This window comes from Pseudomonas sp. P7758, from assembly GCF_013386485.1.
Lineage (GTDB): Bacteria > Pseudomonadota > Gammaproteobacteria > Pseudomonadales > Pseudomonadaceae > Aquipseudomonas.
Map to the genome: position 1 here is coordinate 1 of NZ_JACARS010000125.1, position 56,637 is coordinate 56,637.

Annotated in this window: 55 protein-coding genes (1 of these 55 only partly in view); 23 read left to right on the forward strand and 32 right to left on the reverse strand. The window is 61.6% G+C overall.

The genetic code is table 11. The features are described 5' to 3' along the window. The 3 genes from HX873_RS24200 to HX873_RS24210 all read right to left on the reverse strand — a co-directional run. Window positions 1-343: HAD family hydrolase (locus tag HX873_RS24200; RefSeq protein ID WP_177123316.1), on the reverse strand; the 343-nt coding region annotated here is incomplete at its 3' end. Continuing rightward, window positions 340-1,209, reverse strand: coding sequence for an acyl-CoA thioesterase II (tesB, locus tag HX873_RS24205; RefSeq protein ID WP_010174840.1), 870 nt, complete (start codon window positions 1,207-1,209; stop codon window positions 340-342). The genes HX873_RS24200 and tesB, both read right to left, overlap by 4 nt. Window positions 1,210-1,250: 41 nt before the next feature. Then, window positions 1,251-1,820, reverse strand: a complete 570-nt coding sequence (locus tag HX873_RS24210) for a GNAT family N-acetyltransferase (protein WP_003215518.1) — start codon at window positions 1,818-1,820, stop codon at window positions 1,251-1,253. Between the two features lie 76 nt (window positions 1,821-1,896). Between HX873_RS24210 and HX873_RS24215 the strand changes: the two genes are divergently transcribed. Further along, window positions 1,897-2,817 carry a histone deacetylase gene (locus HX873_RS24215; protein ID WP_177123317.1) on the forward strand — a complete coding sequence of 307 codons (921 nt, stop codon included), beginning with the start codon at window positions 1,897-1,899 and terminating at the stop codon, window positions 2,815-2,817. A gap of 172 nt (window positions 2,818-2,989) precedes the next feature. Further along, window positions 2,990-4,231: a TIGR03862 family flavoprotein gene (locus HX873_RS24220; protein ID WP_177123318.1), complete on the forward strand. Its 1,242-nt coding sequence runs from the start codon at window positions 2,990-2,992 to the stop codon at window positions 4,229-4,231. A 43-nt stretch (window positions 4,232-4,274) separates the two neighbouring features. Here the strand turns inward: HX873_RS24220 and HX873_RS24225 are convergent, their stop codons facing one another. The 3 genes from HX873_RS24225 to yedA all read right to left on the reverse strand — a co-directional run bounded on the left by HX873_RS24225 (window position 4,275) and on the right by yedA (window position 7,280). Beyond that, window positions 4,275-4,802, reverse strand: coding sequence for a hypothetical protein (locus HX873_RS24225; RefSeq protein WP_256349656.1), 528 nt, complete (start codon window positions 4,800-4,802; stop codon window positions 4,275-4,277). 195 nt (window positions 4,803-4,997) lie between these two features. Then, window positions 4,998-6,335, reverse strand: a complete 1,338-nt coding sequence (locus HX873_RS24230) for a DEAD/DEAH box helicase (RefSeq protein ID WP_003215511.1) — start codon at window positions 6,333-6,335, stop codon at window positions 4,998-5,000. 48 nt (window positions 6,336-6,383) lie between these two features. Further along, the gene (yedA, locus tag HX873_RS24235; RefSeq protein WP_177123319.1) at window positions 6,384-7,280 is read right to left on the reverse strand and encodes a drug/metabolite exporter YedA; all 897 of its coding nucleotides are present in this window, start codon (window positions 7,278-7,280) and stop codon (window positions 6,384-6,386) included. Window positions 7,281-7,440: 160 nt separating this feature from the next. Between yedA and HX873_RS24240 the strand changes: the two genes are divergently transcribed. Further along, a complete protein-coding gene (locus tag HX873_RS24240; protein WP_003215506.1) occupies window positions 7,441-7,902 on the forward strand; it encodes an Lrp/AsnC family transcriptional regulator in 462 nt (153 codons plus the stop codon). A gap of 409 nt (window positions 7,903-8,311) precedes the next feature. Here HX873_RS24240 and HX873_RS24245 read toward each other — a convergent pair whose 3' ends face one another. The 3 genes from HX873_RS24245 to HX873_RS24255 all read right to left on the reverse strand — a co-directional run bounded on the left by HX873_RS24245 (window position 8,312) and on the right by HX873_RS24255 (window position 10,324). Then, on the reverse strand, window positions 8,312-8,923 hold the full coding sequence (locus HX873_RS24245) for a PolC-type DNA polymerase III (RefSeq protein ID WP_003215504.1): 612 nt from the start codon (window positions 8,921-8,923) through the stop codon (window positions 8,312-8,314). A gap of 24 nt (window positions 8,924-8,947) precedes the next feature. Further along, entirely contained in the window at window positions 8,948-9,424 is a 477-nt protein-coding gene (locus tag HX873_RS24250; protein ID WP_177123320.1) for an NYN domain-containing protein, read from the reverse strand. A 129-nt stretch (window positions 9,425-9,553) separates the two neighbouring features. Continuing rightward, entirely contained in the window at window positions 9,554-10,324 is a 771-nt protein-coding gene (locus HX873_RS24255; protein ID WP_008436594.1) for a DUF2076 domain-containing protein, read from the reverse strand. A 179-nt stretch (window positions 10,325-10,503) separates the two neighbouring features. Here HX873_RS24255 and HX873_RS24260 point away from each other — a divergent pair, with 179 nt between their 5' ends. Both HX873_RS24260 and HX873_RS24265 read left to right on the forward strand, forming a co-directional pair. After that, a complete protein-coding gene (locus tag HX873_RS24260; RefSeq protein ID WP_003215498.1) occupies window positions 10,504-11,163 on the forward strand; it encodes a YciC family protein in 660 nt (219 codons plus the stop codon). Between the two features lie 40 nt (window positions 11,164-11,203). Then, window positions 11,204-12,292 (forward strand): endonuclease/exonuclease/phosphatase family protein, encoded by a 1,089-nt coding sequence (locus HX873_RS24265; RefSeq protein ID WP_177123321.1) that lies wholly within the window; start codon window positions 11,204-11,206, stop codon window positions 12,290-12,292. A gap of 138 nt (window positions 12,293-12,430) precedes the next feature. Here HX873_RS24265 and hrpB read toward each other — a convergent pair whose 3' ends face one another. Then, on the reverse strand, window positions 12,431-14,938 hold the full coding sequence (gene hrpB, locus HX873_RS24270; protein WP_177123322.1) for an ATP-dependent helicase HrpB: 2,508 nt from the start codon (window positions 14,936-14,938) through the stop codon (window positions 12,431-12,433). Window positions 14,939-15,188: 250 nt separating this feature from the next. On the opposite strand from hrpB, the gene HX873_RS24275 reads away from it, so the two are divergent. After that, window positions 15,189-15,608, forward strand: a complete 420-nt coding sequence (locus HX873_RS24275; RefSeq protein WP_003215492.1) for a hypothetical protein — start codon at window positions 15,189-15,191, stop codon at window positions 15,606-15,608. Between the two features lie 15 nt (window positions 15,609-15,623). Continuing rightward, window positions 15,624-16,517, forward strand: coding sequence for a cation diffusion facilitator family transporter (locus tag HX873_RS24280; protein WP_003215490.1), 894 nt, complete (start codon window positions 15,624-15,626; stop codon window positions 16,515-16,517). Here the strand turns inward: HX873_RS24280 and HX873_RS24285 are convergent. Continuing rightward, window positions 16,514-17,641, reverse strand: a complete 1,128-nt coding sequence (locus tag HX873_RS24285) for a DUF6515 family protein (protein WP_177123323.1) — start codon at window positions 17,639-17,641, stop codon at window positions 16,514-16,516. The two genes, HX873_RS24280 and HX873_RS24285, sit on opposite strands and share 4 nt — an antisense overlap. 414 nt (window positions 17,642-18,055) lie before the next feature. On the opposite strand from HX873_RS24285, the gene HX873_RS24290 reads away from it, so the two are divergent. Continuing rightward, window positions 18,056-18,535, forward strand: coding sequence for an Lrp/AsnC family transcriptional regulator (locus tag HX873_RS24290; RefSeq protein ID WP_003194418.1), 480 nt, complete (start codon window positions 18,056-18,058; stop codon window positions 18,533-18,535). A 228-nt stretch (window positions 18,536-18,763) separates the two neighbouring features. Continuing rightward, window positions 18,764-18,973 carry a DUF2788 domain-containing protein gene (locus HX873_RS24295; RefSeq protein ID WP_026077819.1) on the forward strand — a complete coding sequence of 70 codons (210 nt, stop codon included), beginning with the start codon at window positions 18,764-18,766 and terminating at the stop codon, window positions 18,971-18,973. Here the strand turns inward: HX873_RS24295 and HX873_RS24300 are convergent. The 4 genes from HX873_RS24300 to HX873_RS24315 all read right to left on the reverse strand — a co-directional run bounded on the left by HX873_RS24300 (window position 18,968) and on the right by HX873_RS24315 (window position 25,474). Further along, window positions 18,968-19,609 (reverse strand): pseudouridine synthase, encoded by a 642-nt coding sequence (locus HX873_RS24300; protein WP_256349657.1) that lies wholly within the window; start codon window positions 19,607-19,609, stop codon window positions 18,968-18,970. The genes HX873_RS24295 and HX873_RS24300 overlap by 6 nt on opposite strands. 71 nt (window positions 19,610-19,680) lie before the next feature. Further along, a complete protein-coding gene (amn, locus tag HX873_RS24305) occupies window positions 19,681-21,180 on the reverse strand; it encodes an AMP nucleosidase (protein ID WP_177123324.1) in 1,500 nt (499 codons plus the stop codon). Between the two features lie 174 nt (window positions 21,181-21,354). Next, window positions 21,355-23,007 carry an acyl-CoA dehydrogenase family protein gene (locus HX873_RS24310; protein WP_087693593.1) on the reverse strand — a complete coding sequence of 551 codons (1,653 nt, stop codon included), beginning with the start codon at window positions 23,005-23,007 and terminating at the stop codon, window positions 21,355-21,357. Between the two features lie 88 nt (window positions 23,008-23,095). Next, window positions 23,096-25,474, reverse strand: coding sequence for a hybrid sensor histidine kinase/response regulator (locus tag HX873_RS24315; protein ID WP_177123325.1), 2,379 nt, complete (start codon window positions 25,472-25,474; stop codon window positions 23,096-23,098). 286 nt (window positions 25,475-25,760) lie between these two features. On the opposite strand from HX873_RS24315, the gene HX873_RS24320 reads away from it, so the two are divergent. The 4 genes from HX873_RS24320 to HX873_RS24335 all read left to right on the forward strand — a co-directional run bounded on the left by HX873_RS24320 (window position 25,761) and on the right by HX873_RS24335 (window position 29,293). Continuing rightward, entirely contained in the window at window positions 25,761-26,558 is a 798-nt protein-coding gene (locus tag HX873_RS24320; RefSeq protein ID WP_177123326.1) for a hydroxymethylpyrimidine/phosphomethylpyrimidine kinase, read from the forward strand. 18 nt (window positions 26,559-26,576) lie between these two features. Further along, window positions 26,577-27,200, forward strand: coding sequence for a thiamine phosphate synthase (thiE, locus tag HX873_RS24325; protein WP_177020941.1), 624 nt, complete (start codon window positions 26,577-26,579; stop codon window positions 27,198-27,200). Between the two features lie 17 nt (window positions 27,201-27,217). Next, window positions 27,218-28,501 carry a glutamate-1-semialdehyde 2,1-aminomutase gene (gene hemL, locus HX873_RS24330; protein WP_003215470.1) on the forward strand — a complete coding sequence of 428 codons (1,284 nt, stop codon included), beginning with the start codon at window positions 27,218-27,220 and terminating at the stop codon, window positions 28,499-28,501. A gap of 225 nt (window positions 28,502-28,726) precedes the next feature. Further along, window positions 28,727-29,293, forward strand: a complete 567-nt coding sequence (locus tag HX873_RS24335; protein WP_177123327.1) for a tetratricopeptide repeat protein — start codon at window positions 28,727-28,729, stop codon at window positions 29,291-29,293. On the opposite strand, the gene HX873_RS24340 is transcribed toward HX873_RS24335, so the two are convergent. The 6 genes from HX873_RS24340 to HX873_RS24365 form a co-directional block, all read right to left on the reverse strand. After that, a complete protein-coding gene (locus HX873_RS24340) occupies window positions 29,285-30,397 on the reverse strand; it encodes a succinylglutamate desuccinylase/aspartoacylase family protein (protein WP_177055640.1) in 1,113 nt (370 codons plus the stop codon). The genes HX873_RS24335 and HX873_RS24340 overlap by 9 nt on opposite strands. Before the next feature lie 9 nt (window positions 30,398-30,406). Beyond that, window positions 30,407-31,117, reverse strand: a complete 711-nt coding sequence (locus HX873_RS24345) for an ABC transporter permease (protein ID WP_177116498.1) — start codon at window positions 31,115-31,117, stop codon at window positions 30,407-30,409. Then, window positions 31,114-31,830, reverse strand: a complete 717-nt coding sequence (locus HX873_RS24350) for an ABC transporter permease (RefSeq protein WP_003215463.1) — start codon at window positions 31,828-31,830, stop codon at window positions 31,114-31,116. The genes HX873_RS24345 and HX873_RS24350 overlap by 4 nt, the downstream gene beginning before the upstream one ends. 31 nt (window positions 31,831-31,861) lie before the next feature. After that, window positions 31,862-32,620: a transporter substrate-binding domain-containing protein gene (locus tag HX873_RS24355; protein ID WP_177055636.1), complete on the reverse strand. Its 759-nt coding sequence runs from the start codon at window positions 32,618-32,620 to the stop codon at window positions 31,862-31,864. Window positions 32,621-32,658: 38 nt separating this feature from the next. Next, on the reverse strand, window positions 32,659-34,713 hold the full coding sequence (locus tag HX873_RS24360) for an FAD-dependent oxidoreductase (RefSeq protein ID WP_023659176.1): 2,055 nt from the start codon (window positions 34,711-34,713) through the stop codon (window positions 32,659-32,661). A 283-nt stretch (window positions 34,714-34,996) separates the two neighbouring features. Next, window positions 34,997-35,323, reverse strand: coding sequence for a DUF1820 family protein (locus tag HX873_RS24365; RefSeq protein WP_003215457.1), 327 nt, complete (start codon window positions 35,321-35,323; stop codon window positions 34,997-34,999). A 132-nt stretch (window positions 35,324-35,455) separates the two neighbouring features. On the opposite strand from HX873_RS24365, the gene miaB reads away from it, so the two are divergent. The 5 genes from miaB to lnt all read left to right on the forward strand — a co-directional run bounded on the left by miaB (window position 35,456) and on the right by lnt (window position 40,866). Further along, window positions 35,456-36,781 (forward strand): tRNA (N6-isopentenyl adenosine(37)-C2)-methylthiotransferase MiaB, encoded by a 1,326-nt coding sequence (miaB, locus tag HX873_RS24370; RefSeq protein ID WP_102369960.1) that lies wholly within the window; start codon window positions 35,456-35,458, stop codon window positions 36,779-36,781. A gap of 218 nt (window positions 36,782-36,999) precedes the next feature. Beyond that, window positions 37,000-38,001, forward strand: a complete 1,002-nt coding sequence (locus tag HX873_RS24375; protein ID WP_003215453.1) for a PhoH family protein — start codon at window positions 37,000-37,002, stop codon at window positions 37,999-38,001. Then, window positions 37,994-38,467, forward strand: a complete 474-nt coding sequence (gene ybeY, locus HX873_RS24380; protein WP_003215452.1) for an rRNA maturation RNase YbeY — start codon at window positions 37,994-37,996, stop codon at window positions 38,465-38,467. The genes HX873_RS24375 and ybeY overlap by 8 nt, the downstream gene beginning before the upstream one ends. 27 nt (window positions 38,468-38,494) lie before the next feature. Then, window positions 38,495-39,334, forward strand: coding sequence for an HlyC/CorC family transporter (locus tag HX873_RS24385; protein ID WP_003215451.1), 840 nt, complete (start codon window positions 38,495-38,497; stop codon window positions 39,332-39,334). A gap of 8 nt (window positions 39,335-39,342) precedes the next feature. Next, window positions 39,343-40,866: an apolipoprotein N-acyltransferase gene (lnt, locus tag HX873_RS24390; protein ID WP_003215450.1), complete on the forward strand. Its 1,524-nt coding sequence runs from the start codon at window positions 39,343-39,345 to the stop codon at window positions 40,864-40,866. A 123-nt stretch (window positions 40,867-40,989) separates the two neighbouring features. On the opposite strand, the gene HX873_RS24395 is transcribed toward lnt, so the two are convergent. Together HX873_RS24395 and HX873_RS24400 are read right to left on the reverse strand one after the other, a co-directional pair. Then, window positions 40,990-41,751, reverse strand: a complete 762-nt coding sequence (locus tag HX873_RS24395) for a YdcF family protein (RefSeq protein ID WP_008436576.1) — start codon at window positions 41,749-41,751, stop codon at window positions 40,990-40,992. Between the two features lie 103 nt (window positions 41,752-41,854). After that, window positions 41,855-42,172: a hypothetical protein gene (locus tag HX873_RS24400; protein ID WP_177123328.1), complete on the reverse strand. Its 318-nt coding sequence runs from the start codon at window positions 42,170-42,172 to the stop codon at window positions 41,855-41,857. A gap of 261 nt (window positions 42,173-42,433) precedes the next feature. On the opposite strand from HX873_RS24400, the gene leuS reads away from it, so the two are divergent. From leuS to HX873_RS24425, 5 genes are all read left to right on the forward strand, one after another. Continuing rightward, a complete protein-coding gene (leuS, locus tag HX873_RS24405) occupies window positions 42,434-45,040 on the forward strand; it encodes a leucine--tRNA ligase (protein WP_177123329.1) in 2,607 nt (868 codons plus the stop codon). Between the two features lie 90 nt (window positions 45,041-45,130). Then, window positions 45,131-45,736: an LPS assembly lipoprotein LptE gene (gene lptE, locus HX873_RS24410; RefSeq protein WP_008436571.1), complete on the forward strand. Its 606-nt coding sequence runs from the start codon at window positions 45,131-45,133 to the stop codon at window positions 45,734-45,736. Window positions 45,737-45,775: 39 nt separating this feature from the next. After that, window positions 45,776-46,813: a DNA polymerase III subunit delta gene (gene holA, locus HX873_RS24415; protein WP_177123330.1), complete on the forward strand. Its 1,038-nt coding sequence runs from the start codon at window positions 45,776-45,778 to the stop codon at window positions 46,811-46,813. Window positions 46,814-46,897: 84 nt separating this feature from the next. After that, entirely contained in the window at window positions 46,898-47,062 is a 165-nt protein-coding gene (gene arfA / locus HX873_RS24420) for an alternative ribosome rescue factor ArfA (protein ID WP_102369962.1), read from the forward strand. 61 nt (window positions 47,063-47,123) lie between these two features. Continuing rightward, window positions 47,124-48,449 (forward strand): lytic murein transglycosylase, encoded by a 1,326-nt coding sequence (locus HX873_RS24425; protein WP_003215443.1) that lies wholly within the window; start codon window positions 47,124-47,126, stop codon window positions 48,447-48,449. 133 nt (window positions 48,450-48,582) lie between these two features. Here the strand turns inward: HX873_RS24425 and HX873_RS24430 are convergent, their stop codons facing one another. From HX873_RS24430 to mrdA, 9 genes are all read right to left on the reverse strand, one after another. Then, window positions 48,583-49,518 carry an LD-carboxypeptidase gene (locus tag HX873_RS24430; protein WP_177123331.1) on the reverse strand — a complete coding sequence of 312 codons (936 nt, stop codon included), beginning with the start codon at window positions 49,516-49,518 and terminating at the stop codon, window positions 48,583-48,585. A gap of 233 nt (window positions 49,519-49,751) precedes the next feature. Further along, the gene (gene lipA / locus HX873_RS24435) at window positions 49,752-50,771 is read right to left on the reverse strand and encodes a lipoyl synthase (protein WP_003215441.1); all 1,020 of its coding nucleotides are present in this window, start codon (window positions 50,769-50,771) and stop codon (window positions 49,752-49,754) included. 2 nt (window positions 50,772-50,773) lie between these two features. Beyond that, window positions 50,774-51,421 carry a lipoyl(octanoyl) transferase LipB gene (lipB, locus tag HX873_RS24440; RefSeq protein ID WP_003215439.1) on the reverse strand — a complete coding sequence of 216 codons (648 nt, stop codon included), beginning with the start codon at window positions 51,419-51,421 and terminating at the stop codon, window positions 50,774-50,776. Next, window positions 51,421-51,696: a DUF493 domain-containing protein gene (locus tag HX873_RS24445; RefSeq protein ID WP_003215438.1), complete on the reverse strand. Its 276-nt coding sequence runs from the start codon at window positions 51,694-51,696 to the stop codon at window positions 51,421-51,423. Before HX873_RS24445 ends, lipB begins: the two co-directional genes overlap by 1 nt. An 84-nt stretch (window positions 51,697-51,780) precedes the next feature. Next, complete coding sequence (locus HX873_RS24450) at window positions 51,781-52,938, reverse strand: D-alanyl-D-alanine carboxypeptidase family protein (RefSeq protein ID WP_003215437.1); 1,158 nt, start codon at window positions 52,936-52,938, stop codon at window positions 51,781-51,783. A gap of 185 nt (window positions 52,939-53,123) precedes the next feature. After that, complete coding sequence (locus HX873_RS24455; protein WP_003215436.1) at window positions 53,124-54,122, reverse strand: septal ring lytic transglycosylase RlpA family protein; 999 nt, start codon at window positions 54,120-54,122, stop codon at window positions 53,124-53,126. Then, a complete protein-coding gene (gene mltB, locus HX873_RS24460; RefSeq protein ID WP_003215435.1) occupies window positions 54,122-55,135 on the reverse strand; it encodes a lytic murein transglycosylase B in 1,014 nt (337 codons plus the stop codon). Before mltB ends, HX873_RS24455 begins: the two co-directional genes overlap by 1 nt. A gap of 17 nt (window positions 55,136-55,152) precedes the next feature. Beyond that, on the reverse strand, window positions 55,153-56,256 hold the full coding sequence (gene rodA, locus HX873_RS24465) for a rod shape-determining protein RodA (protein ID WP_050442794.1): 1,104 nt from the start codon (window positions 56,254-56,256) through the stop codon (window positions 55,153-55,155). Window positions 56,257-56,287: 31 nt separating this feature from the next. After that, window positions 56,288-56,637: the 3' end of a penicillin-binding protein 2 gene (gene mrdA / locus HX873_RS24470; RefSeq protein WP_003215433.1), read on the reverse strand. It continues 1,549 nt past the right edge of the window; 350 of the gene's 1,899 nt are visible here — the last part of the coding sequence; its start codon lies beyond the right edge, outside the window; its stop codon occupies window positions 56,288-56,290.

Genomic DNA, 56,637 nt, shown 5'->3' on the forward strand with positions numbered 1-56,637 from the left:
CCGCAAAGCAGTCCGCGAGGCCGATCGCCTGCAATGTCACATGGGCCAGCTCCCGTGCATTGCGCGTCAGGATACCCAGGCGATAACCCCTCCCGGCCAATTCCCGCACCAACTCCACCGCCCCCTCCGCCGCCACCGAACCCAGCGCCAACTCACGCTCATGCGCAAGCAACCACGCATGCTTGGCCGCTGCTTCATCGGCGGGCAACGCCGCCAGGTGCGTAAGAATGTCGTCAGTCGCCGGAATATCCAGGGCCACGCGGATCGCCGCAAAATCATGCACGGCCACCGTCAGGGTGCCATCCATGTCGAACACCCAGTGCTTCACATCACTGAGGCTCATGCCCAGTCCTTGCGATGACGAATCAAGCCTTCCTGGGTGACCGATGCCACCAGTTGCCCGGCGCGGTTGTACACGCTGCCCCGGGAGAACCCACGGGAATTGCCGGCCCATGGGCTGTCCATGGCGTAGAGCAACCAGTCATCGGCACGCAGGTCGGCGTGGAACCACAGCGCGTGGTCGAGGCTGGCGACTTGCATGTCTTTCTGCCACACGGTCTTGCCGTGGGGCAGCAGCGAGGTGGTCAGCAGGCCGAAGTCCGAAGCGTAGGCCAGCAGGTATTTGTGCAGCGCCGGCGAGTCGGCCAGGGCGCCGTCCGCACGAAACCACACGTATTTGACCGGGTCGGACGGCTGCGGGTTGTACGGGTCTTTCTCGGTCACCGGCCTTACTTCGATCGGCTTGGGGCACAGCAGCTTTTCGCGCATGTGCTCGGGAATCAGATGCGCACGCTGCTGGGTCAGCTCCAGCTCCGACGGCAGGTTCTCCGGGCCGACCACCACGGGCATGGTGGTCTGGTGCTCGAAGCCTTCTTCGTCGTACTGGAACGAAGCGCTGCAGGTGAAGATCGGGTTGCCCTTCTGGATCGCCGTCACCCGGCGCGTGCTGAAACTGCCGCCATCGCGCACCCGGTCAACCGAATACACCACCGGCAACGCCGCATCGCCGGGGCGCAGGAAGTAACCGTGCAACGAATGCACATGCCGCGTCTCTTCAACGGTCTGGCTGGCCGCCGACAGCGACTGGCCGAGCACCTGGCCGCCGAACAGCTGGCGAAAGCCCAGGTCCTGGCTGCGGCCGCGAAAGAGGTTTTCCTCGATCGGTTCCAGGGTCAGCAGGTCCACCAGATCTTCCAACACTTGGCTCATAGAGCATCTCCTACAGCAATCTATTGGGCATTCCGGGCTGCTTATCCGTGCAGCGTGTCCAACCATTGGGCGCGGGTGATGCGATACAACACATGATGCCGCAAGGGGTCATCGGCTGCGACCTTGGGGTGTTCAAAATCTGCCAGGGGATCGTAATGCATACCGATGGCCTGCATGACTTTTTGTGATGGCAGATTGGCTTCAGTGGTAAACGAAACGATTTCGTCCAGCTTCAGCCGGTCGAAACCGCAGCGCAGGGCAGTCCAGGCGGCTTCGCTGGCGTAACCCAGGCCCCAGTGTTCCCTGGCCAGGCGCCAGCCGATCTCCACCGCCGGAGTGAACGGGGCCTCGAAGCTCACATTCAGCAAGCCGGTGAGGCCGATGAACTCGCCGCTGTCCTTGCGCTGCAAGGCCCACAGGCCAAAACCGTACTCGGCAAAATGGCCGCGAATACGCCCGATCAGCGCAGCACTTTCCAGGCGGCTCAAGGTGGCCGGGAAATACCGCATCACCTGCGGGTCGGCGCACATGCGCGCAAACTCCGGCAAGTCGGCATCGCTCCATTGGCGCAGCACCAGGCGTGCGCTTTCCAATTGCAGTATCGGCTCCATTGGTCCCCCTCCCTTGCCATGTGCGTGAGTGTAACGCGCTGTTAAGATCCGTCGCTGGTTCCCGTCAGAAATCGCCATGCCCTTGCCATTGATCTACCACGACGACTACAGCCCCGAGTTCCCGGCAGACCACCGCTTCCCCATGGATAAATTCCGCCTGCTGCGTGACCACCTGGTGGAGAGCGGCCTGACACGGGACAGCCAACTGCTGCGCCCGGAACTCTGCCCCGCCGAGATTCTGGCCCTGGCCCATGAACCTGGGTATATCGAACGCTACATGAGCGGCGAGTTGTCGCGCGAAGACCAACGGCGCCTTGGCCTGCCTTGGAGCGAAGCCCTGGCCCGGCGCACCGTGCGCGCGGTGGGCGGCTCGTTGCTGGCCGCCGAGCGGGCCCTGGAGCACGGCCTGGCCTGCCACCTGGCCGGCGGCACCCACCACGCCCACTACGATTACCCGGCGGGTTTCTGCATCTTCAATGACCTGGCCGTGATCAGCCATTACCTGCTGGCCAGCGGGCGGGTCAACCGGGTGCTGATCTTCGACTGCGATGTGCACCAGGGCGACGGCACCGCACGCATCCTCCACGACACCCCGGATGCAATCACCGTGTCCCTGCACTGCGAAAAGAACTTCCCCGCGCGCAAGGCGCAAAGCGACTGGGACATCCCGCTGCCCATGGGCATGGGCGACGCGGACTACCTCAAGGTGGTCGACGATGCCCTCAACTACCTGCTGCCGCTGTATCAGCCCGACCTGGTGCTGTATGACGCCGGCGTGGATGTGCACAAGGACGACGCCCTCGGCTACCTCAAGCTGACAGACCAAGGCGTCGCCGCCCGCGATGAAAGCGTGATGCGGCACTGCCTGGGCCGCGATATTCCGGTGGTCGGGGTGATCGGCGGCGGCTACAGCAAAGACCGCCCTGCCCTGGCCCGTCGCCACGGGATCCTGCACCACAGCGCGCAGCGCGTCTGGACGTCATCAGGCTGTCATTGAGTTATGCGCGTTACCCACAATCGCTGTGGAACTGCCTGTGGATAACCTGAGTGAAAGCCCCTGCAGGCCATAAGCCGCCTGGCCTGCAGAAGGCTGTATGTTTTTTGATCAGGCAGCATGAGCATCCTCGGGTAGAATGCTCGGCCTACTTTGCCGAACCGCAGTTATCCCCATGCCCCAGACTCAAACCGCATCTCACGTCATCATCATCGGCGGCGGCCCGGCCGGGCTGATGGCCGCCGAAGTGTTGAGCCAGGCCGGGATCCGGGTCGACCTGTACGACGGCATGCCCTCGGTAGGCCGCAAGTTCCTGCTGGCGGGCGTGGGCGGCATGAACATCACCCATTCCGAACCTTACCCGGCGTTTCTGGCGCGCTATGCCGAACGGGCGCCGTGCATGGCGCCGTTGCTGCGCCAGTTCGGTGCCGATGCGTTGTGCGAATGGATACACGGGCTGGGGATTGAAACCTTTATCGGCAGCTCCGGCCGGGTGTTTCCTACTGACATGAAAGCCGCCCCGCTGCTGCGGGCCTGGCTCAAGCGCCTGCGCGACCAGGGCGTAGTTATCCACACCCGCCATCGCTGGCTGGGCTGGAATGCCGACGGCAGCCTGCTTATCCACAGCCCCGAGGGCGACAAAAGCGTACGCGGTGATGCGGTGTTGCTGGCCTTGGGCGGCGGCAGTTGGTCGCGCTTGGGCTCGGATGGGGCGTGGCTGAAGTTGCTGGAAGACAAAGGCGTGCCTTACGCGGCGTTGCAACCGAGCAACTGTGGCTTCGAGGTGTCGGCCTGGAGCGAGTTGATGGTCAGCAAATTCGCCGGGGCACCGCTGAAAAACGTCGCCATTGGCCTGGCAGACGACAAGCCACGGCTGGGGGAATGTGTGGTCACCGCCACGGGCATCGAAGGCAGCCTGATCTATGCGTTGTCGGCACCGATTCGTGAGGCGATCAACCGGGATGGATCGGCCACGGTGCACATTGACCTGTTGCCGAGTAAGCCACTGGACAAGGTGATCGCAGCGCTGAGCAAGCCGCGCGGCTCACGCTCGATGAGCAAGCATTTGCACAGTCAGTTGGGATTGGATGGGGTGAAGGCGGCGCTTTTGCGCGAGCTGGCACCGGCGGAGCACTTCAATGATCCGGCGCAGCTGGCGGTGGATATCAAGGCGCTGCCGCTGACGCTGGTGAAAACCCGGCCAATGGATGAAGCCATCAGTACCGCAGGCGGCGTGCCGTTTGAGGCGCTGGATGAACGCTTGATGATCAAGCAATTGCCGGGCGTTTTTTGCGCAGGCGAGATGCTGGACTGGGAAGCGCCGACGGGCGGGTATTTGCTGACGGGGTGTTTTGCCAGCGGGCAGGCGGCAGGGCGCGGTGTTCTTGAGTGGTTGAGGCCGGCCACCCCGGCATGACCCACTCACCCCATCACCGCCCGGCAGCAAAGTTACCTCTGACTCAACTGGCTGTTAGATCGGGATAGGCACGTTTAAAAGCTGTTACTTGCTTCTGCAGGAAAGCATCCTCTTCAGGCAGTAAAATTTTCAGATTTTCTATATAACCTGAATACGCACTGAAGAGTCTGGAAGGATCGCCGTGTTTCAAATCGTTCCATTCCTGCTTGAAGGCGTAGCTGAGTTTCTGGCCCTCTTCCTGACTGGTATAAAGCATATCCTGTAGATACTTATCCAATGGCGCCCTTATCTCAGGACTGATCGAATAATTAGCCTCATACAACGACATCAACTCTCTGAACGAATGGATTGCCTGCCCATACTCGCCGCGCGCCGCATGGTCTTCAACCCGGGACCTTAATTCGGCCACACGCAACTCTACCTGCTTGAAAGCTTTCTCGTCAGCGGCCTTGCCTTTCTTGATTTCGCCGTCTACAACAACGCCGCCGATAATGCCCGCCGCCGCCAGGACCGGCAAAACAAAAGGTACTAAAAACACAGCCATATCTACATCTCCATCTAAGTTCGCCATTCAGAAATCAGTTTCTGACTCAACCTCAGTGGAAATGAAGCATTTTAAGTTCCAGCACTTAAACACGGCGACAATTACAAAAAATATCCAAATCACAAGCAATAACTCATCAAGGATGACGAGGCACAACTTGACGCGAGCGGAATTGCTCCGCTCACGATAGTCACTATGCGTTTACTTGATAACCAACAAGCCCTACTTCTTTTTCCGCGGCCCGGTGTTAAACACGGGCACCTTACGCACTGGCTTGATCGAAGGCTCGACCGGCGTCGCCTCCCCGCTGTCCACCCACTTGCCCAGGTTGCGCTTGCCACCACCGCCGCCCGAAGCCTTGGGTTTCTTCGGCTTTTTCGGCTTCTTCACCACCTGACCAGTGGCATCGGTATCCGGCACACGGTGCTCCGGTTCGAAGTCCTGCTCCATCTTCCGGGTCAACGTCTGACGGGTCAGCATCTCGATGGCCGACAGCATGTTCACTTCATCGGCGCACACCAGGGAAATCGCCTCACCGGTGTTGCCCGCACGACCGGTACGGCCGATGCGGTGGATGTAGTCCTCGGCCACGATCGGCAGGTCAAAGTTGACCACCAGCGGCAAGTCTTCGATATCCAGGCCACGGGCCGCCACGTCGGTGGCCACCAGGATCTGCACGTCGCTGCTCTTGAAGCGATCCAGCGCACGCTGGCGCGTGGCTTGTGGCTTGTCGCCGTGAATCCCGTCGGCATTGATGCCCAGGCCCTGGAGTTTTTCCACCAGCGCGTCCACACCGTTACGGGTTTTGGCGAACACCAGCACCTGCTTCCAGCGGCCCTTGCGCATCAGGTGCACAAACAGCTCGGCCTTGCGCTTCTTGTCCACCGGCACCACCCATTGCTTGACGGTGTTGGCGGCGACGTTGCGCGGGCTGACTTCGACGGTCAGCGGGTCGTTGAGCATCTGCCCGGCCAACTGGCGGATCTCGTCGGAGAAGGTTGCGGAGAACAGCAAGGTCTGGCGCTTTTTCGGCAGCATGCGGTAGATGTTCGCCAGTTCTTCGGAGAAGCCCAGGTCGAGCATGCGGTCGGCTTCATCCAGCACCAGGGTTTGCAGCTGGTTGAGTTTCAGCGCGTTCTGGCGGAACAGGTCGATCAGGCGGCCAGGGGTGGCGACCAGCACATCAACGCCTTTGCGCAGCTTCATCATCTGCGGGTTGATGCTCACGCCGCCGTACACGGCGTAAGTGGTCAGCGGCACGTTTTGGGCGTACTCGGCGACGCTCGCATGAACCTGCTCGGCCAGTTCGCGGGTCGGGCACAGGATCAGCGCGCGCACCGAGTTGGCGCTGACTTTCGGCCCTTCCATGGTCAGCAGTTGCAGCAGCGGCACGGCGAAACCGGCGGTCTTGCCGGTGCCGGTCTGGGCCGCAGCCATCAGGTCACGGCCTGCCAGCACCGCCGGAATGGCTTGCGCCTGCACCGGCGTCGGGGTCTGGTAGCCAAGCGTCTCAAGGGCGCGCAGCAAGGGTTCGATCAGGCCAAGTGTGGCGAAAGTCATGGAAATACCGTAGGAAAAAGTCAGCGCAAGGTCGCAATGCGCGGCAGTTTACCTTATTTCCGGTTTTGGCTTTCGCCACTGTGGCAGGCTGATCAGCAGCACCGCGCTGATAATCACCAACATCGCCAGGGCTTCCTCCGTGCCGATGGTCTCACCGACAAACACAATCCCGAGCAACACCGCCACCGCCGGGTTGACGTAGGCATAGCTGGTGGCCGCCGCCGGGCGTACGTGCTTGAGCAGGTACATATAGGCATTGAAGGCGATGATCGAGCCGAACACGGTCAAGTACGCCAGGGCCAGCCAGCCTTCCAGCGGCGGCATGGCTTGCAGGTGTTCGCCGCTGACGGCACTGAGCAACAGCAGCACGAAACCTGCGATCAGCATCTCCGCCGCACTGGCCATCGCGCCTTGAGGCAGCGGCAAATGCTTGCTCCACACCGAACCAAAGGCCCAGGCCGCCGCCGCAAAGATCAGCAAGGTCGCACCGGTGGGGCTCGATTGCAGGTTGGAGCCCATATTGAGCATGGCGATACCGATAATCCCCAGCACCACCCCGGCCCATTCCAGACGGGTATTGCGCGCGCCCCAGAAATAACCACAGAGCAAGGTGAACAACGGCACCGTCGCCACCGCCAACGCGGCCACGCCGGAAGCCACGCCCGTATGTTCGGCCACACTGACCGCACCGTTACCGAAGGTCAGCAGCAAAATGCCGATCTTGCCGGCGGCCTTCCACTGCACCCACGTCGGCGCCGGCGCCCCGCGCCAGCGCAGGAAGGCATACATCAGCGCACCCGCTGTCATAAAGCGAATCCCCGCCAGCAACAGCGGCGGCCAGTACTCCACACCAATGCGAATCACCAGGTAGGTAGACCCCCAGATCACATACAACGCAAAAAAGGCGGCGATCAACGGTAAGGGAAAGCGACGTGGGCCAGGCATTGGGCAGCTCTGTGGCAGGACAAGGGAGCGTTATTTTAGAAATCCCCGGCCGTAAACATAAGTTACAAAACCTGTTTAAAGCGCCAGTACACTTTTCAAAACATGGTTATCAAGGCTATAAACCGTGCTTTCGAAAGCTATGCATTCCCGGGGCCTTATCATGGACAAATACGACCGTATGCTTCTCAGCGCCCTGCTGGAAGACGGCCGCGCGTCCTACGCGCAACTGGCGCGCACCGTGAACCTGTCCGCACCCGCCGTGGCTGAGCGAGTGGCGAAACTGGAAGCCAGTGGTGTGATTACCGGGTATCAGGCCAAGGTCGACCTGTCGAAGGTGGGGTTGCCGATCCAGTGCGTGATTGAGTTGCGGTTGACCAATCATGGGAGCCAGAAGGTTTACGACGCGCTGTCGGAAATTCCCGAGTTGACTGAATGCCATCGGGTGACGGGCGATCCATGCGTGATCATGCAGGCGGCGGTGGGCTCGATGCCGGAGCTGGAGAACCTGATCAATCGGGTGGCGAAATTCGGGTTCAGCAAGACCTCGATCATCTTGTCGAGCGCGATAGAGCGGCGGGTGCCGTTGGGGCAGTTGGAGGGGAATGGGAAGAGTGGCAACTGAACACGCCGCTCTGCAGCTCGTTCCCACGCTCTGCGTGGGAACGCATCCGGTGACGCTCTGCGTCACGACTTCAAGAGCGGACGCAGAGCGTCCAGGGCGGCATTCCCACGCGGAGCGTGGGAACGTTCGCCATAGTTGACCGAGTTGCCTGAAACACCCTCGCTCAACTGTGGGAGCTGGCTTGCCTGCGATGACGTCAGTAGCTTCACTGATTCGAAGGTGGTGGTGGATCGGTCGCTGGACTGCTTACAGCCTCAATAACACCGCAAAACTAATGTGGGAGCGGGCTTGCTCGCGAATGCGGTGTGTCAGTCAGCGCATGTGTTTGCTGATACTCCGTATTCGCGAGCAAGCCCGCTCCCACATTTGGATCTTCGTCATGTTGAAGATGGAGTTCTGCTCAAGCGACTTAGAACCCGCGATGCTTCTTCAGATGATCATTGATCTTCGCCGCCGGAACCTTCTGCAGGCTGCACAGCAATTCGTGTGACAACTCCCGCAACCCGTGGGTGCGCCGCAGTTCCTCGGCCAGGTGAGCGGTAAGGTTCGCCGCCATCTCCGCATCCGCCATCGCCCGGTGGGCCTTGCCGGTGTGGGGCAGTTGGGCAAACGAGGTCAGGGTACCCAGCTTGTGGTTCGGCGCCGCCGGCATCAAGCGTCGCGCCAGCAATAGCGAACAGGCAAACTTCTGCAAACGCGTACGCCGGATCAACCCCAGCTCGAAATCCCAGAACTTCTGGTCAAACGCGGCGTTGTGGGCCAGCAGCGGCGTGGTGCCGACAAACTCGTTCACCTCGTTCATCACCCGCTCCGCCGACGGTGCGGTGCGCAGCATGGCGTTGCTGATGCCGGTCAGTTGCTCGATAAACCCCGGCACACGCACACCAGCGTTCATCAGGCTCTGGTAGCGATCCACGATCTGGCCCTGCTCCAGGATGACCACGGCGATTTCCGTGGCCCGGCAGCTGCTGCTCGGCTGGATGCCGGTGGTTTCAAAGTCGATGACCGCTATACGTTCCAAACCTGTTCCAACTCCGTCAAAAATCTATTTAAGCAGCAACGCGCCTTCAATCGGCACGTAGCGGCTGGCGGCGCGTATCAATGAGTTGGCCGTCAGCCCCGGCACGCCGTAGGCCACGGCTTCGACGCCGTGCTTGCTGATGATGCGGTCCAGCAGCATGTCGAAATCACCGTCGCCGGAGGCCAGCACCACTTCGTCGACATGGGCGGCGGCGTCCATGATGTCGATGGTGATGCCCACGTCCCAGTCGCCCTTGGCCGAGCCGTCGCTGCGCTGGATGTAAGGCTTGAGCTTCACGGTAAAACCCAGGTTGCGCAGGATCTGCTGGAACTGCTGTTGCTTGCTGTCGCCACGGTCGATGGCATAGGCATACGCCTCGATAATCTGCCCGCGCTGGCTGATGTCAGCCCACAGCGCCGCGTAGTTGAAGTGACAGCCGTACGCCTGGCGCACGGTGTAGTAGAGGTTTTGTACATCGGCGAACACGGCTATCTTTTTCACCGCAAATCCTCATGACACGCGCATGGACCCCGGACTCAAGGGCCCGGAAAGGTTGCCAGTATGCCAGCCACAAGGGAGTTTCCGAGAAAAATCAGCCCGGGGCGACGAAGCGCCCCGGTTGAGTGTGGGTCAGACGAAGGAATCGTCGTCGCCAAAGGAGGAGGAGTCGTCGGAATAGTCGTTGTCGGCGAAGCTGTCGGAGGCGTTATCGCTGCCCCAGCTGTCGTTGCCGGCATATTTCTGGTCGTCGTTGCCCCAGTTGCCGTTGTCGCTTGCCGGGGCCGGCTCTTCGCGGATGATCTCTTCAACCACTTGCGGTTGTTGCGAGTTGTGGCTGAACAGGCTGCTGATGCCTTCTGCCAGCATCACACCACCGGCCACGCCAGCTGCGGTTTTCAGGGCGCCGCCGAGGAAACCGCTGCCAATCGGCGCTGCGGGTGCCTGTTGTGGCTGCTGATAGTTCTGCTGGGGAGCACCGTAGTTCTGCTGCGGCGCAGGTTGCCCGCCAAACGACGGACGCGCCGGTTCACGCCAGCCACCGCCCGACGACGCCGGTGCGCTCTGGGTCGGCTGCGGGTCACGGGAACCGCCGCCGAAAATGCTCGACAGGAAACCGCCACTGCTCGGTGCAGGCTGCGCCGCCTGGGACCTGGCCTGTTGCAGTTGGTCCTGCAACTCCTGGATCTGCTGGGCCTGCTGCTTGTTCTGCGCATCGAGGCTCTTGATCGCGTGCTCTTGCACCAGAATCGACTGGGTCATGTAGTACGCAGCGGCCGGTTGGCGAGTGACGTGTTCCTTGATCCGCGCTTCAGCCTGGGCGTCGCGGGGGGCTGAGTCCGTTTCGGCTTGCTGCAACCGTGAAAACAGTCCGTCGATCAGGGTTTGTTCTTCGCTGTTCATGGCGACCTCGTTAGATTGCCGGTAGAAATCTTCGCCTTGCGCACGATGTGCAAGGTACAACCCAGTTATGGGGCTGTTGCTGATTGTTTCAATGGTCTTTACGCAAGGTTTACGTTTGCTTGCATCTGCTCATGATCGGTTAAAGTAACGCCCTTGCTTTTCGGCCTGTGAAGACCCTGATGAATCCGTTAGACGTATTGCGCGACTCCTTCTTCTTTTTCAAGCGCAACCTGGGCGCCATCGTGCAGTTGTGCCTGCCACTGGTGATCCTCGAAGCCCTGCTGCAACAGGTGCTCGACCACACGCTCGGCCCAGACGCGTTTCCCGGTTACAGCGTGGTGATCGGGCTGCTGGTGTACCCGCTGTACACCGGCGCACTGATCCTGTTCCTCGACGCCCGCACCCGGGGAGAATCGCCGCGCACCCTGGATGTGCTGGCCATGGCCCTGACCCTGTGGCCGCGCTTTGCCCTGCTGACGGCAATCAGCACGCTGCTGATCCTGCTGGGCCTGTCGCTGTATTTCCTGCCCGGCCTGTGGCTGATGGTGGTGCTGGCTTTCGCCGAATACCTGCTGGTGCTGCGGGGCATGTCGGCGCTGTCGGCCATGAAGGAAAGCCTGCGCCTGACCCGTGGGCATTTCTGGCGGATCCTGGTGTGCCTGCTGTGCGTGATGACCCCGCTGTGGTTGCTCAAGGGCGCCAGCGTGGCGGTCTATCCGGACCCGAACCCGCTGCTGGGCCTGCTGATCGACAGCGCACAGAGCTTCCTGCAACTGTTCACCAGCGTGGTGTTGTTCCGCCTGTTCATGTTGATTGGTGGCGACGCCGACGCGCGGTGATATGCTCCGGGCCTGTCCTGCAACGCCATAAGCCGAGCCGATGACCCGACTACTGCGCATTACCTTGCTGGGCCTGCTGATCCTCGCGGCCCTGCTGACCGGCTTGATCTACAGCCTGACCTGGCGCCCTGCCGACAAGGAAACCCTGCCCATCCGCTGCGTCGCGCCCCGTGCGCCGACCCTGCTGCCTGGGCAGGCGCTAAAGGTCATGACCTGGAACGTGCAGTACCTGGCGGGCAAGAACTACGTGTTCTGGTACGACACCCCGGACGGCAGCGGCCCGGACGACCGCCCGACCGTTGAAGACATGGCTTCAAGCCTCGACGAAGTGGCGCGGGTGATCCGCGACGAGCAGCCCGACATCCTGCTGTTGCAGGAAGTCGACGAAGGCGCCAAGCCTTCCAGCTACCAGGACCAACTGGCCTTGCTCCAGGAGCGCCTGGCCGACCTCTACCCGTGCAGCGCCCAGGCCTTCGACTGGAAAGCCGACTTCGTGCCCGACCTGCATATCTTCGGCAGCGTCGGCCGCAAGCTGGTGACCATGAGCCGCTACCAGATCGAACACGCCGAGCGCCTGCAATTGCCGGTGGCACGCGCCAACCTGATCAGCCGTCAGTTCCAGCCCAAGCCCGCGTTATTGCTGACCTACCTGCCGTTGAGCGATGGCGGCCAGTTGGCCGTGCTCAATACTCGCCTGGACGGCGCGGCCCCCGGGCACAACGCCGTGCTGGAACAGGTGCAGGCGACCGTCAAGCTGGTGGATAAATTCGAGAGCCGTGGCACGCCATGGCTGATGGGTGGGGATTTCAACCTGCTGCCGCTCGGGCAATTCCTGCGCCTGGACCCCGGCAAGCGCGGGCAATACTCGCCGGACAGTGAGCTGCACCTGCTGTGGGAAAAGTACCCGATGATCCCGAGCAACAGCCAATCCAGCGGGATTGACCGGGACAAGTGGCTGACGTATTTCCCGAATGACCCAACCGTAGAGGGGCCGGATCGTACGCTGGATTACCTGTTCCACAGCTCGCGCATCAAGAAGGTTGAGAGCAAGGTGCGCCAGAGCGATACGGTGCGTATCTCCAATCATTTGCCGGTGATTGCGCGGTTCCTGTTGCCCGCCGCGCAGTAAGCCACGCGGCGAAACAGTGTGGGAGCTGGCTTGTGTGGGAGCCGGGCTTGGCCGCGATGCAGACACCTCGGTCTATCCGACAGACCGAGGTGATGCCATCGCAGGCAAGCCAGCTCCCACATTAGATCTGCGATGTACTTACTTTCTCGGCTTGATCCGGGCAGTCGGTTCAGCAATCAACGGATCATCCGGCCAGTAATGCTTCGGATACCGCCCCTTCAAATCCTTCTTCACCTCGGCGTAAGTACTGCGCCAGAAGTTCGCCAGGTCCTGCGTCACCTGCACGGGCCGTCTGGCCGGCGACAACAGGTGCAGCTTGACCACCTGCCGCCCGCCGGCGATCCGCGGCGTATCCGCCAGCCCGAACAATTCCTGCAAGCGCACCGCCAGAATCGGCGGCTGCTCGCTGTAGTCCAGCCGCACCGACGAGCCCGACGGCACCTTCAGATGGTGCGGCGCCAGCTCGTCCAACCGCGCCGGCAACGGCCACGGCAGCAGGTTATGCAGGAAGCTGGAAATATCCAGATTGGCGAAATGGCTCAGGCGCGACACCTTGCCCAGGTAAGGCATCAACCAGTGTTCCAGGCTGGCAAGCAAGGCGCTGTCGCTGACATCCGGCCATTCACTGGCCTTGCCGCTATCCAGACCACGCAGCAGCATCACCCGCGCCTGCCATTGGCGCAGCTCCGGGGTCCAGGGCAGCAGTTCCAGGCCTTTGCGCCGCACCAGGTTGACCAGCGCCTGGCTGCGGGCGGATTCGTCGAGGCCGGTCAGCGGCTCGCGGCTGAGCACCAGTTCGCCGACCTTGCGCTGGCGTTCGGCCCGCAGCACGCCCTCGCGTTCGTCCCAATCGAGTTGGTCGACATTGCGCACCTGTTCGGCCAATACCGAGTCGAACAACGCCGGATCAAAATCCGCCGCGAGGTAAATCCGTTCTTCACGCTGGCCCTGGCGGCTGCCCAGATCGGCAATCACCAGCCAGGGTTGCTTCATCAGGCTGTCGGCTTCGGCGAACAACGCGGCACGGCCGTTGGCGAGGCGGTATTCGGCACCGCCCGCCCGCCGTTGCTGGGCGACGCGGTCCGGGTAGGCCAGCGCCAGCAACGCGCCGAGCCAGCGCGGATGATCGGGATCAGCCACCGGCTGCTCTGCCTTGCCTCTTAAATAGCCACGGTATTGCCGCGCCAGTTGGCGGGCACGCTGCACACCGCCCTGGGTGCCACGGGCCTTTTCTTCACCGGATAACAGGGCCAGGCGGCTGTGCAAATCCGCACCGGCACCACGCAGGATATCGCGCTCACCCAACAGTGCCGCCACGTCACAGGCCATGCTCGCCAGGCCCAGATCCTGACCACGCAGCAGCAAATGAGCGATTCGCGGGTGCGCCGGCAACCCGGCCATTTTCTGGCCGTGGGCGGTCAGCTTGGTATCGCTCAACGCCCCGAGGCGCTCGAGCAAATCCTGGGCCTGTGCATAAGCCGCGGTGGGCGGAACGTCGAGCCATACCAACTGAGTAGGCGCCACGCCCCAGCGGCCCAATTGCAGGGCCAAACCGGAAAGATCCGCCGAGAGAATTTCCGCACTGGAATACGCCGCCAGCCCTTCATGCTGATCCTCGGACCACAACCGATAACACACCCCCGGCTCCAGTCGCCCTGCCCGGCCGGCACGCTGGGTGGCGCTGGCGCGAGAGATGCGCTGGGTGTCGAGACGGGTCATGCCGCTGCCCGGGTCGAAACGCGGGACCCGCGCCAACCCGGCGTCGATCACCACGCGCACGCCGTTGATGGTCAGGCTGGTCTCGGCAATGTTGGTGGCCAGCACCACTTTGCGCTTGCCGGCGGGCGCCGGGTCGATGGCGGCGCGCTGGGCGGCCAGGTCCAGTTCGCCGTGCAGCGGGCATAGCAGCACCTCGGGGTTATCGCCCAGCGCGTCAGCCAATTGCTGATTAACCCGACGAATCTCGGCCTGCCCCGGCAGGAACACCAGCACGCTGCCGGCTTCATCATGCAGGGCTTCAAGGATGGTCTGCACCAACCGCGGTTCGATAAATTCGCCGGGCTGGAATGGCCGGCCCCAGCGCATCTGCACCGGGTACATGCGCCCTTCGCTGCGCAGGATAGGCGCGTCGTCCAGCAAACCGGCCAGGCGTTCGCCTTCCAGGGTGGCGGACATCAGCAGGATCTTCAGTGGCTGCTCGTCGCGAAACAGGTCTCGACCATTGAGACTAAGGGCCAGCGCCAGATCGGCGTCCAGGCTGCGTTCGTGGAACTCGTCGAAGATCAACAAACCCACGCCGTCGAGTGCCGGGTCATCCTGCAGGCGCCGAGTGAGGATGCCTTCGGTGACCACTTCGATGCGGGTGTTGGGGCCGACCTTACTGTCCAGGCGAATGCGGTAGCCAACGGTTTCGCCGACCTTTTCCCCCAACTCGCTGGCCAGCCTTTCTGCCGCTGCACGGGCGGCCAGGCGGCGGGGCTCGAGCATCAGGATGGTTTGCCCGGCCAGCCAGGGTTCATTCAACAGCGCCAATGGCACCCGTGTGGTTTTACCGGCGCCGGGCGGTGCTTCGAGCACGGCTTCATGGCGCGTCGCCAGGGCGTCACGCAGGGCGGGTAAAACATCATCGATTGGCAACGAATTCATACTGGCTCCAAAGCAGAGCGGCGAGTATAACGGCGAACTGCCAGGTGTCGGTGGTGGTCTCAACGACACGGCCCCGTCCTGACTGGAATGCGGTCAAAGGTGGGAGCTGGCCTGCCTGCGATAGCGGTGTGTCAGCCAACACCCCTGAAACTGAACCACCGCCATCGCAGGCAAGCCAGCTCCCACACTTGATCATCGTCGCCTTGTAGACTGGCTTATAGTCATTTTCATTATGTTCAAGGAGAGTCCCATGCGTGTTGCTTCCCGTGTCATCGGCGGTGTTCTGGCCGTCACCCTGCTGAGCCAGTTGACGGCCTGCGGCTCGATTTTCTACCCCGACCGCCGGGGCCAGATCGACGGCAAGATCGACCCGGCAATTGCCGTGCTCGATGCGGTCGGCCTGCTGTTCTACGTGATCCCGGGCCTGATCGCCTTTGGTGTCGACTTCGCCACCGGCGCGATCTACTTCGAGCCGGGCAAAACCGCCCAGGTAGCCCCGGAAAAACTCCAGCAAGCCATCGGCGCCGACGGCAAGGTCGACAACGCCAAGCTGCAAACCATCATCCAGAAAGAGACCGGGCGCAATCTGCCGCTGGACGACCCGCGCATGATCCAGTTCAAGGGCAGCGTGCAACAACTCGCCACCCTGGGCCTGCAACCCGCCGCTTAAGGACTGACCCGCCCCATGACCACCAGTCCCGAACACGCCCGGCTGTTGCGCCTGGCCACCCGCGCGTCCGTCGGCGTGGCCTGTGTGCTGATTGTGACCAAGGCCATCGCCTGGTGGCTCAGCGGCTCGGTGAGCATGCTCGCCGGGTTGACCGACTCGCTGCTCGACGGCGTTACCTCGCTGCTCAACTTGCTGGCCGTGCACTACGCGTTGCGCCCGGCGGATGACGATCACCGCTATGGCCACGGCAAGGCGGAATCCCTGTCGGGCATGGCCCAGGCGCTGTTCATCGCCGGCAGTGCGGTGTTGATCGCCTTCCAGGCGTTCCAGCGTTTGCAGCATCCGGAACCTGTGGGCGCGCCATGGCTGAGTATTGGCGTGATCGTTCTGTCCCTGGCGTTGACGGCGGCGCTGCTGATCCTGCAATACCGGGTGATCCGCGAAACCGGCTCCAACGCCATCCGCGCCGACTCGCTGCACTATCGCTCAGACATGATGCTCAACGGCAGCATCCTGGTGGCGCTGGTGCTGGCGGCGTTTGGTTTTCATCAGGTGGACGCCTGGTTCGGCCTGGGCATCGCGGCCTACATTTTGTGGAGCGCCATCCAGATCGCCCGGGAAAGTTTTTCGGTGCTGATGGACGAGGAACTGCCGCCGGATGTCAGCCAGCACATGCTGGAACTGGCCTGCAGTGTGCCCGGTGTACTCGGTGCACATGACTTGCGCACGCGGATTTCCGGCAGCCACTGGTTTGTGCAGTTGCACCTGGAGTTACCGGGGGAATTGAGTCTGTCGGTGGCCCATGGCATCAGCGACCAGGCCGCCGATGCCATCCACAACGCCTACCCGCGAGCCGAAGTGCTGGTGCACGCCGACCCGCAGGAAGTGGTCAAGGGCGAGAAGGCCTAGTACTGCACCTGATAGCCTCGACTGCTCAGGCAGTTGCCCTGGGCCTGGCGGTAGGTTTGCACCACGGCCGGGTCGGGGGCGTAGGTGACGGTCCTTGGGTCAAAGCCACTTTGTTGCACCGCCCAGCGATAGCAGTCGTAACCGTCCTGCTGGACCTGCGCCGGTGACTGGCCGTTGGCCGGGTAAGCCACCACGTCATAACCATTGCCCTGGGGCACGGGTTGCGGCGCTGGCGCGGCGGGTGGAGGCTCGACCACCACGTACTGCTGAGTGCTTTCTTCGTAGGTGTAATAGGCACCGGCGGCGAGGAAGAACAGCGCACTGCCCACCCACACTTCCCGGGCGTAGTCGGGCAGGTATTGCACGCGAATCCCGTAAGGCGGCGTCACGACGACATAGCGCGGGCCTTGTGGGCGATACCAGTAGCCACCCGAGAAGAAGTAGTCCTGGCCGCGATACGGCACGCGGTAATTGCGGTCGGGGAAGCGGTCGACGATGTAACCCGGACGGTATTGCGGGCCTGGGCCCCAGCCATTGCCGTGCCCGTCGGGGCGGCCTGGCCAGCGGTGATCGTTGGGGTGGTTATTGCCACCGCCGTTACCCCCGTTGAAGCCGGGCCGGCCCGGGCCACCCTGGCCGCCATTGCCGGCCTGCCAATGCTGGTTGCCGTCGTTGCGACGCGGGATGTCCTGGTAATTGCCGGGACGCGGTTCCTGGGTCTGGCGCACGGTATCCGGGCGACCCTGGATCGGCAGGTTATTGGCCGGCTGCGGCGCCGGGTGCGGAGGTTGCTGTTGATTGCGTTGCGGGCGACCTTGCCACTGGCCACCTCCGTTCGGGCGCTCAATGTTCTGGTTCTGCGGCCGTGGCTGATTGTTTTCGAAATGCTGATTCTGCGGACGCGGCTGATTGTTCTCGGGCCGAGGGGCTTCAGGACGCGGTTGATTATTTTGTGGTCGCGGTTGGTTGTTCTGCGGCCGAGGCTGATTATTGCCTGGATGCCCTTCCGGGCCTCTTTCATGCTGACCACCGCCTTCCTGGCGTGGCGGGTCGTCGGCCATCACTTGCGCACCAACGCTCACCATCAGCAAACCAACACCTGCCAAACGCCAGATGCGCTTCATGCTATTCCTCACTGCGGATTAGGGCCTACACGTAAGACTGGAAAACCGGGGCCCGGTTCTGCGAGAGGTTATCAGTCACGAGAACTATTTTCGCAGGCAATAAAAAGGGGCGACCCGTCGGTCGCCCCTTGAGAACTTCGTCCTGGCTCAACGCTTTTGACGTTGGCTCACCTCACGCCGTCTTGTGGACAGTGTGCAGCCCGGGGGCCGGGGCAACCCTGTGGGGTTGGCGGCCGCAGCCGGCCTTATTGGCGGGCTGCAGTGGACTGTATGTCCGGGCAGTGATTCTGTTGATAACTCTACGCCTCGGCCTCGGGCAGATGATTGCGAAGATTGCGTCAATAAACAGTGCTTGCGCAATTTTTAACCCTGGATAGATAATTCACCGCAATAGTTACGACAAAGGCCAGCCCCATGAGCAAACTTGACCGATACGACCTGAGTATTTTGGCGGAATTGCAGCGCGACGCGAGGATCTCCAACCAGGAGTTGGCCGAGCGCATCGGCCTGTCGCCTTCGCCGTGCTCACGCCGGGTCAAGCAACTCGAAGACGACGGCTACATCGCCCGCCAGGTCGCCTTGCTCGACCGCAAGATGCTCGGCCTGAGTCTCACGGCCTACGTGCTGATCGGCATGGACCGACACACCCCCGAACGTTTCGAGAACTTCGAAGCGGCCATCCGCACCTTGCCGCAAGTGCTGGAATGCAGCCTGGTGACCGGGATGGACGCCGACTATCAGTTGAAAGTGGTGGTGCCAGACATGGATCACTACCAGAAGTTGCTGCTGGGCCACCTGACCCGCATCGAAGGCGTCACCAGCGTGCGTTCAAGCTTTGTGCTGAACCAGGTGCTCAACAGCACCGAGCTGCCGCTGACCCACCTGCGCACTTAAGACCAGCGCGGAACAAATGTGGGAGCGGGCTTGCTCGCGAATGCGGTGTGCCAGGCACCGAATGTGCTGACTGATCCACCGCATTCGCGAGCAAGCCCGCTCCCACATTTTGACTGTGTTCCCGCAGGGTGGTAAGTCTGCGGCAGACCGACGCAGGTCAATGTCGCGCCGATTGCCCTGGCGTATAATCGGCGCCCTGCCCCAGCCGGAAACGACCCGATGAACTCGATTGATCCCGCCGTGTTTGAAGAATGGATGATGACCGGCCTGGTCAGCATCCTGATCATTTTCATGGGCTTTATCGTCTGGGACCTGGCGAAGAAATCCAAGGCCGGGCGCTTTGGCTCGATGATCCTGTTCTTCGTGCTGGGCCTGGGCGTTGCCGCGTTCATCATCAAGAGCGTGGTGATCGGCCTGATCGAGTCCGGCGCCTTATAAGCGCGCCGGCACTTCTTTCCATTGGCCTTGGTCCAGGCCGTCGATTGACCAGTCACCAATCCGCACCCGCACCAGACGCAACGTCGGCAAGCCTACGGCGGCCGTCATGCGCCGCACCTGGCGGTTACGCCCTTCACGAATCACCAACTCCAGCCAATAGGTCGGCACGCTTTTGCGAAACCGCACCGGCGGGTTGCGTGGCCACAGTTGTGGCTCGTCCAGTTGCCGGGCTTCGGCGGGCAGGGTCATGCCGTCATTGAGCTCCACACCGTCGCGCAGGCGTTGCAGCTGTTCCTCGGTCGGTTCGCCTTCCACCTGCACCCAATAGGTTTTCGCCAGCTTGTGCTTGGGGTCCGCGATGCGCGCCTGCAATTGGCCGTCGTTGGTCAGCAGCAACAGGCCTTCACTGTCACGGTCCAGGCGCCCGGCCGGGTAAATGCCGGGGATGTCGATGAAATCCTTGAGGGTCGCCCGCCCGCCTTCATCGCTGAATTGGGTCAGCACATCGAAGGGTTTATTGAACAGGATCAACTTGGGATCGGCCGGTGGCGCCTTGGCGACACGACGCGGGGCTGACGAGGTTTGCGGACTTTTCACACCGGGGCGGCGGGAAACAGGACGGGCAGGACGGGACATGGCAAAGGAACATCTAACGGTCAGGACCGACAATGCTAGTGGCCTGACCGTTAAATAACCATCCCAACCGTTTAGCGGAACGGCGGCTCGTCGAAGCTGCGCAGTTTGCGCGAGTGCAGCGAGTTGAGTTCGGTGCGCAATAGATCCACCGCCTCGATGCCGATCTTCAAGTGCTGGCTGACCGCACGCTCATAGAACGCGTTGGCCGATCCCGGCAGCTTGATCTCGCTGTGCAGCGGTTTATCCGACACACACAGCAACGTGCCGTACGGCACCCGCAGGCGGTAGCCCTGGGCGGCGATGGTGCCGCTTTCCATATCCACGGCCACGGCGCGGGACAGGTTGATCAGCGGACGTTCCTGGGCCCAGCGCAGCTCCCAGTTGCGGTCGTCGTAGGTCAGCACGGTGCCGGTGCGCAGGCGTTTTTTCAGCTCTTCGCCTTTCTCGCCGGTGACGTTGGCCGCGGCTTGCTGCAAGGCCATCTGCACTTCGGCCAGGGCCGGGATCGGAATGTTCGGCGGCACTACCCGGTCGAGAATCCCGTCGCGACGCATGTAGGCGTGAGCCAGCACGTAGTCACCGATGGTCTGGGATTGGCGCAGCCCGCCGCAGTGACCAATCATCAGCCAGCAATGCGGACGCAATACGGCGAGGTGGTCGGTGATGTTCTTGGCATTGGACGGGCCGACGCCGATGTTCACCAGGGTCACACCATGGCCGTCGCTCGCCTGCAAGTGGTAGGCCGGCATCTGATAACGGTGCCAGACCACGCCGGCAGCAATGGCAGACGCTTCGCCGTGGTCCATGCTCTTGTCGATGATCACATTGCCCGGCAGCACCATGCGGATAAAGCGCGGGTCGCTGCGCAACTGTTCCAGGCCATGCACGATGAACTGGTCAACGTAGCGGTGGTAGTTGGTCAGCAAAATCCACGGCTGCACATGGCGCCAGTCGCTGCCGGTGTAGTGCACCAGGCGGCGCAGGGAGAAGTCGACGCGGGCGGCATCGAACAATGCCAATGGCAGCGGGTCGGTGTTTTCCCAGTCGTACAGGCCGTCGGCGATGCCATCGGTGGCGGCAGACAGGTCGGTACTCGGGAACACCCGCGCCAGCGTGGCGGCAGTTACACCGGAACCGGCCAGTTCGTCACCCTGCTCCACCACGTACGGGTAGGGAATGTTCTGCTGGCTGACGCCCACTTCCACCGTCACGGTGAAGTCGTGCATCAACGGCACCAGTTGCTCCAGCAGGTATTTGCGGAAGGCCGACGGATGGGTGACGGTGACGCTGTAGGTCCCCGGCAACTGAACCTTGGCATACGCCCGGGTGGTCTGTGGGACTTCGCCCTGCACCAGGTAGGTCAGGCGCAGTTCCGGGTAGCGAAACATCGCACGTTGTTCAGCGTCGGGTTCGACGCGGTCTTTGAGGTAGCGCTTGAGGGCTTGATTGAGCGCGCCAGTGGCACGCTCATGGAGAGCCGCCAGCCGATCCACGGCTTCTTCGGCGGTTTGAACGACAACAAAAGCTTCGGTCACGGTAAGCATCCTGTGTTCTGACTTGCAGGCCTGCATCTTGCCTGTATCCCTGGCGCACTGGAACACCGGAATTGGAATGCGATCAATAATGTGGGAGCGGCGGTGCGACGATTCGACTTGCTCGCGAAAGCGCTAGGTCAGTCAGCACATGTATTGGCTGATCCACCGCCTTCGCGAGCAAGCCCGCTCGCACATTTTGACCGTGTTTGTTCAGGAAAAAGGAGGTGTCGAGCGCGCGACAATCGCTTCCACATTCACACCCCGCGGCAAGGTGCCATAGACCCGGCCCGACGACTCGCCCAGTCGGCTGGCGATAAAGCCATCACTCACACTGGCATTGCCCGCCTCCAGCAGCAGCTTGGCCTGCAACGCCACCGCAATGTCCTCGGTCAATTGCCGGGCACGGTATTGGATGTCCTGGGTGTCCATGAACGCCGACTTCAACTGCTCGATATGCCGCGCCAGGTGCTTGTGGCCATGACCATCCCCCAGCTCGACAAACAGCGCCTCCAATACGCCCGGTTCTTTGGACAGGGCCCGCAGCACATCCAGGCACTGCACATTGCCGGAACCTTCCCACGTCGAGTTGACCGGCGCCTCACGGTACAAGCGCGGCAGGATACTGTCCTCGACATACCCCGCACCGCCCATGCACTCGGCGGCTTCGTTGATCATCGCGGGCGCGCGCTTGCAGATCCAGTACTTGCCCACCGCCGTCACCAGCCGGGCGAATTTGGCTTCCTGTTCGTTATCCAGGTGGTCCAGCGCGCGCCCCATGCGCATGCTCAAGGCCAGGGACGCCTCGCTTTCCAGGGCCAGGTCGGCCAGTACGTTCTGCATCAACGGTTGCTCGCTGAGCACCCGGCCACCTACCAGGCGGTGAGCGCAATGATGGCTGGCCTGGGTCAGCGCCTGGCGCATCAGGGCGCTGGAGCCGACCATGCAATCGAAGCGGGTCATCGCCACCATCTCGATGATGGTCGGTACGCCGCGCCCTTCTTCACCGATCATCCAGGCCAGCGCGCCACGAAACTCCACTTCGCTGGAAGCGTTGGAGCAGTTGCCGAGCTTGTTTTTCAGGCGCTGGATGTAGAACTCGTTGCGGGTGTCATCCGGGCGGTGCCGGGGCAGCAGGAAACAGGTCAGGCCCTTGTCGGTCTGGGCCAGGGTGAGGAAGCCATCGCACATCGGCGCGGAGCAGAACCACTTGTGCCCCACCAGCTCATACGCCTGGCCCGGGCCGCCGGCGCCCACCGGGTAAGCGCGGGTGGTGTTGGCGCGCACGTCGGTGCCACCCTGTTTCTCGGTCATGGCCATGCCGATGGTGGCGCCGGCCTTGTGGGCGATGCCGACGTTGCGCGGGTCGTATTCGGTGGCGAGGATTTTCGGCAGCCAGGTTTCAGCCAGGTCTGGCTGCAGGCGCAGGGCCGGGACGCAGGCGAACGTCATGGTCAGCGGGCAGCCGGTACCGGCTTCGGCCTGGCTGTGCAGGTAGGTCATCGCCGCGCGGGCCACATGGGCGCCGGATTGCGGATGGGCCCACGGCAACGACGGCAGGCCGTGTTCGACGGCGGTGCGCATCAGTTCGTGGTAGGCCGGATGAAACTCCACCAGGTCGATGCGATGGCCAAACCGGTCATGGCTGTTGAACACCGGTTTGTTCTGATTGGCCAGGAACCCGGCTTCCATCAGCGGCCCGCCCGCCAGCGCACCATAGGTGTCGATGCGCTGCTCGGCCCAGCCGGCGCCGAAGCGCCGGGACCAGTCTTGCAGCGGCAAGTCGATACGGTACAGGTTGGTGCCGTCCAGGGACGGTGGCTGGTTGGTGACGTCGTGGGTTTCGGCGAACTGGTGCAGGTGCATGACGGGCCTCCTGAAAAAAGGCCACGTTCATTGAGGCCTGAATTTCAGTTAAGCACCGTCACCCGGGTTAAAAAAGTGGCATAAACGCCTAATTGGCGGCGCTTTCACCCTCAACCATATGCAACAACCGCAGTTGCAGCACCCGTTGCAGGGCCTCGAAACGTACCGGCTTGGCCACTCGGTCGGTGATACCCACGCCGTGGCAGCGCTCGCGTTCCGGGGCTTGTAACGAGGTGCTCAAGGCGATCACCGGCAGCTCACCACAGCCGGGCAACGCACGGATCTGGCAGCACAGCGAAAAGCCGCCCTCCGGCACATCCAGCAACACTGCGTCGAAGGTTTGACTCTGCAGCAACGCCAGGGCGGCCGGCCCATTGTCGACGGTTTTCACCCGATAACCGAGCTTGAGCAACATGCCGCGCACCACCAGTTGCGCCACGCTGTTGTCGTCCACCAGCAGCACCGTGCACTCCTGCGGCGTGCGTTGCGCTTGCGGTACTCGCCGCACGGCAGCCGGTTCTGGCTGGACGGGGCTGACCGCAAGCTCCAGCTGGAAGCGACTGCCGCGCCGCGGCTCGGAATTGTGGGTGAGGCGCCCACCGAGCAACTCGATCAATTGCCGGCAGATCGCCAGGCCAATGCCCATGCCGCCGTATTGGCGAGTGGTCGAGCCATCGAGCTGGAAGAAGCGCTGATACAGGGTCGCCTCATCGAGGTAGGCGAAGCCGATGCCGGTGTCAGTGACAATGAAGGTCAGGCGCAGCGTTCCATCCGCCTGGGGTACACCGACCACCCGTACACGCACCGAGCCCTCGTGAGTGAACTTGAAGGCATTGTCCAACAGGCAATCCAGGCATTGCGCCAGCTTGCCAGGATCACCGTTGATGCGGTCCGGCAGGTCTTCTGCCAGATCAATGGAGAACGCCAACCCTTTGTTCTGGGCGCTGGCCGCGAACTGCTGGCGCAAGGTGTCGAGCAGCCCGCGCAGGCTGAACACTTGGGGTTGCGGGCTGAGGCGCCCGGCCTGCAATTCGGTGAGGGTGAGGATGCCGTTGACCATGCGCATCATCTCGCGGGCCGCACCGGCGGCGGTTTGATGGTACTGCGCGAGGTCGCCTGGCAGCGGCTCGGTCTGCATCAATTCCAGGGAGCCGATCACACCGTTCATCGGCGTGCGCAGCTCGTGGGTCAAGGTGGCGAGGAATTCATCCTTGAGCTGGTTGCTGTGGGCCAGTTGCGTGTTGAGCACTTCGAGTTTCTGGCTGGCGTCGAACAGGATTTGCGCCTGTTGCTCGCGCATCGAATTGATCCGGTCGGCCAGCGCCAGGGACAGCAAGGCCACTTCCAGTGCCGAGCCGATCTGGCTGGCGTACATCGTGAGGAACACATTGGGCAGGTAGCCCAGCACCATCATCGTATTGACTACACCGCCCAGCAGGAACGCGGTCCAGGCGATGATGAAGTAGCGCGCCATGCGCTGGCCGCAATACCAGGCCTTGATGGCCGCGACGAAGATGGTCACGGTAAAGACCAGCGCCAGGGCGGTGGCCAGGCGCAGCGCCAGCGCATAACTGGTGAACAATGCCAGCACCATCACCACCCCGCCGCTGACCGCCAGGGCCAGCAACAGCCGGTTGATCCAGCGACTGTAAAGCGCGGTGTGCAGGAAACTGCGGGCAAACAGGCTGCCGAACAGCGCCGCCGAACCGATCAGGAAGGGCACCGCCGCGTTCGCCCACCACGGGTTATTCGGCCAGAAATACTGCACGGCGACGCCGTTCACCGACAGCTGATACAGGCCGAACGAGGCGATATAGAGGATGTAATAGAGGTAGCTGGTGTCGCGCACGCTCAGGTAGATGAACAGGTTGTAGATCAGCATGCCGAGCAACACGCCGTAGATCACACCCAGCACGTACAGGCGCAATGGCTGTTCTTCGAGGTATGCGGTGGTGGACCAGAGGGTCAGCGGTGCCTGGATCGAGCCCTGGCTTTGCAGGCGCAGGTACAGGGTTTCCTGCTGGCCAGGGACGAAGTCGAGCTTGAACAGGTAGTTGCTCTGGCGGATTTCGCGGCTGGAAAACGGCAGGATGCTGCCGGTGCGCGACACCAGTCGATAGTTGCCGACACTGTCAGGCTCGTACAGCTCCAGTTGGTTCAGCGGCGGGTAAGCCAGTTCCAGCAGCCAGCGGCGCGGGGCATCCGGGCGCTGTGCGCGGTAATGCAAATCAACCTTGAGCCAGAACACCGAGCGCGAATAGCCGGCATTCAATGTGGCTTTGTCGTGGGTCTTGAAACGACTGGCGAGGACCGGCGAGCTGATATCGCCAATGGTCAGGGCGCCACTGGGGTCCTCAAGGACTTGCATCACTTGGCCCAGGGGCAACCGCGTGGTGGTCTCGTTGAACTCGACTGCGCCGGCCAGCATCGGCAGCCCGGTCAACAGTAACATCAGCAAATAGCGCATAGAGCCCCAGCGTGACCTGTCCGGTTATGTCAAAAGCCTCCATTCCTTTTGAGCAGACGTATACCGGCGATACAGTTATTAGTTTGAATCCACTCTAGCATAGCCATTACAGGCCAAAAGACACCATTGAAATAATTTTTTGAAAGGCTCTAGAGCGGGCATTACAGGGCATTTGACCTGTATTTCAAGATGATAGCAAACAGCCATTTCCACCTTCCCCTCCGCTAAAAATTCAACCATCGCCCGACAGCCACCCAAAAAGCGTTTGGTGGTAAGCTCGCGCACCATGAATATCTACAGCTCTCGCCCCGTTGTCCTCTGTCTCTCCGGCCATGATCCCAGTGGTGGCGCCGGCTTGCAGGCAGATATCGAAGCCCTGCTCGCCCAGGGCTGTCATGCGGCCCCGGCCGTCACCGCGCTGACTGTGCAGAACACCGTCAACGTCAGCGATTTCCGCGTGCTGGATCGCGAGTGGGTGCTGGCCCAGGCCAACGCCGTGCTCGGTGACTCCGAAGTGGCCGCGGTGAAACTGGGCATGCTCGGTTCCCTGGAGATGGTCGACACCGTGGTCGAACTGCTCAAGGCGCACCCGTATCTGCCGGTGGTCTGCGACCCGGTGCTGCGCGCCGGCGGCGGCGGCAGCCTGGGCAAGGACGAGGTCGGCTACGCCATGCGCGAGCGGCTGTTGCCGCTGTCGATGATCGCCACCCCCAACCTGCCTGAAGCACGCATCCTCGCCGAATTGCCCGAGGGCACGGCGGACGAATGCGCAGCGAAACTGCTGCCGTTCATCAAGCACCTGCTGATCACCGGCGGCCATGGCGACGAGCACGAAGTGCACAACCGCCTCTACAGCCGCGACGGCACGCACCAGACCTTTACCTGCCAGCGACTGCCCGGCAGTTATCACGGTTCGGGCTGCACCCTGGCCAGCGCGCTGGCCGGTCGGTTGGCACAAGGCGAAGGGTTGGTCAGCGCGGTGCAATCGGCCCTCAACTACACTTGGCGCACCCTGCGTGACGCTGAACAACTCGGCCAGGGGCAATTCGTGCCTCGTCGTCTGCCGTTGGATTTCTGCTCGTAACACCAAGAGGCCTGCCCGATGAAACTACGTGGCCTTTATGCCATTACCGACAGCCAACTGTTGGCCGGCAAGTTCCTGGCCTACGTCGAAGCGGCGTTGGACGGTGGCGTGACCCTGCTGCAATACCGCGATAAAAGCAGCGACGAAGCGCGCCGCCTGCGGGAAGCCGAAAAACTGCGGGAGCTGTGCTCGCGCTACAAGACCCAACTGATCATCAACGATGACGCCGAACTGGCCGCACGCCTCGGCGTCGGCGTGCATCTGGGCCAGACCGACGGCCCGCTGACCCCGGCCCGTGCGCTGCTCGGTTCCAAGGCGATCATCGGCTCCACCTGCCACAGCCAGATCGAACTGGCCGAGCAGGCTGCCCGCGAAGGTGCCAGTTATGTCGCCTTCGGCCGCTTCTTCAATTCCAACACCAAGCCCGGCGCGCCGGCAGCCACCGTTGAACTGCTGGCCCAGGCCCGCGCGCGGTTGCACCTGCCGATCTGCGTGATCGGCGGCATCACCCTGGAAAACGCCGAGCCGCTGGTGGCCCACGGTGCCGACTTGCTGGCAGTGGTCCACGGCCTGTTTGGTGCCGACAGCACCCAGGAAGTCACGCGCCGCGCCCGCGCTTTCAACGATCTTCTAAAATCTTGAATTCAGAGAACACGATCATGTCCCGTTCCGAAACCCTGTTTGCCAATGCCCAGAAACACATCCCCGGCGGTGTGAACTCTCCCGTGCGAGCGTTCAAGAGCGTTGGCGGCACCCCACTGTTCTTCAAGCATGCCGAAGGCGCCTACGTCACCGACGAAGATGACAAGCGCTACGTCGACTACGTGGGTTCGTGGGGCCCGATGATCCTCGGCCACAGCCATCCGGAAGTACTGGACGCGGTGCGCCAGCAGCTGCAACACGGCCTTTCCTATGGCGCACCGACCGCCATGGAAACCGAGATGGCTGACCTGGTGTGCTCCATCGTGCCCTCCATGGAGATGGTGCGGATGGTCAGCTCCGGCACCGAAGCCACCATGAGCGCGATTCGCCTGGCCCGTGGGTTTACCGGCCGCGACAGCATCATTAAGTTCGAAGGCTGCTACCACGGCCACTCCGACAGCCTGCTGGTCAAGGCCGGTTCCGGTGCGCTGACCCAGGGCGTACCGAGCTCCGCCGGGGTGCCGGCCGCGTTCGCCAAACACACCCTGACCCTGCCGTTCAACGACATCGCTGCCGTCGAGCAGATGCTCAGCGAAGTCGGCCAGGAAGTGGCGTGCATCATCGTCGAGCCGGTGGCCGGCAACATGAACTGCGTGCCGCCGGCGCCGGGCTTCCTGGAAGGCCTGCGGGAACAGTGCGACAAGCACGGCGTGGTGCTGATTTTTGATGAAGTGATGACCGGCTTCCGCGTTGCCCTCGGCGGCGCCCAGGCTTACTACGGCGTCACGCCGGACCTGAGCACCTTCGGCAAGATCATCGGCGGCGGCATGCCGGTGGGCTGCTTCGGCGGCAAGCGCGAAATCATGCAACACATCGCGCCGCTGGGCCCGGTGTACCAGGCAGGCACCCTGTCGGGTAACCCGCTGGCCATGGCCGCCGGCCTGACCACCCTGCGCCTGATCAGCCGCCCGGGCTTCCACGCCGAGCTGACCGACTACACCACTCGCCTGCTGGACGGCCTGCAACAGCGCGCCGATGCCGCCGGCATTCCGTTCGTGACCACCCAGGCGGGCGGCATGTTCGGCCTGTACTTCAGCGGCGCTGACGACATCGTCACCTTCGACGATGTGATGGGCAGCGATGCCGACCTGTTCAAGCGCTTCTTCCATCTGATGCTGGAAGGTGGCGTGTACCTCGCCCCGAGCGCTTTTGAAGCCGGCTTCACCTCGATCGCCCATGGTGATGCCGAGCTGAAACTGACCCTCGATGCCGCCGAGCGCGCCTTCGCCGCCTTGAAATAAGCGGCGCAAAAATCCGACGTCGCCCCTGGCGGCGTCAGATTTGCTACTTTGCTTACAGGCATTTCCGTCTTTTTTCGAGAATTCACCTGCAATCCGGCAGATAACTTGCCCACGCAGCAGAAAAACGAGTAAAGACTTTGTAAGCAGGTGCCTGCTTATTTCATAATGCGCGCTTATTGGATCCCCCCGTGGGTCCCGCGCCCCGTCAGAGGTAAGTCGATTCCCATGAAACGCACCGGCCGCACCCTGGTTCTGGGCTGCCTGTTGCTCCTTCAGCCGCTGCTGGCGTATGCCCAGGCAGGCGGCAACTCGTTGTTAATCCCAGCGATGGGTCGTTGCACCCTCAATACCCAGCCGGAAAGCCAGGCCGAAGCCCTGAGCGCGTGCCAGAAACAGGCCGAAGGCGGGGATGCGCAGGCGCAATACGAGTTGGGCGAGTACTTCTACGACAGTAAAAACCCCGCACGCGACCTCAACAAAGCCTTGAGCTACTTCGAGAAAGCCTCGTTGCAGGGCCACGCGCAGGCGCAATTCCAGCTGGGCACCATGTTTTTCCACGGCGAAGGCGTACCGGCCAATAACGTCCAAGCGTACATCGTGCTGAAAATGGCGGCGGTGAACGGCGCCGAAGATGCACTGGACACGGCCGACGAAGTGGCCGAACACATGCAGCGCGACGAACTGGAAGTGGCTACCCAAGTGCTGGGACAGATTTTCCGCAACTACCTGCAGGAACTGCAGAGCGCAGATGGCAGCTCGCCGTTTTCGCCGCTGCCGGATCCTTCAAGGTGATAACAGATAACCCTGTCGATGCGCCTTCGGGCCAGCTACATGGGCAATCGTCATACCGGCACTCGCCATTCGCCGCACTGATCGAACATACAAAAGCCCTTCTCGGGTGCAAGCAACCGGTGTCACCCGATCAGTGATCGGATCGATGACTTCGGCGAGGATTTGCCCGGCCGCCAGGTAATCCCCCACCTTCGCGCAAAACACAATCAAGCCTCCCACTGGGCTCACCACCGGTTCTACTCCCGCCAACGGCGTTGGCGCATTCAGTAATGGCGGTAGCGGTGGTGCCTGGCCGTCAATGGCTCCCCGTTGAATCAAGTAGTCGATCAACGCCTGGCAATCCTGACGCGCCAGTCCGTGATCCACATCGGCAACACCTCGCAGCTCTACAGTCACAGCAAACCCCGGTGCCGAAAAGCGCCCGGGAAAACGCGCCTGCATGTGCGCCCAGAACAACGTAAAACACTCATCGAACGATTGCCCGCCGGCCTCTTTGGCCAAAAAACACGCCCTGGCTCCCAGGTAACGGGCCAAAGGCTCCACGTGCAACCAGAAATCCGGCGACAAATACAAATGCTGCACGGCCTCGAAATCGCAATGAAGGTCCAGCACGATATCGGCATCGCAGGCCAGCGTTTGCAGGGTCAAGCGCATGGATTGCAACTGTGTCGCCGGCTCCTGGCTGGCCAGTGTTTGCAGCAAGGCGCCACGGATCAGTTGCAGATTGGCGCCCGGTTCATCCGCCAACAGGGCTTCGACGCGATCACCGACCTGCTGGCTGACGTCGAGGAAGAAACGATTGAAGTTTTCCCGACTGTCGTTATCGAAGCGCCCCTGGGGCACATCCATCAACACTTGCTCCAACCCCAGCGGATTGGCCACCGGCACCACCACAACCGACCAACGCATCAACCCTGCTGCCTCCAGGTGCGCCAGCCGCTGCTTCAGATGCCATAAGACCAGCATGCCCGGCAGTTCATCGGCGTGCAGGGACGCCTGGATATAAACCTTGCCGGCTGCACTGGCCGGGCCGTAATGAAAACTGCGAATCTGTCGCGTCGTCCCCGGTACGACCTCCAACAACTCATGCACGTGGGTCTGCATTTCGATCTCCTATCGGGCCGCATCCAGAAAACGCAGCCAGCGCCGTTCAGCCAGGCGAAACAAACCTACCAAGGCAAAGGTAATGCACAGGTAAAGGGCTGCTGCGAAGCCGAATGATTCAAAGGTCAGGAAGGTTGCGGCGTTGGCATCCCGTGCCACTTTCAGGATATCCGGCACCGTGGCGGTGAACGCCAACGTGGTGGAATGCAACATGAAAATCACCTCATTGCTGTAGTAGGGCAATGAGCGGCGCAATGCGGATGGCATGATCAGGTGGACATACAGCTTCCAGCCGCCGAACCCCAGGGATCGGGCGGCTTCGACTTCACCACGAGGCATCGCCCGAATGGCGCCCGCGAGAATTTCCGTGGTGTAGGCGCCGGTATTCAGGGCAAATGCCAACAGCGTACAGTTCAGCGCCTCACGGAAAAACGCATCCAGCACGGGCTGTTCACGCACGGCGGCAATGCTGTAGATCCCGGTATAAAAGATCAGCAACTGGATATACAGCGGCGTGCCGCGAAACAGGTAGGTGAAGCATTGCACCGGCCAACGCAGCCAGCATCTGGATGACACCCTGGCGATGGACAAGGGCAGTGCCAGCAGTAGGCCAAGACACAGCGAGGCACTGGTCAGCCATAGGGTCATGGCCAGGCCGGTAAGTTGTTGACCGTCGGAATAGATGAACGGCCGCCAGTATTCCTGGATCAACTCGATCATGGTGACGACTCCTGCGCACCGACGCCGTAACGACGCGCCAGCCAGCGCAAGGCAAGGTTTGAAACGCTGCTGAGCAACAGGTAGATCAATGCGGCCATCAGCAAAAAGGCCAATAACTGCTGGCTACTTTTGCCCGCTACCTGGGCGACCTTGACCAAATCCGCCAAGCCAATGATCGACACCAGCGCAGTCGCCTTGAGTAAAACCATCCAGTTATTGCCCAGCCCCGGAAGGGCGAACCGCATCATTTGCGGGAATATCACGTGCACGAAGCCCTGACTGAAGGTCATGCCCAAGGCCTTGGCGGCCTGGAACTGGCCGCGAGGTACAGCCAGCAGGGCACCACGAAAGGTTTCGGTGAAATAGGCGCCGTAGATAAACCCCAAGGTGAGTACGCCTGCGCTGAATGGGTCGATTTCGATGTAGGCCATGCCCAGTTCCTGCGTCAGACGACTCAAACCGGTTTGCACCCCATAGAAAATCAACAGCATCAACAGCAGGTCGGGCACCCCGCGAATCAGAGTGGTGTAGAGCTGTGCGCAGAGGCGCCAGGCCCTGACCCTGGACAACTTGGCGCCAGCACCGAGCAGGCCGAACGCCAGCCCCAGCAGCAGTGACAGTAGCGCCAGTTGCAGCGTGACCCAGACACCGCCCAACAAGAGTGGCGCAAAACTGTCCAGGGTCGAGGTGAATTGAGTGAAGGTGGGCAACATGTTTGCGCTCTCGCTCGCCATTGGAGGACGGTCATTGACCGCTGAACATGTTCACACCCGGAAAATACTGGTCTTGCAGCCGAGCGTAGGTACCCTCGGCGTGCAGTGCTGCGAGGCCCTTATCCAGCAGGGCTTTCAGGGCATGATTGCCCTTGGCGATGCCGATGGCGCTTTTGGAGGGCATCAATGCACTTTTGATCGGCGGCCCGAGGACGAACCCCGCACCCTGGGCTGTGCGCATAAATCCGCTTTGCGCTTGCTGTGCATCCTGCAATGAGGCTTGCAGCCGCCCTGCCACGAGATCGGCATACACCTGTTCCTGATCGGCATAAGCCACGATCTTTATGCCCTGCCCGGCGAGCACTTGGCGGGCATAGACTTCCTGGGTACTGCCTTGCAGATAGCCAACAGCCGTACCCTTGGCCAGCTCAGCGCCGGGGCGGAGCACCATGGCGGTGGGGCTGGAAAATACCTCCGAGGAGAAATCAATCACCTTTTCTCGTGCGGCGGTGACCGTCACTGAGGCGAGGATGGCGTCGATCTTGCCGGCATTCAGACTGGGAATCAGCCCGTCAAAATCACTTTCAACCCATTGGCAGCGAACACGCAACTGAGTGCAGAGGGCGTTACCGATATCAACTTCGAACCCCGTCAACGTGCCTTTGTTATCTTTATAGGCAAAAGGCGCGTAATTGGGATCAACACCAAAACGGATGACGGCATAGTCATTGGCAAACAGTGGGGTGTTTAATAAAAGAACAGCGAATAACATCAGGATTGTTTTTTTCATTATTGTATTCCTCGTTATTAAATAAACAGCGAGACTGACTACACTTCGATAAGCGGAATCTCTCGCCGGACCAATAAAGAATCAACGGGTGCATCAAACTCCCGTGCCATTCGATGCCCCGAATACACCGCAGCAGCAATCGTGCCGGGCGCCACGCAATCGCCGATCAACGTCAGCGTGCCGATCCCGGCCGCGCGCACCTGTTCGGGTGCGCTGTTCAACGCCTGATACAACGCCTGCTCGGGTTCGCGTGAGGTGACCAACAGCAAGGAAGCGGCGGGAATGAAGCGTGTCCGCTCGGTGTAGACGCACCCTGCGACAAGGCCTTCAGGCATACACCTGACCAACGTATGGGACGGGACGATCGTAACGTTCAGCTCCAGCAGGCGGCGCTGGATGCGGTGTTGCTCAAGGGTGTTGTGGGTCCAGGCCGCCACATCCGCCGCCGGGGTGACGAATATCACTTGCACGCCCCGCGCCACCAGGTGCTCAGCCAATACGCTGCCCATGTAATAGTGATCGTCATCGAACAGCAGCACCGGTGAAGCCGGCAGGACACCGGCCATCAGATCATCCGGCGTGATGACGGGCAGGCTTTCCAGGCCCGGTAACGGGCGACGCAGGGCCCGTCCCAACCCATCCCGCCGCCAGCGGGAGCCGGTGGCGATAAATACATGCTCTGCGGCGAAGTCCAGGATGTCCTGGGCCTGCAATCGACTCTCCCGATAAATCTCAACCGACGCCAGGCGACTCAAGGCGTCCAACCGATAGTCGATTACCCGCCCCCAGCTCGCCAACCCTGGAAGCCGGGACTCCAGCGCCACCCGTCCGCCAAGGGTGCGCAAGCTGTCCACCAGCGCCACCTCCATGCCCCGAACGCCCAGTATCCGCGCGCACTCCAGCCCTGCGGGCCCTGCGCCGACCACCAGCGCCCGCCCAGGGTGATACGCACGATTGACCGACTCGGGGTGCCAGCCGCGCCGCCACTCCTCGCCCATGGTCGGATTTTGCGTGCAGCGCAACGGCGTGCTCGTGTGGTCGCCACTGACACAGACATTGCAGCCAATGCATTCGCGAATCTCGTCCGCTCGACCGTCTTCAATCTTCTTCGGCAAGAACGGGTCAGCAATCGAAGGGCGGGCCGCGCCAATCAAGTCCAGGACGCCACGGCGGACCAGCGAGACCATGGTGTCTGGCGAGGTGAACCGCCCGACGCCCACCACCGGCTTGCGGGTCAGAGCCTTCAGCCCCGACAGGAGGGTCTCTTGATAACCTTCCGAGGCAAAGCGCGCCGTTACACTGTCGTTGGACCAATCGGCGACGTTGACGTCCCACAAATCCGGCAAGTCCGCCAGCATCGAGAATATTTCAGCGCCCTCTCCATCGCGAGACAGGCCGTCGACCCTCTGCTCGTCTACCGCCAGGCGTACCGCCACGGCACACCGATCACCCACCGCATCGCGGGTGTCTTCAATCAACTCGCGCAACAGCCGCACGCGGTTTTCCAGCACACCGCCATACTCATCAGTACGGCGGTTGTTGCGTGGCGTGAGGAAATGGAACGGCACGCCGAGGTCATGCCCGGCATAGACATAGATGATGTCAAACCCCGCGTCCCGCGCCCGCAGTGCGGCGGCACGGTGCATGGCGCGCAGTTGCTGGATATCGGCACGACTCATGGCCCGGGCCTGTACCGGGTCATAACCACGCACCGGCGTATTGGAGGGCGCCCAGGGAATCTCACGACTGTAGCGGTTGGGGGCCGAGTAACCATTGAATGCCAACTCTACGCCGGCCAGTGACCCGTGCTGGTGGACGGCCTCACACATTCGCGCGAGCGCCGGGATGTCGCGCTCATCCCACAAGCGCGCCTCTATGTAGGGAGAGAACTCGCTCAGCGGGCTGATCTCACATTCTTCAGTGCAGACTACGCCCCACCCACCTTCGGCTTTTATCCCGCGCATGCGTGCCATGGCGGAAGGATGCACATGGCCCATGCCATTGCAGTGGGGAACTTGATAAAAGCGGTTACGGGTGCGAACCGGGCCTATTTGTACCGGCTCAAACAAAATGTCATAACGAGGATCGCGCACAGGGCTACTCCCGAACAGATAAGTCCGTTGATGACTGCGTCATAAGAAATTCGGTGTTAACTAATGCCAGGCGATAAAACGCTAATACCCTTGTATTCCAGGGCAGAGCCTTTTTGATGGAGAGTTAATTAAAAAAGTGGAACTCACGTCCCATTGAAACAGGCTTTTTATTATTGATGTATTCATGGCGCCCTCTCTGCATAAACAAAATCTGCTGTTTTTTAAACAGAATGTCCATGCACGAGAGGCAAGAATCAGAAATGCCCTACAAAATAGTTGAACATCACTTCTCAGGCATCGGCATCGGAAACGGCATGACATTGCTCATGCCCCGGGCCTCGCTGATTTTCGGCGTGCCCAGGCGCTCGACTTCATCGATGCGCACGATCGAATGCATCGGCACAAAACTGCGCACTACGCCTTCGAACTGAGCCTTGAGTTTTTCCTCGCCCGGGTCGACGACCAGCTGCGTGCGCTCGCCAAAGACGAACTCTTCCACTTCCAGGAAGCCCCACAGATCACTTTGATAGATCTGCTTGGCGTACATTTCGAACACCTGGCCCTGGTTAAGGAAAATCACCTTGTAGATTGGAGCTTCACGTTTGGTCATGGTGGGCGGGTAACACATCGGGGGATTTAAAAGAGGGCGCGAACTATAGCATGGCGTCCGATGCACAGTGCTAGGAACCTATCGGCATGCCCCCTATAATGCGCGGTTCTTTACCACCAGTTGACGATCCCCATGGCCAAGAAGCTTTACATCGAAACCCACGGTTGCCAGATGAACGAGTACGACAGCTCGCGCATGGTCGATCTGCTGGGTGAACATCAGGCCCTGGAAGTCACCGCTCGCGCTGAAGACGCCGACGTGATCCTGCTCAATACCTGCTCGATCCGCGAGCGGGCCCAGGACCGGGTCTACTCGCAGCTGGGCCGCTGGCGTGAACTGAAACTGGCCAACCCGGACATGGTGATCGCCGTCGGCGGTTGCGTGGCCAGCCAGGAAGGCGCCGCCATTCGCGACCGAGCACCGTACGTCGACGTGGTATTCGGCCCGCAGACCCTGCACCGCCTGCCGGAAATGATCGACGCCGCGCGCATCACCAAGCTGCCGCAAGTCGACGTCTCGTTCCCGGAAATCGAAAAATTCGACCATTTGCCCGAGCCGCGCATCGACGGCCCAAGCGCTTATGTGTCGGTAATGGAAGGCTGCAGCAAGTACTGCACCTTCTGCGTGGTGCCATACACCCGCGGCGAAGAAGTCAGCCGCCCGTTCGACGACGTGCTGGCAGAGATCATTCACTTGGCCGAGAACGGCGTGCGTGAAGTGACCCTGCTGGGGCAGAACGTCAACGGCTACCGTGGCCAGACCCACGACGGGCGCCTGGCGGACCTCGCGGAGTTGATCCGCGTAGTGGCTGCCGTCGACGGGATCGAGCGGATTCGCTACACCACCTCGCACCCGCTGGAGTTCTCCGACAGCCTGATCCAGGCCCACGCCGAAGTGCCGGAGCTGGTCAAGCACCTGCACTTGCCGGTGCAATCGGGCTCGGACCGCATTCTCTCGGCGATGAAGCGCAACCACACCGCCCTGGAATACAAATCCAAACTGCGCAAATTGCGTGCGGCGGTGCCGGGGATCTGCATCAGCTCGGACTTTATCGTCGGCTTCCCAGGGGAAACCGAGAAAGACTTCCAGCAGACCATGAAGTTGATCGAAGACGTAGGCTTCGACTTCTCTTACTCCTTCGTCTACAGCCAGCGCCCGGGCACCCCGGCGGCTGACCTGCTCGACGAAACCCCGGAAGCGTTGAAGAAGGAGCGTTTGAACGCCCTGCAACACCGCCTCAACCAGCAGGGTTTCGAGATCAGCCGACAGATGGTGGGCTCGACCCAGCGCATCCTGGTGACCGACTACTCGAAAAAAGACCCAGGCGAATTGCAGGGCCGGACCGAGAACAACCGGATCGTCAACTTCCGCTGTGATAATCCGACGCTGATCGGGCAGTTCGCCGACGTGCACATCGACGCGGCACAACCGCACTCGCTGCGCGGTTCGCTGGTGTAACAATAATTCGGCCACAGGGAACAAATGTGGGAGCGGGCTTGCTCGCGAAGGCGGTGTATCAGGCAACGAACAGGCTGACTGCCCCATCGCATTCGCGAGCAAGCCCGCTCCCACATTAGAACGGTGCCAGCTTCGGGATATATAAGTGCTTTCGCACGCAGCCTGCTGGCGTTATCCTTGATTTCATCTTAATTGCCCCAGGGCGGCTAAAAACGACCTTGAACGCACCCATAGAACCACATCGTTTTCTCCTCGAGCCCTTTGAGGCTCGCCGTTTCGCCAATCTGTGCGGACAGTTCGACGAGCACCTGCGCCTGATCGAACAACGCCTGAGCATCGAGATCCGCAACCGCGGCAATCAATTCGAGCTGATTGGTGAACCCCAGCACACCACCTCGGCAGAAAACCTTCTGCGCCGCCTCTACCGGGAAACCAAAGGTAGCGAGCTGTCGCCGGAAACGGTGCACCTGTACCTGCAGGAATCCGCCGTGGAGGACCTGGCCAATAACCCGGTAGCCGAAGCCAGCGTCGCGTTGCGCACCAAGAAAGGCATGATTCGCCCTCGCGGCTTGAACCAGCAGCGCTACGTCAAAGAGATCCTGGGCAACGACATCAACTTCGGCATCGGCCCTGCCGGTACCGGCAAGACCTACCTGGCCGTGGCCTGCGCGGTCGACGCCCTGGAGCGCGAGCAGGTGCGACGCATCCTGCTGGTGCGTCCGGCGGTGGAAGCCGGCGAGAAGCTGGGCTTTTTGCCCGGCGACCTCGCCCAGAAGATCGACCCGTACCTGCGCCCGCTCTACGACGCGCTCTACGAGATGCTCGGCTTCGAATACGTGGCCAAGCTGATCGAGCGCCAGGTGATCGAGATCGCCCCGCTGGCCTACATGCGTGGCCGTACGCTGAACAACAGCTTCATCATTCTCGACGAAAGCCAGAACACCACCGTTGAACAGATGAAGATGTTCCTGACCCGGATCGGTTTCGGCTCCACCGCCGTGATCACCGGCGACGTCACCCAGGTCGACCTGCCCAAAGGCACCAAGTCGGGCCTGGCCCAGGTGATCGACGTACTCAAGGACGTGCCGGGGATCAGCTTCACGCACTTCATGCCCAAAGACGTGGTACGTCACCCGTTGGTGCAGCGCATTGTCGAAGCCTACGAGCGCTTCGAACACCGCGACGACCAACCGGCCAAGGACACTCGCCGCGATGCTTGAGCTTGACCTGCAGTTGGCCACCGAAGCGCCCGCCCCCAGCGAAGAACAGTTCCGCCAGTGGTGCACCCTGGCCCTGCGCCAGCGCACCGCCGACTCGGAGCTGACCATTCGCCTGGTGGACGAGCCCGAAGGCCGTGAACTGAATCACACCTGGCGACAAAAAGACTACGCGACCAACGTGCTGTCGTTTCCCGCCGACGTACCCGATGAGCTGCTGGATATCCCGTTGCTGGGCGACCTGGTGATCTGCGTCGAAGTGGTCGAGCGTGAAGCAAAGGAACAGGGCAAGGAACTTGAGGCCCATTGGGCCCATCTAGTCATCCACGGCTGCTTGCATCTCTTGGGTTACGACCATATAGACGATGACGAAGCCGAAGAAATGGAAGCACTGGAACGAACGTTGCTTGCAGAACTGGGTCATCGTGACCCGTATGCAGACGACGAAATTGCAACTACACCTAACTGAAACAATAAAGGATTTAGAGTAATCGCTATGAGCGAAGACCGATCGAGCAACGGGCAAAAGTCATGGCTGGGGAAACTCACCCAGGCCTTTGCCCACGAGCCGAAAAACCGCCAGGAGCTGCTGGAGCTGCTGCGCGAGGCGCATCAGAACAAGTTGCTGGACAGCGAAGCGCTGGCTATCGTCGAAGGCGCCATCCAGGTAGCTGACCTGCAAGTACGGGACATCATGGTTCCGCGCTCGCAGATGGTCAGCATCAAGGCGACCCAGACCCCTCGGGAATTCCTCCCGGCCGTCATCGATTCGGCGCACTCGCGCTACCCGGTGATCGGCGAAAGCCATGACGACGTCATGGGCGTCCTGCTGGCCAAGGACCTGCTGCCGCTGATCCTCAAGGAGAACGGCGACAGCTTCAACATCAAGGACCTGCTGCGTCCTGCCACTTTCGTCCCCGAATCCAAGCGCCTGAATGTGCTGCTGCGCGAATTTCGTGCGAACCACAATCACATGGCCATCGTGATTGACGAGTACGGCGGTGTAGCGGGTTTGGTGACCATCGAAGACGTGCTGGAACAGATCGTCGGCGACATCGAAGACGAGCACGACGTCGAAGAAGACAGCTACATCAAGCCGCTGCCCAGCGGTGACTTCCTGGTCAAGGCCCTGACGCCGATCGAGAACTTCAACGAGTTCTTCGACAGCGAATTCTCCGACGATGAATTCGACACGGTTGGCGGCCTGGTGATGAGTGCGTTCGGGCATCTGCCCAAGCGTAACGAGACCACCGAGATCGGTGCCTATCGCTTCCGCATCCTGAATGCCGACAGCCGCCGTATTCACTTGATCCGTTTGACACCTATTGCCCGCTAAGGACTGACATGCGCCGTATGATTGCACCCGGCTGGCCCGGTAACTTGCTGGCCGTGGTGGCCGGCGCCATCACCACCCTGGCGCTGGCGCCGTTCGACCTCTGGCCGTTTGCGCTGGTGGCGGCCGGGTTCTTTTATGCGGGATTGCGTGAACTGACACCGCGCCAGGCCTTGTGGCGCGGCTGGTGTTTCGGTTTCGGCCTGTTTGGCGCCGGTACCAGCTGGATCTACTACAGCATTCACCACTTCGGCGGCGCTTCGGTGCTGCTGGCGGGCATGCTGATGCTGGCGTTTACGGCGGCCATTGCCTGGTTCTTTGCCCTGCCCGCCTGGCTGTGGGCGCGCTGGCTGCGCCGCAACGAAGCGCCACTGGCCGATGCCCTGGCCTTCGCGGCCTTGTGGGTTGGCCAGGAAGCGTTTCGCGGCTGGTTCCTCACCGGTTTTCCCTGGCTCTATTCCGGTTACAGCCAGCTCGACGGCCCTCTCACCGGCCTCGCGCCGCTGGGCGGGATGTGGCTGATATCCTTTGCCCTGGCGCTGACCGCCGCACTGATCTGCAACCTGCCGCGTCTGCTGGCGGCTAAGCGCAACCTGTTCATCGGTGCCGGCTTGCTGTTGTTGGTGGCGCCATGGGCCATCGGCCTGGCACTCAAGCATCATGCATGGACCACCCCCGCCGGCGCACCGCTGACCGTGGCCGCCGTCCAGGGCAACGTCGAACAAAGCATGAAGTGGGACCCCGAGCAGTTGAATGCGCAGCTCGCGCTGTACCGCGACATGAGCTTCAGCTCCAAGCCTGTCGACCTGCTGGTATGGCCGGAAACCGCCGTGCCGGTGCTCAAGGAATCCGTGGAGGGTTACCTGGGCATGATGGGCAAGTTCGCCGCTGACCGGCACACTGCGCTGATCACCGGTGTACCGATCCGCCAGGAAGTGCATCACCACAAGCGCTTCTTCAACGGCATCACGGTGGTGGGCGAAGGCGACGGCACCTACCTGAAGCAGAAGCTGGTGCCGTTTGGCGAGTACGTGCCGCTGCAGGACATGTTGCGCGGCTTGATCGCGTTCTTTGACCTGCCGATGTCGGACTTCGCCCGCGGGCCGTCCGACCAGGCTTTGCTGCAAGCCAAGGGCTATCAGATTGCGCCGTTCATTTGCTATGAAGTGGTGTACCCGGAGTTCGCCGCCGGCCTGTCGGCCCGCAGCGATTTGTTGCTGACCATCAGCAACGACACCTGGTTCGGCCGCTCCATCGGCCCGCTGCAACATTTGCAGATGGCCCAGATGCGCGCCCTGGAAGCCGGGCGCTGGATGATTCGCGCCACCAACAACGGCGTCACCGGGCTGATCAACCCGTACGGGCAGATCACCGTGCAGATCCCGCAGTTTGAACGCGGGATTCTCTACGGCGAGGTCGTGCCGATGCACAACCTCACGCCTTACCTGGAATGGCGTTCCTGGCCGTTGATCATCCTGTGCCTTGGCCTGTTTGGCTGGGCGCTGTTGGCGGGCCGGATGTCCAAAACGGTTTAACAGAAATACTCGGACAACAATGTGGGAGCGGGCTTGCTCGCGAATGCGATCTGTCAGTTAAAGCACCAGTGACTGACACACTGCATTCGCGAGCAAGCCCGCTCCCACATTTGACCTGCGGTATTACCTGTAAAACATCCGGTAGCCCACCTGCCCCACCGCTTCATTCAGCAACTGCCCGCTCTGCCATACCGACTTGAACTCCGGCATCCAGCCACCCAATGGCCGGGCATTGTCCAAACCAAGAAACCCCACTGGCGCCGGAACAACCGTGAACCCGGCCTTTTCGAAGCTCCAGCGCGAGCGCGGCATATGCCAGGCCTGAGTCACGACCACCACACGCTTGATCCCCTGCGGCAGCAGAATCTCGGCACTCATCTGCGCGTTTTCCCACGTGGTACGGCTGCGCTCTTCCTTCCAGCGCACGCTCACGCCAAAGTCATCCTGCATCGATACCGCCATCAACTCCGCCTCGCTGGGCGGTGTGCCGTAGTGCAAGCCGCCGGTGGTCAGCACCGGCAAGCCCGAAGCCTTGGCCAGGCGGGCTGCATAGCGCTGGCGCTCAAGGCCGATACCCGTCGGCTGATCGGAGCCCCACGCCGGATCCCCGCGCTCACGCCCCGAGCCCAACACCACGATGGCATCAGCCCGCTGCGCCAGGGTCGCCCATTCATCACGGGCCAGAGGCGGCTCGGTCTCCAGGGCCTTTGCGCCCCATTGAACCGCCACCGGCAGGCTCATCAGCCACATCCCGCCAAACCCCAGGGCAAAGCACACGGCCGCCAGCCGCGGTCGGCTGCGACGAAACCACCAGGCAAGGGCCAGCAACAGCAACAGGATGCCGGGCGGCAACAACAATTGTTTAATGAAATAACGAATAGGCATCGGGCATCTCCAAAGATGCCCGAAGCCTAAGGTGTAACGGGGTTAAGCGACAATCTTTACAGGAACAGACGCTGAGAAGGCTACAGATCACTAACGCGGTACTTCACTTGAAACGCACGGACCGGAGTTTTTCCGGGCTGCGACCGACCGAAAAATCCTTGAGCCATACCACCTTGGCCGATCGCGAAAACTCCTGGGCTGGCGGGGAGGCCATGCCATGGGACGCGCGATGCTCATTCAATTCCAGATACACCCTGATCACGTCCAGCTCTGCCTGGCTCAAGCCACGCAGTTCCAACTCCAGAGGCCGTTCATCACACAATCGGCCTGCGGTTTTTGCTGCATCCAGTGCTCGACCCAAACGGTCGATCAGTCCTTCGTACACCTGCGGTTTCGTTAAAGTTCGCTGCGAATCAACCATCCCTCACCTCATTGAAGATAAGACTCACTCCCCACTAAACAGCGTAGTCCTGCTTGCCCTGCCTGCCTGGCGCCGCGACCAACGGCCTCGGCGGCGCAATCAGGGTTTCCCTCGATAGAGTGGGGTCATGTATGCTACGGCGCTTCCTGTAACTCCACTTCCCGCAGGGTTTGGGCACGGACGCGCCGCTTTTTGGTGTCGATCAACCTGAACGTTGCACCGAAGAGGATTAGGCCACCCCTATTCAGTTCAAAAGTAGCCATGCACGAACAATATCAGCCCCGTGAAATAGAAAATGCCGCCCAGTCGTTCTGGGATGAGCAAAAGTCCTTTGAAGTCAGTGAACAGCCAGGCAAGGAGACTTTCTATTGCCTATCGATGTTCCCTTACCCCAGCGGCAAGCTACACATGGGGCATGTGCGCAACTACACCATCGGCGACGTCATCTCCCGCTACCAGCGCATGCTGGGCAAGAACGTCCTGCAACCCATGGGTTGGGACGCCTTCGGCATGCCGGCGGAAAACGCCGCGATGAAGAACAACGTAGCGCCCGCCAAGTGGACCTACGAAAACATCGCCTACATGAAGACCCAGCTGCGCAGCCTGGGCCTGGCGGTGGACTGGTCCCGCGAGGTGACCACCTGCAAGCCTGATTACTACCGCTGGGAACAATGGCTGTTCACTCGCCTGTTCGAAAAAGGCGTGATCTACAAGAAGAGCGGCACCGTGAACTGGGACCCGGTGGACCAGACCGTACTGGCCAACGAACAAGTGATCGACGGCCGCGGCTGGCGTTCCGGCGCGCTGATCGAAAAGCGCGAAATCCCGATGTACTACTTCAAGATCACCGCCTATGCGGATGAACTCCTGTCGAGCCTCGACGATTTGCCGGGCTGGCCCGAGCAGGTCAAGACCATGCAACGCAACTGGATCGGCAAGTCCCGTGGCATGGAAGTGCAGTTCCCCTACAACGTCGACTCCATCGGCGCAGAAGGTGTACTGAAAGTCTTCACCACCCGTCCGGACACCCTGATGGGCGCGACCTACGTCGCCGTGGCCGCCGAACACCCGCTGGCCACCCAGGCTGCACAGAACAACCCCGAGCTGCAGGCGTTCATCGCCGAATGCAAGGGCGGCAGCGTCGCCGAAGCCGACGTCGCCACCCAGGAGAAAAAGGGCCTGCCGACCTCGTTGTTCGTCGAGCACCCATTGACCGGCGAGAAGCTGCCGGTGTGGGTCGCCAACTACGTGCTGATGCACTACGGTGATGGCGCAGTAATGGCTGTGCCGGCCCACGACGAGCGCGATTTCGAATTCGCCGTCAAATACAGCCTGCCGATCAAGTCCGTGGTGCGCACCAGTTCGGGCGACACCAACCCGGCTCCGTGGCAGGACGCGTACAACGAACACGGCACACTGATCAATTCCGGCGAGTTCGACGGCCTGGATTTCGAAGGCGCCTTCGACGCCATCGAAGTCGCGCTGATCAAGAAAAACCTCGGTGCCTCGCGCACCCAGTTCCGCCTGCGTGACTGGGGCATCAGCCGCCAGCGCTACTGGGGCTGCCCGATCCCGATCATCCACTGCGAAACCTGCGGTGACGTGCCGGTACCAGAAGACCAACTGCCGGTCGTATTGCCCGAAGACGTGGTGCCGGACGGTGCTGGCTCGCCATTGGCGCGCATGCCCGAATTCTACGAGTGCACCTGCCCGAACTGCGGTGCCCCGGCCAAACGCGAAACCGACACCATGGACACCTTCGTGGAGTCTTCGTGGTACTACGCCCGCTACGCCTCGCCGCACTATGAAGGCGGCCTGGTGGAAAAATCCGCGGCCGACCACTGGCTGCCGGTAGACCAGTACATCGGCGGTATCGAACACGCCATCCTTCACCTGCTGTACGCGCGCTTCTTCCACAAGCTGATGCGTGATGAAGGCCTGGTGAGTTCCGACGAGCCGTTCAAGAACCTGCTGACCCAGGGCATGGTGATTGCCGAGACTTATTACCGCCGCGAAGCCAATGGCGCCTACACCTGGTTCAACCCGGCAGATGTCGAGCTGGAGCGTGACAGCAAGGCCAAGGTGATCAGCGCCAAGCTGAAATCCGACGGCCTGCCGGTGGAAATCGGCGGCACCGAGAAGATGGCCAAGTCGAAGAACAACGGCGTCGACCCACAGTCGATGATCGACCAGTTCGGCGCGGACACCTGCCGCCTGTTCATGATGTTCGCCTCGCCGCCTGACATGAGCGCGGAATGGTCGGACTCCGGCGTCGAAGGTTCACATCGCTTCCTCAAGCGCGTCTGGCGCCTGGCGCACGCCCATGTCAGCCAAGGCTTGCCGGGCAAGCTGGACGTGGCGACCCTGAGCGATGAGCAAAAAGTCATTCGCCGCAGCACCCACCTGGCCATCAAGCACGCCAGCCAGGACGTGGGCCAGCACCACAAATTCAACACCGCCATCGCCCAGGTGATGACGCTGATGAACGTGCTGGAGAAAGCGCCGCAGGCCACCGAACAGGACCGCGCACTGGTACAGGAAGGCCTGGAAACGGTCACCCTGCTGCTGGCGCCGATCACGCCACACATCAGCCACGAACTGTGGAACCAGTTGGGCCACAGCGGTGCCGTCATCGATGCCGGCTGGCCGGTACAGGATGACAGCGCCCTGGTACAGGACACGCTGCAACTGGTGATTCAGGTCAACGGCAAGCTGCGTGGCCAGATCGACATGCCGGCCAGCGCCAGCCGTGAAGACGTCGAAGCCGCCGCCCGTATCAATGAGAACGTGCTGCGCTTCACCGAAGGCCTGACGATCCGCAAAGTGATCGTGGTGCCCGGCAAACTGGTCAATATCGTCGCTAGCTAATCGGATCGGGCGCCGAGGGAATAACCCTGGCGCCGAACAAAACCTCCAGGGCCTCGATAAGGCCCACATGGTTTCAAGGGGAGCATCAAAATGATCAAACGCAATCTGCTGGTTATGGGCCTTGCCGTGCTGCTGAGCGCTTGCGGCTTCCAGCTGCGCGGCACCGGCACCACCGAACTGGCGATCAAGGAACTGGACGTCACCGCCCGCAACTCCTACGGCGAGACCGTGCAACAGCTGCGCCAGGTCCTGGAAAACAGTGGCGTCAAAGTCTATTCAGGCGCGGCTTACAAACTGAACCTGGTGGATGAAAAAGAAGAGCAGCGCAGCCTCAGCTACGCCAGCGCCGGGCGTGCTTCGGACATTGAGCTGAGCACCACGCTCTTCTTCGAAATCCAGGGCCATGACCACCTGCCGCTGATGGGCGACAAGATCCAGATACAGAAAGTCGTGAGCCACGACGGCAACAACCTGGTGGGTTCGGACTCCGAAACCATCCAGGTGCGCAAGGAAATGCGTCGTGAACTGGTGCAGCGCATGGTCCTGCGCCTGCAACTGATCACGCCGGAGCAACTGGATAAGCTGCAGCAAACCGCGGATGCCAAGGCCAAGGCAGATGCCGATGCGCTGAAAGCGGCGCAAGAGTATGAAGACAGCCAACCTAAACAGTCGCCTGTCGAAGTTCCTGTCGAGTAAGCCAGACGGGGCGCCCCAGGCGCCCTGTTCACCCTGCCTATGAAACTCGCCCCCGCCCAACTCGCCAAGCACCTGCAAGGCAGCCTTGCGCCCGTCTACATCGTCAGCGGTGATGACCCGCTGCTGTGCCAGGAGGCTGCGGACGCAATTCGCACCGCCGCCCGCCAACAGGGCTTCGATGAACGCCAGGTATTCAGCGCCGACGCCAGTTTCGACTGGGGTACGCTGCTGCAAGCCGCGGCGAGCATGTCGCTGTTCGCCGAAAAACGCCTGCTGGAACTGCGCCTGCCTTCGGGCAAGCCCGGCGACAAAGGCGCGGCAGCGTTGATGGAATACTGCGCACGCCCTGCCGAAGACACGCTGCTGCTGATCAGCCTGCCCAAGCTTGATGGCAGTGCGCAGAAAACCAAGTGGGGCAAGGCGCTGGTGGAAGGTGGCCAGACTCAGTTCATACAGATCTGGCCGGTGGACAGCAGCCAACTGCCGCAGTGGATTCGTCAGCGCCTGTCGCAATCCGGGCTGAGTGCCAGCCAGGATGCGGTGGAGCTGATCGCGGCGCGGGTGGAAGGCAACCTGTTGGCCGCCGCCCAGGAAATCGAAAAGCTCAAGCTGATGGCCGAGGGTGGACAGATCACCGTCGAAACCGTGCAAGGCGCCGTGGCGGACAGCGCGCGCTTTGACGTATTTGGCCTGGTGGATGCGATCCTCAACGGCGAACCCGCCCACGCCCTGCGCATGCTCGAAGGGCTGCGCGGCGAAGGCGTCGAGCCGCCGGTGATTCTCTGGGCCCTGGCGCGAGAATTACGGCTGCTGGCCAATATTGCCCTGCAGTACAGCCAGGGCATCCCACTGGACAAGGCCTTCAGCCAGGCGCGGCCACCGGTATGGGACAAGCGCAAACCACTGATCAGCAAAGCCCTGCAACGGCACTCGGCGCAACGCTGGGCGCAATTGCTGCTGGAAGCCCAACGCATTGACGCGCAGATCAAGGGGCAGGCGGCTGGATCGCCGTGGATGAGCCTGAGTCGTTTGTCACTTTTGATGTCAGGACAGCGCTTGGCGCTGCCTGCTGAATAGTCCTACGTATCGCTGGGCTGGACAGAATCCAAACTTCGGCAGATGATTCGCACCGCATCATCAACCTGCCAGAGAGTACCCATCATGAGCAAAAAGCCATCCAAGCATGGCCCCAACAAGGCCAAATCCATCATCGCCCAGCCGTTGTTCCGCAGTCGCAAGGAACGAGCCGGCAAAGGCAAAGGCAGCTACCGCCGCGAAGCCTTCCAGTCTAATAGCTGGGAGGCTTCTTACTTTCTGGCTGCCTGAAGGCAAGCGCCCCTCCGGCATGATAAGGTCTGTACCTGATTCGTATTCCCTGGACCTGTGCATGCCCTCTAGTCTTTCCCGTCGTTGGCACCTTCGCCAACTGATCGCTGCCTCCAGCCTCATTCTGTTAGTCGCCTGCGCGGAAAAACCCACCGCTGCCGATGCCCAACCCCTGCCCCCGCTCCAGACTGCACCGGTAGCTGCGCCTGCCGTCGTTGCGCCACTGGTGGCAGACAATCTTGATATCCAGCCGACCCAGACCTTTGCCGAATGGCAGGCGGGGTTTCGCGTGGAAGCCTTGAAGGCCGGTATCACGCCGCAGGTTTTCGACACGGCCTTTGCCAATGTCGTACCCGACATGGCGGTGATCCGCGCCGACCGCAGCCAGCCGGAGTTCTCCCGGCCGGTATGGGAATATCTCGATGGCGCGCTGTCGCCGCTGCGGGTGCGCAATGGCCAGTCGCTGCTGGTGAAGTACGCCGACATTCTGCAACGCATTGAGGACCGTTACGGCGTCGACCGCCAGGCGCTGGTCTCGGTGTGGGGCATGGAGAGTAACTTCGGCCAGTTCCAGGGCAACAACTCGGTGATCCGCTCACTGGCAACTCTGGCCTATGAAGGCCGTCGCCCGGCCTTCGCCCAGGCGCAGCTGCTGGCGGCGCTGCAAATCATCCAGCATGGCGATATCGCCGCCGACCAGATGAAAGGCTCCTGGGCCGGGGCCATGGGCCAGACTCAGTTCATCCCGACCACCTATAACACCCACGCCGTGGACTTCGACGGTGACGGCCGCCGCGATATCTGGAACAGCCCGGCCGACGCCCTCGCCTCCACCGCGCACTACCTGCAAAGCTCCGGCTGGCAGAAAGGCCAGCCCTGGGGCTTCGAGGTGCAGCAACTGCCGTTGAATTTTGATTACGCCCTGGCCGATGGCAGCGTACGCAAGACCGTTGGCGAGTGGCTGAAACTGGGAATCCAGGTGCCGCCGGGCGCCAGTGTCCCGGCCAACGTCGACCAGCTTTCCGCCGCCCTGTTGCTGCCGGCCGGCTATCGTGGCCCGGCGTTCCTGGTGCTGGATAACTTCCGCGCGATCCTCAAGTACAACAACTCGTCGTCCTACGCGCTGGCAGTTGGGTTGTTGTCGGAACGCTTCGGGGGCGGTGGCTTGATTCGTGGGAGCTGGCCGAAAGATGAACTGCCGTTGACTCGCTCGCAGCGAATTGACTTGCAGACGGTACTCAGTGCCAATGGTTACGACGCAGGCAACCCGGACGGGATCATCGGTGCAAATACCCGCAAGGCGATTCGTGCCGCGCAGCAGTCCCTGGGCTGGCCGGCGGATGGGTATCCGACGGTGAAGTTGCTGGAGTCGCTGCAAAGCCGATAGATCGGCGTATGGCTGCTACCGCATTCGCGAGCAAGCCCGCTCCCACATTTTGACCGTGCACTTCCTGAAGGAACGCGATCGAAATGAGGGAGCGGGCTTGCTCGCGAAGAGGCCTTTATCGGCGCTACAAAGTTCAGGCCTTAAACACCACATCCTGTTCCAACACCAACCGCTTCTCCCCCGCATCCAGCCGCACCCTGGCGCCCAACGGCAAGGTCAGGTTCGGGTTGCAGTGCCCGCTGCGCCAGCCGGACAGCACAGGAATGCACAACGGCTCGAAGGTCTGCTTCAGCAAGCGCTCAAGCGCAAGGCTATCAACCCCAGCCACATCCCCCACCACCACGCCCGCCACCTGGGCCAGCTTGCCCGCCAGGCGCAAATGGGTGAGCAACCGGTCAATGCGGTACAACGGCTCGTTCACATCTTCGATAAACAGAATGATGCCCTCGGCATCAATCTCGTACGCCGTGCCCATCACTGCTGCGATCATCGATAGATTGCCGCCCAGCAGCCGCCCGCTGGCGATGCCTGGCTCGACGGTGGTCAAGGGGTAAGCCGCCGGGTGAGTCAGCTGGCTGCCGGCCTTCACCTGCCCACGCAGCATGCTGAACAGCGACGACTCGGTAGGCTGTTGCTTTTCACCTAACAGGTCAGCGTTGAACATCGGACCATGGAAGGTGACGAAACCGGCATACCGGTTGATCGCCAGGTGCAGGGCGGTGATATCGCTGTAGCCTACGAATGGCTTGGGGTTGGCCCGCAGCAGGTCAAAGTCCAGGCGGTCCAGCAGGCGTGGCGTGCCGTAGCCGCCGCGCAGGCAGAAAATCGCGTCGATGGTCGAGTCGGCGAACGCCGCGTGCAGGTCATCAAGGCGTACCTCATCACTGCCGGCCAGATAGCCATCACGCTGGCTCACGCCCGGAAAGATCCGCAGTGTGTAGCCCCGGGCGCGCATCCATTGCGTGGCCGTGTCGATATCCAGCTCGGCCGGCCCGGCAGGGGCAATCAGCCCGATCACGCCTTCGGCGCGCAGCGCAGGTACCGCACAAGTGGTCAATTGAGTCGTCATCCATGGTTCTCCTCGTGTGGATTGCCCAAGGCACTCTAAACAGCAATGGTTGCAAACAGAAGAGGAAGAGTCAGTAGCAAATGTGGGAGCGGGCCTGGGTGGGAGCGGGCTTGCTCGCGAAGACGGTCAGTCAGTCACCGGACAGGTCAACTGATCCAACGCATTCGCGAACAAGCCCGCTCCCACTCAAGCCGGCTCCCACATGGGTCCTGCAGTGTCCGGCGTTCCGCGTATCAGGACACCAGGCTGGCCTTGACCAGTTTCGCCTGCTCGTCGGCGTGGTACGAGGAACGTACCAGCGGGCCGGAAGCGACGTTCTTGAAGCCCATCTTGTAGCCTTCTTCGGCAAACCAGGCGAACACATCCGGGTGCACGAAGCGCTGTACCGGCAAGTGGCTGCGGGACGGCTGCAGGTACTGGCCGAGGGTCAGCATGTCGATGTCGTGTTCGCGCATGCGCTTCATGACTTCGATGACTTCTTCGTCGGTTTCGCCCAGGCCCAGCATCAGGCCGGATTTGGTCGGAATGTGCGGCATCATCTGCTTGAATTTCTGCAGCAGGGTCAGCGACCACTGGTAGTCCGAACCCGGACGCGCAGCCTTGTACAGGCGCGGTACGGTTTCCAGGTTGTGGTTGAACACGTCAGGCGGCTCGGCGGCGGTGATTTCCAGCGCCACGTCCATACGGCCACGGTAGTCCGGCACCAGGGTCTCGAGCATCACGTTCGGCGACAGCTTGCGGATCTCGCGGATACAGTCGGCAAAGTGCTGGGCACCGCCGTCACGCAGGTCGTCGCGGTCTACCGAGGTAATCACGACATACTTGAGTTTCAGGTCGGCGATGGCGATGGCCAGGCTTTCCGGCTCGTTGACGTCCAGTGGCTTCGGCCGGCCGTGACCAACGTCGCAGAACGGGCAACGACGGGTGCAGATGTCACCCATGATCATGAAGGTCGCGGTGCCACCGGAGAAGCACTCGCCCAGGTTCGGGCAGGACGCTTCTTCGCACACGCTGTGCAGCTTGTGTTTGCGCAGCAGGGCCTTGATGCGGTCGACTTCCGGCGAAACCGGGATACGCACGCGAATCCAGTCAGGCTTTTTCGGCAGTTCGGTGGTCGGAATGATCTTCACCGGGATGCGTGCAACCTTCTCGGCGCCGCGCAGCTTGACGCCGGCTTCTACCTTGGCACGCGGGGCCGGACGCTCGGTAACATCCAGCGTCGGGATCATGGTTTGCACTGCATCAGTAGTCATAATCAGTCGATTCCGCCCGTTAGGGTCGTCTGCTCAGCATAGTCGAGGTGTTTGACGAGCTGCGCGCGCAGCCGGGCACTTACCTCGGCAAATTCTAGTGGTGTTGCGTGATCGCTCAACTGGGTCATCGCCAAACCGGCATAGCCGCAGGGATTGATCCGTCGAAACGGCGCCAGGTCCATGTCCACATTCAAGGCCAGGCCATGAAAGGAACAACCGTGGCGAATCCGCAAGCCCAGGGAGGCGATTTTCGCGCCATCAACATAAACCCCCGGAGCATCCGGCTTGGCCGCCGCGGTCACACCGTAGCTGGCCAGCAGCTCGATCAGGCATGACTCCATGCGACTGACCAGCTCACGTACGCCAAAACCCAGCCTGCGCACGTCCAGCAACAGATAAGCCACCAATTGACCTGGGCCATGGTAAGTCACCTGCCCGCCGCGGTCGACCTGCACCACCGGGATTTCTCCCGGCAGCAGCAAATGCTCGGCCTTGCCGGCCTGGCCCTGGGTGAAAACCGGCGGGTGCTCCACCAGCCAGATTTCATCCGGGGCTTCAGTGCCGCGCTCGTTGGTGAACCGCTGCATGGCGTGCCACACCGGTTCGTAAGCCATTTGGCCGAGCTCGCGAAAGCCCAGGGTCTGTGACATCACAACACCATGTGCACGAAGCCGGTAGCCCGCAGTTCGCTGTTGATGTTGTAGAGCTGGTCCTGGTCAGTCGCCACGATGTGCAACTGAATAGTGGTGTACTTGCCGTTGGTGCTTTGACGCTCATCCACACGGTCATGGTTGATCGTTGCGTGTTTCTTGACGATCTCGATGATCTTATCCTTGTTGCCCACGCCCGTATCGCTGATCACCTTGACGGGATAGTCCACGTTTGGGAATTCGATCTTTGGCGCCTTTACTTCGGTATCGGTCATGGCGTAACGGCCTCGTAAGCGTAAGCCGTGGCGACGGGCATAACCCCGCGCCGGATCAGCGCGGGGTCATGCAGGTGCACACTATCAGTTGAACAAGCTGTAGAAGAATAGACGGATGCTATCCCACACGCGTCGGAAGATACCACCTTCGTCGACGGCGTCCAGAGCGATCAGATCGGCGCTGTGCACCACCTTGTCGTCCAGCTTCACTTCGACTTTACCAATCACATCGCCCTTGGCGATCGGTGCGACCAGTTGCGGGTTCATGGTCATGCTGGCCACCAGCTTCTTGAGCTGGCCTTTAGGCATGGTCAGGGTCAGGTCTTCAGCCAGGCCGGCCTTGACTTGATGGGTCGCGCCTTTCCATACAGGGGCTTGAGCCAGCTCGGTGCCTTTCTGGTAGAAGGTCTGGGTTTCGAAGAAACGGAAGCCATAGGTCAGCAGCTTTTGCGTCTCGGCCGCACGGGCCTGCTCGCTGTTGGTACCGAATACCACGGCAATCAGGCGCTGGCCGTCACGGACAGCGGACGACACCATGCAGTAGCCGGCTTCTTCGGTGTGGCCGGTTTTCAGGCCATCGACAGTCTTGTCACGCCACAGCAACAGGTTGCGGTTAGGCTGCTTGATGTTGTTCCAGAAGAACTCTTTCTGGGAGTAGATCGCGTAGTGCACCGGGTCGACACGAATGATCGCGCGAGCCAGGATCGCCATGTCGTGAGCCGACGAGTAGTGCTCGGGGTTCGGCAGGCCGGTCGGGTTCATGAAGTGGCTGTTGGTCATGCCCAGGTCGGCCACGGTTTTGTTCATCATGTCGGCGAACGCATCTTCGCTGCCGGCGATGTGCTCGGACAGGGCTACGCTGGCGTCGTTACCCGACTGGATGATGATGCCGTGCAGCAGGTCGCTGACGGTCACTTGCGAACCGACCTTGATGAACATCCGCGAACCGCCGGTGCGCCAGGCGTTTTCGCTGACGGTCACCGGATCGTTTTCGCCGATCTGGCCGCGACGGATTTCCAGGGTCGCGATGTAGGCGGTCATCAGCTTGGTCAGGCTGGCTGGGGGCAGGCGCTGGTCACCGTTGTTCTCCACCAGCACGTTGCCGCTGGCGGCGTCCATCAGGACCCAGGCCTTGGCAGCCAGTTGCGGGGAAGCTGGCACCATTTCAACCGCCCAGGCGGCCGGGGTGATGATCAGCGAAAGAAGCAGGCACGTGCGTTTGGCTAAGGTGGTGATGTTCATCCGTCTCTCGAAATTGCTTATGGAAACTTGCCCTCGCGGGCAAAACTATTCAGACAGCCCGTCGCCAGACTGTCGCGTGTTCGGTTGCATGCCCACCCCTTGCCCCTGGGTTTTTATTGTTCAACGAGCCAACAACCAGGGCTCAAACCCGCATGCGAGCCTGAGCCATCAATCCTTTGTACTGCTTACTCGGCGGTGACCACGCTGGGTTGCCCCAGGTTGGCCAGGCGCACGCTGTTCTGCACTTGCGCAACTTCACTCGGCGAGCCGATCGGCCCCATGCGCACACGGTGCAGGGTCTGCTGGTTACGCACAATAGAGCTGATAAAGACTGGCGCGCTGACCATCCCGCTGAGCTTGGACCTTAGCAGCTCTGCCGCGTCCGGGTTGGCGAAAGCGCCGACTTGCAGGTACTGGCCGCCCACGGTAGAGGCTCCCGGTGCTGCATGCGGAATGACCACCGTGTCCGGGGCGTGCTGCGCCGGCGGCGGGGTCCACTGTTCGATCTTGCCGGCCGAGGCCGTGACTTGCGGTTGCGGGGTTTGCGGTTCGTTGAGCATCAACGGCGCCGGCTTGCCACGCTGGGCCCAGTACTGGGCCGGGTCGATACCTTCGACCTTCACCCGGGCGGTGCCGATTTCGGCATACCCGAGTTTCTTGGCGGCGGCGTAGGACAAGTCGATGATCCGGTCCGAATAAAACGGCCCACGGTCATTGACCCGCAGGATTACCGAGCGGTTGTTGTCCAGGTTGGTCACGCGTACATAGCTGGGCAGCGGCAGGGTCTTGTGCGCCGCGCTCATGCCGTACAGGTCATAGACTTCGCCGTTGGCGGTGTTCTGGCCGTGGAACTTGGTCCCGTACCAGGACGCCGTACCTGATTGCACGTAGGTCTTGGAGTCTTGCAGCGGGAAGTAGTTTTTGCCCAGCACGGTATAGGGGTTGGCCTTGTAAGGGCCGGTGTGCAGGGTCGGCGTGGCATCCGGGATCTTCGAAACATCCACATCCCACCACGGCGCGCCGTCTTTGTGGGCGCGATTGATATCCAGCCCCGGCTGGGAACGGATCGCCGTGCCTGCGGTTTTTTGCACCGGTGCACGACTGGTGGAGCAACTGACCACCAATAACGACAATGCGGCGTACGCCAACAGCTTCAGGGGTTTGTACATCGGTGATACCGGCATTACTTGACGCCCCGTGCTTGGACCAGCATGTCTGACAGTTGATGCACGGCCATGGCGTACATCACACTGCGGTTATAACGCGTGATTGCGTAGAAATTCTTCAGGCCCATCCAGTATTCGGGGCCATTTTCGCCTTCGAGGCGGAACGCCGTCACCGGCATATCATCGCGTGGCGCATTCTGACTCGACCAGCCCAGCGCCCGCAACTCCCCGACCGTCTTGACCGGCTCGATACCCTGGGTCAGGCCTTCATCGGCGCGCTCACCGGTCACATCGGCGCGAATCACCACCGGCTCGCCGGCTACCCAGCCGTGACGCTTGAAATAGCTGGCGACGCTGCCGATAGCGTCATCGGGGTTGCTCCAGATATTGATATGGCCGTCGCCGTCAAAATCCACGGCGTAGGCGCGAAAGCTGCTCGGCATGAACTGCGGCAACCCCATGGCCCCGGCGTAGGAGCCCTTGAGGGTCAACGGGTCGACCTGCTCTTCACGGGCCAACAACAGGAACTCGCGCAGCTCTTTGCGGAAGAATTCGGCGCGTGGCGGGTAGTCAAAGCCCAGGGTCGACAAGGCGTCGATCACCCGGTAGCTGCCGGTGTTGCGGCCGTAGAAGGTTTCGATGCCGATGATTGCCACGATCACCTGGGCCGGTACGCCGTATTCCTGCTCGGCGCGGGCCAGCACCGCTTCGTGCTGGCGCCAGAAGTCCACGCCCCGCGCCACGCGGGCGTCGGTCAGGAACATCGGGCGATATTCCTTCCACTGCTTCACGCGCTCGGCGGGCCGGGAGATGGCGTCGAGGATCGCCTGCTTGCGCTGGGCCTCGCGGAACACGCCCATCAGCTGTTCACCGGCGAAACCATAGTCACGGGTCATCTCACCGACAAACTCGGCGACCTGGGGCGAACCGTCGTAGTCGCCGGCCTGCGCTTCCTGCACAGCGGCTCCCAGCAGGCCCAACAGGCCCATCCAGGACACGTGCCGGGCAGCCCAGCCGCGCATTACTTGCATTGACATCTTCACCTTATTCAAACCTGTGCGATCCACTTACGATGGGTATGGATCGACATCAAAACCCCAAACGCTGACAGCAATGTCACCAGCGAAGTTCCGCCGTAGCTAATGAACGGCAACGGCACCCCAACCACCGGCAACAGGCCACTGACCATACCGATGTTGACGAAAACGTAAACAAAAAACGTCATGGTGAGGCTGCCGGCGAGCAATTTGCCAAACAGGGTTTGCGCCTGGGCAGTAATCACCAGGCCGCGCCCGATCAGCAGCAAGTAAATCAGCAACAGTGCGCAGATGCCCACCAGGCCGAACTCCTCGCCCATCACCGCGATAATGAAGTCGGTGTGGCTTTCCGGCAAAAAGTCCAGGTGCGACTGGGTGCCCAGCAGCCAGCCCTTGCCGAATACGCCGCCGGAACCGATGGCCGCCTTGGACTGGATGATGTTCCAGCCGGTGCCCAGCGGATCGCTCTCCGGGTCGAGGAACGTGAGGATTCGCTGCTTCTGGTAGTCGTGCATGAAGAAGAACCACATGGCCACGGCCACCGGCACGGCCGCGGCCAGCACGCTGAGGATCCAGCGCCAGCGCAGCCCACCCATGAACAGCACGAACGCGCCGCCCGCCAGGATCAGCAGCGAGGTGCCGAGGTCGGGCTGGCGCACGATCAGGATAAACGGCACGCCGATCAATATCAGGCTGATGCCCACGTGCTTGAGCTGCGGCGGCAGTGTGCGTTTTGACAGGTACCAGGCGATGGTCGCCGGCATCAGGATCTTCATGAATTCCGACGGCTGGAAGCGAATCACCCCCGGGATGTTGATCCAGCGCGTCGCGCCCATGGCGTTGTGACCCATGACATCCACCACCACCAGCAGCAACACGCCGGCGACATACCCCAGCGGCACCCAGCGCGCCATGAAGCGCGGCTCCAGCTGGGCGATCACCACCATCGACAACAGGCCCAGGCCAAACGACGACGCCTGTTTGATCAGCAAGTCCCAGTTCTTGCCACTGGCCGAATACAACACGAACAGGCTGCCGGCGGCCAGGGTCAGCAGCAGGATCAGCAACGGGCCATCAATGTGCATGCGCTGCAGCAAAGTGGCGCGGCGGCGCATCACATCCTCGCTGGAGAGGATGCGGTCAAAATTACTCTTCAAGGGCCGTAGCCTCCACACTGGATGGGGTGCCGCCATATTCGGGCTTGAGCTTGCCGTCTTCGGTCAACAGCCAGGCATCCATGATCTGCCGCACCACGGGCGCTGCTACGCCGGAACCGGATTCACCGTTCTCGACCATCACCGCCACGACGATCTTCGGGTTGTCGGCCGGAGCAAAGCCGACGAACAAGGCGTGGTCACGGTGGCGTTCCTGAACCTTGGAGCGGTCGTACTTCTCGCCCTGCTTGATCGCGACTACCTGGGCCGTACCGCTCTTGCCGGCAATCCGGTATTGCGCGCCGGCTGCCGCTTTACGAGCGGTACCCCGGGCGCCGTGCA

Excerpts from the sequence above, each read along its gene's own strand:
- HX873_RS24260 (WP_003215498.1), top strand. The coding sequence starts at position 10,504 with ATGAATCCGTTAGACGTATTGCGCGACTCCTTCTTCTTTTTCAAGCGC.
- HX873_RS24425 (WP_003215443.1), top strand. The coding sequence starts at position 47,124 with ATGCCCTCTAGTCTTTCCCGTCGTTGGCACCTTCGCCAACTGATCGCT.
- arfA (WP_102369962.1), top strand. The coding sequence starts at position 46,898 with ATGAGCAAAAAGCCATCCAAGCATGGCCCCAACAAGGCCAAATCCATC.
- holA (WP_177123330.1), top strand. The coding sequence starts at position 45,776 with ATGAAACTCGCCCCCGCCCAACTCGCCAAGCACCTGCAAGGCAGCCTT.
- HX873_RS24285 (WP_177123323.1), bottom strand. The coding sequence starts at position 17,641 with ATGAAGCGCATCTGGCGTTTGGCAGGTGTTGGTTTGCTGATGGTGAGC.
- HX873_RS24335 (WP_177123327.1), top strand. The coding sequence starts at position 28,727 with ATGAAACGCACCGGCCGCACCCTGGTTCTGGGCTGCCTGTTGCTCCTT.
- HX873_RS24395 (WP_008436576.1), bottom strand. The coding sequence starts at position 41,751 with ATGCCTATTCGTTATTTCATTAAACAATTGTTGTTGCCGCCCGGCATC.
- leuS (WP_177123329.1), top strand. The coding sequence starts at position 42,434 with ATGCACGAACAATATCAGCCCCGTGAAATAGAAAATGCCGCCCAGTCG.
- HX873_RS24430 (WP_177123331.1), bottom strand. The coding sequence starts at position 49,518 with ATGACGACTCAATTGACCACTTGTGCGGTACCTGCGCTGCGCGCCGAA.
- HX873_RS24220 (WP_177123318.1), top strand. The coding sequence starts at position 2,990 with ATGCCCCAGACTCAAACCGCATCTCACGTCATCATCATCGGCGGCGGC.
- HX873_RS24255 (WP_008436594.1), bottom strand. The coding sequence starts at position 10,324 with ATGAACAGCGAAGAACAAACCCTGATCGACGGACTGTTTTCACGGTTG.
- HX873_RS24275 (WP_003215492.1), top strand. The coding sequence starts at position 15,189 with ATGCGTGTTGCTTCCCGTGTCATCGGCGGTGTTCTGGCCGTCACCCTG.
- HX873_RS24455 (WP_003215436.1), bottom strand. The coding sequence starts at position 54,122 with ATGCCGGTATCACCGATGTACAAACCCCTGAAGCTGTTGGCGTACGCC.
- HX873_RS24210 (WP_003215518.1), bottom strand. The coding sequence starts at position 1,820 with ATGGAGCCGATACTGCAATTGGAAAGCGCACGCCTGGTGCTGCGCCAA.
- mltB (WP_003215435.1), bottom strand. The coding sequence starts at position 55,135 with ATGCAAGTAATGCGCGGCTGGGCTGCCCGGCACGTGTCCTGGATGGGC.
- HX873_RS24450 (WP_003215437.1), bottom strand. The coding sequence starts at position 52,938 with ATGAACATCACCACCTTAGCCAAACGCACGTGCCTGCTTCTTTCGCTG.
- HX873_RS24385 (WP_003215451.1), top strand. The coding sequence starts at position 38,495 with ATGAGCGAAGACCGATCGAGCAACGGGCAAAAGTCATGGCTGGGGAAA.
- HX873_RS24345 (WP_177116498.1), bottom strand. The coding sequence starts at position 31,117 with ATGATCGAGTTGATCCAGGAATACTGGCGGCCGTTCATCTATTCCGAC.
- miaB (WP_102369960.1), top strand. The coding sequence starts at position 35,456 with ATGGCCAAGAAGCTTTACATCGAAACCCACGGTTGCCAGATGAACGAG.
- hemL (WP_003215470.1), top strand. The coding sequence starts at position 27,218 with ATGTCCCGTTCCGAAACCCTGTTTGCCAATGCCCAGAAACACATCCCC.
- HX873_RS24320 (WP_177123326.1), top strand. The coding sequence starts at position 25,761 with ATGAATATCTACAGCTCTCGCCCCGTTGTCCTCTGTCTCTCCGGCCAT.
- amn (WP_177123324.1), bottom strand. The coding sequence starts at position 21,180 with ATGCAGGCCTGCAAGTCAGAACACAGGATGCTTACCGTGACCGAAGCT.
- hrpB (WP_177123322.1), bottom strand. The coding sequence starts at position 14,938 with ATGAATTCGTTGCCAATCGATGATGTTTTACCCGCCCTGCGTGACGCC.
- HX873_RS24215 (WP_177123317.1), top strand. The coding sequence starts at position 1,897 with ATGCCCTTGCCATTGATCTACCACGACGACTACAGCCCCGAGTTCCCG.
- HX873_RS24365 (WP_003215457.1), bottom strand. The coding sequence starts at position 35,323 with ATGACCAAACGTGAAGCTCCAATCTACAAGGTGATTTTCCTTAACCAG.
- HX873_RS24230 (WP_003215511.1), bottom strand. The coding sequence starts at position 6,335 with ATGACTTTCGCCACACTTGGCCTGATCGAACCCTTGCTGCGCGCCCTT.
- HX873_RS24310 (WP_087693593.1), bottom strand. The coding sequence starts at position 23,007 with ATGCACCTGCACCAGTTCGCCGAAACCCACGACGTCACCAACCAGCCA.
- HX873_RS24340 (WP_177055640.1), bottom strand. The coding sequence starts at position 30,397 with ATGCAGACCCACGTGCATGAGTTGTTGGAGGTCGTACCGGGGACGACG.
- rodA (WP_050442794.1), bottom strand. The coding sequence starts at position 56,256 with ATGCGCCGCCGCGCCACTTTGCTGCAGCGCATGCACATTGATGGCCCG.
- ybeY (WP_003215452.1), top strand. The coding sequence starts at position 37,994 with ATGCTTGAGCTTGACCTGCAGTTGGCCACCGAAGCGCCCGCCCCCAGC.
- tesB (WP_010174840.1), bottom strand. The coding sequence starts at position 1,209 with ATGAGCCAAGTGTTGGAAGATCTGGTGGACCTGCTGACCCTGGAACCG.
- lipB (WP_003215439.1), bottom strand. The coding sequence starts at position 51,421 with ATGTCACAGACCCTGGGCTTTCGCGAGCTCGGCCAAATGGCTTACGAA.
- lipA (WP_003215441.1), bottom strand. The coding sequence starts at position 50,771 with ATGACTACTGATGCAGTGCAAACCATGATCCCGACGCTGGATGTTACC.
- HX873_RS24265 (WP_177123321.1), top strand. The coding sequence starts at position 11,204 with ATGACCCGACTACTGCGCATTACCTTGCTGGGCCTGCTGATCCTCGCG.
- HX873_RS24300 (WP_256349657.1), bottom strand. The coding sequence starts at position 19,609 with ATGTCCCGTCCTGCCCGTCCTGTTTCCCGCCGCCCCGGTGTGAAAAGT.
- HX873_RS24315 (WP_177123325.1), bottom strand. The coding sequence starts at position 25,474 with ATGCGCTATTTGCTGATGTTACTGTTGACCGGGCTGCCGATGCTGGCC.
- HX873_RS24290 (WP_003194418.1), top strand. The coding sequence starts at position 18,056 with ATGAGCAAACTTGACCGATACGACCTGAGTATTTTGGCGGAATTGCAG.
- HX873_RS24445 (WP_003215438.1), bottom strand. The coding sequence starts at position 51,696 with ATGACCGATACCGAAGTAAAGGCGCCAAAGATCGAATTCCCAAACGTG.
- thiE (WP_177020941.1), top strand. The coding sequence starts at position 26,577 with ATGAAACTACGTGGCCTTTATGCCATTACCGACAGCCAACTGTTGGCC.
- lnt (WP_003215450.1), top strand. The coding sequence starts at position 39,343 with ATGCGCCGTATGATTGCACCCGGCTGGCCCGGTAACTTGCTGGCCGTG.
- lptE (WP_008436571.1), top strand. The coding sequence starts at position 45,131 with ATGATCAAACGCAATCTGCTGGTTATGGGCCTTGCCGTGCTGCTGAGC.
- HX873_RS24240 (WP_003215506.1), top strand. The coding sequence starts at position 7,441 with ATGGACAAATACGACCGTATGCTTCTCAGCGCCCTGCTGGAAGACGGC.
- HX873_RS24400 (WP_177123328.1), bottom strand. The coding sequence starts at position 42,172 with ATGGTTGATTCGCAGCGAACTTTAACGAAACCGCAGGTGTACGAAGGA.
- HX873_RS24280 (WP_003215490.1), top strand. The coding sequence starts at position 15,624 with ATGACCACCAGTCCCGAACACGCCCGGCTGTTGCGCCTGGCCACCCGC.
- HX873_RS24355 (WP_177055636.1), bottom strand. The coding sequence starts at position 32,620 with ATGAAAAAAACAATCCTGATGTTATTCGCTGTTCTTTTATTAAACACC.
- HX873_RS24350 (WP_003215463.1), bottom strand. The coding sequence starts at position 31,830 with ATGTTGCCCACCTTCACTCAATTCACCTCGACCCTGGACAGTTTTGCG.
- yedA (WP_177123319.1), bottom strand. The coding sequence starts at position 7,280 with ATGCCTGGCCCACGTCGCTTTCCCTTACCGTTGATCGCCGCCTTTTTT.
- HX873_RS24225 (WP_256349656.1), bottom strand. The coding sequence starts at position 4,802 with ATGGCGAACTTAGATGGAGATGTAGATATGGCTGTGTTTTTAGTACCT.